The sequence below is a fragment of the Micromonospora arborensis genome (genome assembly GCF_003205615.1).
GTDB lineage: Bacteria > Actinomycetota > Actinomycetes > Mycobacteriales > Micromonosporaceae > Micromonospora > Micromonospora arborensis.
Genome location: NZ_PYBV01000038.1, coordinates 53,936 through 109,381 on the forward strand (window position 1 = coordinate 53,936; position 55,446 = coordinate 109,381).

The 55,446-nt window shown below is 72.3% G+C and carries 53 protein-coding genes and 1 riboswitch (1 of these 54 running past the window's edge); of the genes, 28 read left to right on the plus strand and 25 right to left on the minus strand.

The window, feature by feature from the left end:
* Positions 1-118: 118 nt before the first annotated feature.
* The 3 genes from C7C45_RS26680 to C7C45_RS26690 form a co-directional block, all read right to left on the minus strand.
* Positions 119-1,468 (minus strand): FAD-dependent oxidoreductase, encoded by a 1,350-nt coding sequence (locus C7C45_RS26680; RefSeq protein WP_110566527.1) that lies wholly within the window; start codon positions 1,466-1,468, stop codon positions 119-121.
* 1 nt (position 1,469) lies between these two features.
* A complete protein-coding gene (locus tag C7C45_RS26685) occupies positions 1,470-1,820 on the minus strand; it encodes a TcmI family type II polyketide cyclase (protein WP_110566529.1) in 351 nt (116 codons plus the stop codon).
* 90 nt (positions 1,821-1,910) lie between these two features.
* Positions 1,911-2,708, minus strand: coding sequence for an AfsR/SARP family transcriptional regulator (locus tag C7C45_RS26690; RefSeq protein ID WP_110566531.1), 798 nt, complete (start codon positions 2,706-2,708; stop codon positions 1,911-1,913).
* Between the two features lie 445 nt (positions 2,709-3,153).
* On the opposite strand from C7C45_RS26690, the gene C7C45_RS26695 reads away from it, so the two are divergent.
* The 9 genes from C7C45_RS26695 to C7C45_RS26735 all read left to right on the plus strand — a co-directional run bounded on the left by C7C45_RS26695 (position 3,154) and on the right by C7C45_RS26735 (position 11,300).
* Entirely contained in the window at positions 3,154-3,492 is a 339-nt protein-coding gene (locus C7C45_RS26695; protein WP_110566533.1) for a TcmI family type II polyketide cyclase, read from the plus strand.
* Positions 3,489-5,240, plus strand: a complete 1,752-nt coding sequence (locus C7C45_RS26700; RefSeq protein WP_110566535.1) for an acetyl-CoA carboxylase carboxyltransferase subunit alpha — start codon at positions 3,489-3,491, stop codon at positions 5,238-5,240. Before C7C45_RS26695 ends, C7C45_RS26700 begins: the two co-directional genes overlap by 4 nt.
* A gap of 65 nt (positions 5,241-5,305) precedes the next feature.
* A complete protein-coding gene (gene accB, locus C7C45_RS26705; RefSeq protein WP_425271176.1) occupies positions 5,306-5,845 on the plus strand; it encodes an acetyl-CoA carboxylase biotin carboxyl carrier protein in 540 nt (179 codons plus the stop codon).
* Between the two features lie 19 nt (positions 5,846-5,864).
* Positions 5,865-7,295, plus strand: coding sequence for an acetyl-CoA carboxylase biotin carboxylase subunit (locus C7C45_RS26710; protein ID WP_110566537.1), 1,431 nt, complete (start codon positions 5,865-5,867; stop codon positions 7,293-7,295).
* The gene (locus C7C45_RS26715) at positions 7,292-8,047 is read left to right on the plus strand and encodes an SRPBCC family protein (protein WP_110566539.1); all 756 of its coding nucleotides are present in this window, start codon (positions 7,292-7,294) and stop codon (positions 8,045-8,047) included. The genes C7C45_RS26710 and C7C45_RS26715 overlap by 4 nt, the downstream gene beginning before the upstream one ends.
* Positions 8,040-8,444, plus strand: coding sequence for a cupin domain-containing protein (locus C7C45_RS26720; RefSeq protein WP_110566541.1), 405 nt, complete (start codon positions 8,040-8,042; stop codon positions 8,442-8,444). Before C7C45_RS26715 ends, C7C45_RS26720 begins: the two co-directional genes overlap by 8 nt.
* Positions 8,441-9,715 (plus strand): beta-ketoacyl-[acyl-carrier-protein] synthase family protein, encoded by a 1,275-nt coding sequence (locus tag C7C45_RS26725; protein WP_110566543.1) that lies wholly within the window; start codon positions 8,441-8,443, stop codon positions 9,713-9,715. The genes C7C45_RS26720 and C7C45_RS26725 overlap by 4 nt, the downstream gene beginning before the upstream one ends.
* On the plus strand, positions 9,712-10,980 hold the full coding sequence (locus tag C7C45_RS26730; protein WP_110566545.1) for a beta-ketoacyl synthase N-terminal-like domain-containing protein: 1,269 nt from the start codon (positions 9,712-9,714) through the stop codon (positions 10,978-10,980). Before C7C45_RS26725 ends, C7C45_RS26730 begins: the two co-directional genes overlap by 4 nt.
* Positions 10,977-11,300: an antibiotic biosynthesis monooxygenase family protein gene (locus C7C45_RS26735; protein WP_110566547.1), complete on the plus strand. Its 324-nt coding sequence runs from the start codon at positions 10,977-10,979 to the stop codon at positions 11,298-11,300. The genes C7C45_RS26730 and C7C45_RS26735 overlap by 4 nt, the downstream gene beginning before the upstream one ends.
* Before the next feature lie 86 nt (positions 11,301-11,386).
* Here the strand turns inward: C7C45_RS26735 and C7C45_RS26740 are convergent, their stop codons facing one another.
* From C7C45_RS26740 to C7C45_RS26750, 3 genes are all read right to left on the minus strand, one after another.
* Positions 11,387-13,321, minus strand: coding sequence for a S1 family peptidase (locus tag C7C45_RS26740; protein ID WP_167454839.1), 1,935 nt, complete (start codon positions 13,319-13,321; stop codon positions 11,387-11,389).
* A gap of 242 nt (positions 13,322-13,563) precedes the next feature.
* Positions 13,564-14,391, minus strand: coding sequence for an exo-alpha-sialidase (locus tag C7C45_RS26745; protein WP_244200589.1), 828 nt, complete (start codon positions 14,389-14,391; stop codon positions 13,564-13,566).
* A 76-nt stretch (positions 14,392-14,467) separates the two neighbouring features.
* The gene (locus C7C45_RS26750; RefSeq protein WP_110566551.1) at positions 14,468-15,388 is read right to left on the minus strand and encodes an aminoglycoside phosphotransferase family protein; all 921 of its coding nucleotides are present in this window, start codon (positions 15,386-15,388) and stop codon (positions 14,468-14,470) included.
* A gap of 152 nt (positions 15,389-15,540) precedes the next feature.
* Here C7C45_RS26750 and C7C45_RS26755 point away from each other — a divergent pair, with 152 nt between their 5' ends.
* Positions 15,541-16,620 (plus strand): alpha-hydroxy acid oxidase, encoded by a 1,080-nt coding sequence (locus C7C45_RS26755; protein ID WP_110566553.1) that lies wholly within the window; start codon positions 15,541-15,543, stop codon positions 16,618-16,620.
* 104 nt (positions 16,621-16,724) lie between these two features.
* Complete coding sequence (locus tag C7C45_RS26760; protein ID WP_110566555.1) at positions 16,725-16,985, plus strand: hypothetical protein; 261 nt, start codon at positions 16,725-16,727, stop codon at positions 16,983-16,985.
* A 124-nt stretch (positions 16,986-17,109) separates the two neighbouring features.
* Here C7C45_RS26760 and C7C45_RS26765 read toward each other — a convergent pair whose 3' ends face one another.
* From C7C45_RS26765 to C7C45_RS26785, 5 genes are all read right to left on the minus strand, one after another.
* A complete protein-coding gene (locus C7C45_RS26765; RefSeq protein ID WP_110566557.1) occupies positions 17,110-18,546 on the minus strand; it encodes a glycine hydroxymethyltransferase in 1,437 nt (478 codons plus the stop codon).
* Positions 18,547-18,565: 19 nt separating this feature from the next.
* Positions 18,566-18,656, minus strand: a riboswitch (ZMP/ZTP riboswitch).
* Positions 18,657-18,726: 70 nt separating this feature from the next.
* Positions 18,727-19,227 (minus strand): hemerythrin domain-containing protein, encoded by a 501-nt coding sequence (locus C7C45_RS26770; protein WP_110566559.1) that lies wholly within the window; start codon positions 19,225-19,227, stop codon positions 18,727-18,729.
* An 80-nt stretch (positions 19,228-19,307) separates the two neighbouring features.
* Complete coding sequence (locus tag C7C45_RS26775; protein WP_110566561.1) at positions 19,308-20,177, minus strand: NAD(P)H-hydrate dehydratase; 870 nt, start codon at positions 20,175-20,177, stop codon at positions 19,308-19,310.
* Entirely contained in the window at positions 20,161-20,892 is a 732-nt protein-coding gene (locus C7C45_RS26780; RefSeq protein ID WP_110566563.1) for a histidine phosphatase family protein, read from the minus strand. Before C7C45_RS26780 ends, C7C45_RS26775 begins: the two co-directional genes overlap by 17 nt.
* A gap of 43 nt (positions 20,893-20,935) precedes the next feature.
* Positions 20,936-22,498, minus strand: a complete 1,563-nt coding sequence (locus C7C45_RS26785) for a glycosyltransferase family 39 protein (protein WP_110566565.1) — start codon at positions 22,496-22,498, stop codon at positions 20,936-20,938.
* A 195-nt stretch (positions 22,499-22,693) separates the two neighbouring features.
* Here C7C45_RS26785 and C7C45_RS26790 point away from each other — a divergent pair, with 195 nt between their 5' ends.
* The 4 genes from C7C45_RS26790 (at position 22,694) to C7C45_RS26805 (ending at position 27,115) form a co-directional block, all read left to right on the plus strand.
* Positions 22,694-23,584: a glycosyltransferase family 2 protein gene (locus tag C7C45_RS26790; RefSeq protein ID WP_110566567.1), complete on the plus strand. Its 891-nt coding sequence runs from the start codon at positions 22,694-22,696 to the stop codon at positions 23,582-23,584.
* Positions 23,585-23,607: 23 nt separating this feature from the next.
* Positions 23,608-24,582: an NAD-dependent epimerase/dehydratase family protein gene (locus tag C7C45_RS26795; protein ID WP_167454840.1), complete on the plus strand. Its 975-nt coding sequence runs from the start codon at positions 23,608-23,610 to the stop codon at positions 24,580-24,582.
* Positions 24,583-24,604: 22 nt separating this feature from the next.
* Positions 24,605-25,909, plus strand: coding sequence for an acyltransferase family protein (locus C7C45_RS26800; RefSeq protein WP_110566571.1), 1,305 nt, complete (start codon positions 24,605-24,607; stop codon positions 25,907-25,909).
* 234 nt (positions 25,910-26,143) lie between these two features.
* Entirely contained in the window at positions 26,144-27,115 is a 972-nt protein-coding gene (locus C7C45_RS26805) for a DNA polymerase domain-containing protein (protein WP_110566574.1), read from the plus strand.
* Positions 27,116-27,125: 10 nt separating this feature from the next.
* On the opposite strand, the gene C7C45_RS26810 is transcribed toward C7C45_RS26805, so the two are convergent.
* Positions 27,126-27,632 (minus strand): Lrp/AsnC family transcriptional regulator, encoded by a 507-nt coding sequence (locus C7C45_RS26810; RefSeq protein WP_110566576.1) that lies wholly within the window; start codon positions 27,630-27,632, stop codon positions 27,126-27,128.
* Between the two features lie 106 nt (positions 27,633-27,738).
* Here C7C45_RS26810 and pdhA point away from each other — a divergent pair, with 106 nt between their 5' ends.
* The 4 genes from pdhA to C7C45_RS26830 all read left to right on the plus strand — a co-directional run bounded on the left by pdhA (position 27,739) and on the right by C7C45_RS26830 (position 33,134).
* Positions 27,739-28,905: a pyruvate dehydrogenase (acetyl-transferring) E1 component subunit alpha gene (pdhA, locus tag C7C45_RS26815; RefSeq protein WP_110566578.1), complete on the plus strand. Its 1,167-nt coding sequence runs from the start codon at positions 27,739-27,741 to the stop codon at positions 28,903-28,905.
* Positions 28,902-29,918: an alpha-ketoacid dehydrogenase subunit beta gene (locus C7C45_RS26820; RefSeq protein WP_208641368.1), complete on the plus strand. Its 1,017-nt coding sequence runs from the start codon at positions 28,902-28,904 to the stop codon at positions 29,916-29,918. Before pdhA ends, C7C45_RS26820 begins: the two co-directional genes overlap by 4 nt.
* Positions 29,915-31,336 carry a dihydrolipoamide acetyltransferase family protein gene (locus tag C7C45_RS26825; RefSeq protein ID WP_110566637.1) on the plus strand — a complete coding sequence of 474 codons (1,422 nt, stop codon included), beginning with the start codon at positions 29,915-29,917 and terminating at the stop codon, positions 31,334-31,336. Before C7C45_RS26820 ends, C7C45_RS26825 begins: the two co-directional genes overlap by 4 nt.
* Positions 31,337-31,466: 130 nt before the next feature.
* On the plus strand, positions 31,467-33,134 hold the full coding sequence (locus tag C7C45_RS26830) for a right-handed parallel beta-helix repeat-containing protein (protein WP_110566639.1): 1,668 nt from the start codon (positions 31,467-31,469) through the stop codon (positions 33,132-33,134).
* A 90-nt stretch (positions 33,135-33,224) separates the two neighbouring features.
* On the opposite strand, the gene C7C45_RS26835 is transcribed toward C7C45_RS26830, so the two are convergent.
* Both C7C45_RS26835 and C7C45_RS26840 read right to left on the minus strand, forming a co-directional pair.
* A complete protein-coding gene (locus C7C45_RS26835; RefSeq protein WP_110566582.1) occupies positions 33,225-35,312 on the minus strand; it encodes a PQQ-dependent sugar dehydrogenase in 2,088 nt (695 codons plus the stop codon).
* A gap of 22 nt (positions 35,313-35,334) precedes the next feature.
* Positions 35,335-36,291, minus strand: coding sequence for a sugar phosphate isomerase/epimerase family protein (locus C7C45_RS26840; protein WP_110566584.1), 957 nt, complete (start codon positions 36,289-36,291; stop codon positions 35,335-35,337).
* A gap of 577 nt (positions 36,292-36,868) precedes the next feature.
* Between C7C45_RS26840 and C7C45_RS26845 the strand changes: the two genes are divergently transcribed.
* On the plus strand, positions 36,869-38,137 hold the full coding sequence (locus C7C45_RS26845; RefSeq protein ID WP_110566586.1) for a L,D-transpeptidase: 1,269 nt from the start codon (positions 36,869-36,871) through the stop codon (positions 38,135-38,137).
* Between the two features lie 73 nt (positions 38,138-38,210).
* Here the strand turns inward: C7C45_RS26845 and C7C45_RS26850 are convergent, their stop codons facing one another.
* Positions 38,211-39,227 carry an SMP-30/gluconolactonase/LRE family protein gene (locus tag C7C45_RS26850; RefSeq protein ID WP_110566588.1) on the minus strand — a complete coding sequence of 339 codons (1,017 nt, stop codon included), beginning with the start codon at positions 39,225-39,227 and terminating at the stop codon, positions 38,211-38,213.
* A 287-nt stretch (positions 39,228-39,514) separates the two neighbouring features.
* On the opposite strand from C7C45_RS26850, the gene C7C45_RS26855 reads away from it, so the two are divergent.
* Positions 39,515-39,901: an STAS domain-containing protein gene (locus C7C45_RS26855; RefSeq protein ID WP_110566590.1), complete on the plus strand. Its 387-nt coding sequence runs from the start codon at positions 39,515-39,517 to the stop codon at positions 39,899-39,901.
* 270 nt (positions 39,902-40,171) lie between these two features.
* Here C7C45_RS26855 and C7C45_RS26860 read toward each other — a convergent pair whose 3' ends face one another.
* Positions 40,172-40,564 (minus strand): FKBP-type peptidyl-prolyl cis-trans isomerase, encoded by a 393-nt coding sequence (locus C7C45_RS26860; RefSeq protein ID WP_110566592.1) that lies wholly within the window; start codon positions 40,562-40,564, stop codon positions 40,172-40,174.
* A gap of 535 nt (positions 40,565-41,099) precedes the next feature.
* On the opposite strand from C7C45_RS26860, the gene C7C45_RS26870 reads away from it, so the two are divergent.
* Positions 41,100-42,059 (plus strand): TerC family protein, encoded by a 960-nt coding sequence (locus tag C7C45_RS26870; RefSeq protein WP_110566594.1) that lies wholly within the window; start codon positions 41,100-41,102, stop codon positions 42,057-42,059.
* Between the two features lie 30 nt (positions 42,060-42,089).
* Here the strand turns inward: C7C45_RS26870 and C7C45_RS26875 are convergent, their stop codons facing one another.
* The 5 genes from C7C45_RS26875 to C7C45_RS26895 all read right to left on the minus strand — a co-directional run bounded on the left by C7C45_RS26875 (position 42,090) and on the right by C7C45_RS26895 (position 44,643).
* Positions 42,090-42,815 (minus strand): helical backbone metal receptor, encoded by a 726-nt coding sequence (locus C7C45_RS26875; protein WP_110566641.1) that lies wholly within the window; start codon positions 42,813-42,815, stop codon positions 42,090-42,092.
* A gap of 65 nt (positions 42,816-42,880) precedes the next feature.
* The gene (locus tag C7C45_RS26880; RefSeq protein ID WP_110566596.1) at positions 42,881-43,441 is read right to left on the minus strand and encodes a hypothetical protein; all 561 of its coding nucleotides are present in this window, start codon (positions 43,439-43,441) and stop codon (positions 42,881-42,883) included.
* On the minus strand, positions 43,438-43,959 hold the full coding sequence (locus tag C7C45_RS26885; RefSeq protein WP_110566598.1) for a DUF6286 domain-containing protein: 522 nt from the start codon (positions 43,957-43,959) through the stop codon (positions 43,438-43,440). The genes C7C45_RS26880 and C7C45_RS26885 overlap by 4 nt, the downstream gene beginning before the upstream one ends.
* Position 43,960: 1 nt before the next feature.
* A complete protein-coding gene (locus C7C45_RS26890) occupies positions 43,961-44,455 on the minus strand; it encodes an Asp23/Gls24 family envelope stress response protein (protein ID WP_110566600.1) in 495 nt (164 codons plus the stop codon).
* Positions 44,452-44,643: a hypothetical protein gene (locus C7C45_RS26895; RefSeq protein WP_110566601.1), complete on the minus strand. Its 192-nt coding sequence runs from the start codon at positions 44,641-44,643 to the stop codon at positions 44,452-44,454. The genes C7C45_RS26890 and C7C45_RS26895 overlap by 4 nt, the downstream gene beginning before the upstream one ends.
* A gap of 162 nt (positions 44,644-44,805) precedes the next feature.
* On the opposite strand from C7C45_RS26895, the gene C7C45_RS26900 reads away from it, so the two are divergent.
* The gene (locus C7C45_RS26900; protein WP_110566603.1) at positions 44,806-45,687 is read left to right on the plus strand and encodes a DUF2726 domain-containing protein; all 882 of its coding nucleotides are present in this window, start codon (positions 44,806-44,808) and stop codon (positions 45,685-45,687) included.
* Between the two features lie 294 nt (positions 45,688-45,981).
* The gene (locus C7C45_RS26905) at positions 45,982-47,238 is read left to right on the plus strand and encodes a hypothetical protein (RefSeq protein WP_110566643.1); all 1,257 of its coding nucleotides are present in this window, start codon (positions 45,982-45,984) and stop codon (positions 47,236-47,238) included.
* A 304-nt stretch (positions 47,239-47,542) separates the two neighbouring features.
* Here C7C45_RS26905 and C7C45_RS26910 read toward each other — a convergent pair whose 3' ends face one another.
* Together C7C45_RS26910 and C7C45_RS26915 are read right to left on the minus strand one after the other, a co-directional pair.
* Positions 47,543-47,890 carry a histone-like nucleoid-structuring protein Lsr2 gene (locus C7C45_RS26910; RefSeq protein ID WP_110566604.1) on the minus strand — a complete coding sequence of 116 codons (348 nt, stop codon included), beginning with the start codon at positions 47,888-47,890 and terminating at the stop codon, positions 47,543-47,545.
* Positions 47,891-48,035: 145 nt separating this feature from the next.
* Entirely contained in the window at positions 48,036-48,260 is a 225-nt protein-coding gene (locus C7C45_RS26915) for a LuxR C-terminal-related transcriptional regulator (protein ID WP_244200590.1), read from the minus strand.
* Positions 48,261-48,360: 100 nt separating this feature from the next.
* Between C7C45_RS26915 and lon the strand changes: the two genes are divergently transcribed.
* Positions 48,361-50,691 (plus strand): endopeptidase La, encoded by a 2,331-nt coding sequence (gene lon, locus C7C45_RS26920; protein WP_110566608.1) that lies wholly within the window; start codon positions 48,361-48,363, stop codon positions 50,689-50,691.
* A 131-nt stretch (positions 50,692-50,822) separates the two neighbouring features.
* Positions 50,823-51,227 carry a DoxX family protein gene (locus C7C45_RS26925; RefSeq protein WP_110566610.1) on the plus strand — a complete coding sequence of 135 codons (405 nt, stop codon included), beginning with the start codon at positions 50,823-50,825 and terminating at the stop codon, positions 51,225-51,227.
* Positions 51,228-51,275: 48 nt separating this feature from the next.
* Here C7C45_RS26925 and C7C45_RS26930 read toward each other — a convergent pair whose 3' ends face one another.
* Positions 51,276-53,021 carry a DEAD/DEAH box helicase gene (locus tag C7C45_RS26930; protein WP_110566612.1) on the minus strand — a complete coding sequence of 582 codons (1,746 nt, stop codon included), beginning with the start codon at positions 53,019-53,021 and terminating at the stop codon, positions 51,276-51,278.
* 146 nt (positions 53,022-53,167) lie between these two features.
* Complete coding sequence (locus C7C45_RS26935; protein ID WP_208641366.1) at positions 53,168-54,097, minus strand: hypothetical protein; 930 nt, start codon at positions 54,095-54,097, stop codon at positions 53,168-53,170.
* A gap of 131 nt (positions 54,098-54,228) precedes the next feature.
* Between C7C45_RS26935 and C7C45_RS26940 the strand changes: the two genes are divergently transcribed.
* Together C7C45_RS26940 and C7C45_RS26945 are read left to right on the plus strand one after the other, a co-directional pair.
* Positions 54,229-55,383 carry a sensor histidine kinase gene (locus tag C7C45_RS26940; RefSeq protein WP_110566614.1) on the plus strand — a complete coding sequence of 385 codons (1,155 nt, stop codon included), beginning with the start codon at positions 54,229-54,231 and terminating at the stop codon, positions 55,381-55,383.
* Positions 55,380-55,446: the 5' portion of a response regulator transcription factor gene (locus C7C45_RS26945; protein WP_110566616.1), read on the plus strand. 539 nt of this gene lie beyond the right edge of the window; the window shows 67 of its 606 coding nt (coding positions 1-67); it begins with the start codon at positions 55,380-55,382; its stop codon lies beyond the right edge, outside the window. Before C7C45_RS26940 ends, C7C45_RS26945 begins: the two co-directional genes overlap by 4 nt.

A 55,446-nucleotide genomic window follows, 5' to 3' on the forward strand; every position in this document is an offset into this window, starting at 1 on the left:
GACCGACGGTCACCGCCGGCCGCCGGCTGCGCCCACGCTACCTCGCCGCCCGGCGGTGCGACCGGCTACTTGCTCACTCGAAGTGATCCGCCCAGCTCAGTGGAGGAGGAAGCCGCCCTCAGTCCTGGTCGCCCTCGTAGGTGTGGAAGTCGTCGACGAACCGACGGCGCAGTCGTGGCACCCGGCTGGTCACTCCGAAGTACCCACGGGCGCCGGCCAGCGCGAGGCGACCCACCACCGGCCGGTACATCCGGTCGTCGCCGCTGGTACCGCTGCGGTTGAGCGATTCGGCGACCCGCGCGAAGCCGTACGGCACCATCGCGGCCTCGTAGTCCGCCACCGCCTGCAGCAGCGTCTTGTCGCCGGCGACGGCGCGGCTGAGTTGCGCACAGAGCAGACGAGCGTCCCGCAGCGCCGTGTTCGCGCCCACCCCGCGACCAGGGGTCATGGTGTGGATGGCGTCGCCGAGCATGGTGACGGTGCTGCTCTTCCAGGGCGGCACCGGCTCGGACGTGGACACCTTGATCGGTAGGGCGCTGCCGGGATCCGCGCGGGTCAGCAGCTCCCGCAGGTTCGAGTGCCAGTTCGAGGTGAGGTCCCGGGCGACACGCAGCACGTCCTCGCCGCGGCGCTCCATGACGTCGGGTGGGAACCGGCGGGCCGTACTCCAGATGATCAGGTTGATGTTGTCGGTGGTGGTGTCGTGGGACAGGCCGGGCCATTCCCGCAGCAGTGCGGCGTCGGCGTCGGCGACGCCGTGCTTGATCGCCCGTTGGGCGTCCCACTTGAACTCCATGACGTGCAGCACGCCCATCATTCCGCCGACGCCGAAGATCAGCGAGATGCCCTGACGGACCCGCTCCGGTACGAGACTACGGGTGTGCGCGGTCAGCGGGATCCGGGTGGCGATGTTGATGGTGCCGGCGTCGCGGGTGACGGCGTGCGGCAGGTACTGGCGGCGTACCGCCGAGTGGGTGCCGTCCGCCGCCACCAGCAGGTCGCCGGAGGCGCTGGTGCCGTCGGCGAAGTACGCGGTGACCGTGCCGTCGTCGCGCTGCTCGTAGCGGGTGCAGGTCTTGTCGAAGTGCACCACGTCGTCCAGGCCGGTCAGCAGCACCTGGCGCAGCACCATTCGGGCCACCGAATGTTCGGTGTGCACCGGGTCGGCGCTCGGCCGCAGGGCGAACGAGGCGGTCTGGCGTAGCCCCTGGGTCACCACGTTGAAGTAGTGCGGCGGCCGGGCGCAGGTGGCCAGGAAGGTGGCGAACAGCTCCGGGGGCAGACACTCCCGTAGTGCCCGGCTGCCGGTCGGGCCGATGCCCACCCGGTAGCCGAGCAGCCCCTCGGTGCGGTCGCGGTGCCGTTCGTAGACGGCGACGCTGATCCCGGCGCGGCGCAGGCCGTGCGCCAGGCACAGCCCGCCCGTGCCGGCGCCGATGATGAGGACGTGCGGTGGCGCGACGGACATGTCAGCCGGCCGGGCGCGCTGCGGCCGCGGGTGCGGCGTCCCACCGGTAGAAACAGCCGGCGATCGCGTCGCGGGGGGAGCGCCAGGTCGGCAGGTACGGCGACGTGTGCGCGGAGAGCCGCTCGTTGACCTGCTGGAAGAGCGGGTGGTTGCGGGCGGCCGCGAGCGCGTCCGGGTCGACGTCGTCCGAGGTCTCCAGCACGTGGACGTACAGGTCGTGCAGGCAGTACAGGGACCGGTGCGTGACGCCGGTCAGACCGGGGAGGTCGGTGGCGTCGGATTCGGCGAAGATCTGCGCGACCCGCCCCTCCGCGCCTGGGATGATCCGGCTGACGATCAGTAGACGACTCATGGGATTCCTTCCGCCGGTGGCGTCGCGACCCGAAAATCAGCGCCGCGTGCTCTGTGCGCCCACCGTGCCGCAGCGCCTGTCACATCACCGTCACGTACGCCGGACGGCTGGTGACGGGCGATCGGTGACCGCGCCCCGGGTGGCCTGGCGGATCGGGGCGAGCGTGTCGTCGAGCAGGGCGCTCATCGCGGGGCTCGGCTCCAGGCGTAACTCCCTGCGCAGCAGGTCCCGGTAGACGTAGAAGGCGTGCACGGCTTCGAAGGCGTTGCCCTCGGCCAGGTGGATGCGGACCACCAGCCGGTGGGGCGTCTCCCGTAACGGCTCGGCGGCCATCGCCTCCAGCGCGGCGTCGAGGGCCTCGCCGTGCCGCCCCGCGGTCAGGTGTTGCCCGGCCACCTGTTCCAGCATGTGCAGGCGGAGTTGGCGCAGTCGCTCCCGGTCCAGCAACACCCAGTCGTCGTACCAGCCGGGCAGGAGATCGTGCCGGCCGGCGGCGAGCGCTCCGGCCGCGATGCGGGGGTCGTCGCCGTCGCGGACCCGGGCCGCGGTGCCGACCAGGTCGTCCACGTCGAGCCGGACCGCCGGGCCGAGCCGTACGGTGTCGCTGGCGATGGTCATCGGGCAGCACGGGTCCTGCCGAAGTCGCCACAGCGCGGTGCGCAGGGAGGACAGCGCCCGTTCCTCGGACGCCTCGGGCCAGAGCAGCCCCGCGAGTTGGCTGCGGGTGGCGCCGGGACGCAGCCCGATCAGCGCGATCACCCGTTGCAGGCCGCGCGGCACCACGACCGGCACCGCCTCGCGTAGGAGTCGGAAGCCGCCGAGCAGGTGCAGCGAGACGCCCTTTTCGGGCGGGTCGCCGGCGGTCGGCACGGACGGGTCAGCGGTCACGGCGGCACCCCCTACGGAACGCTCGTCCCGACTGTCTGCTGTGTCCCGGATAGGTCGCCCGTGACGCCACTGTCGGCCCCACCGGTGGGGGCACCACCCACGGCTGCCGGGCGCGGCCCACCCCGTCGAGGCGGCCGGGCTGACCACGGTGAAGATTATCAATAGCGATCACGCTGAGTCAACGCCGTCGTGAATGTTCTATTGGCGACAGTCAACCTGAGATCCGTTCTGAACTGCCCAAACGTCCATCTGGCCCGCCGTGCCCCGGTGCGGGGACGCATAGCTGATACACAGGTTGCGTCAACGCAGCGTCACCATCGAGCATCGCTGGTCGGGCCTGACCGGTGACGCCGCCGTGACGAGGGCTGCCGCATCGTGTCGGCAGTCGTCCAGCGCGCCCGGGGGTCACCCGTTGCCGGCCGGACGCCGTGGGGGGAGGCCCAGTATGGACCGATCGCTGATCGTCGCGAAGGTGGATCCGAACGCCGAGGAGCGGGTCGCCGAGATCTTCGCCGAGTCGGACGCGACGGAGCTGCCGCGTCTGGTCGGTGTCCGGCACCGCTCGCTGTACCGGCTGCACGACCTGTACGTGCACCTGCTCGAGACCGAGCAGCCGGCGCAGAGCGCCGTGGAGAACGCGCGCGGCCATCCCGAGTTCATCCGGGTCAGTGACCGTCTGCGCCCGTACGTGTCGCCGTACCTGTCGACCTGGCGCTCACCGCGCGACGCGATGGCGCAGTGCTTCTACCGGTTCGACGCCCCGGACGCCCGGCGGCGGTCGTGACGGCCACCGCGCCACGCGAGGAGCAGCTCTGGTCCCGCTGCGCCGGCTGCGCGAGCCTGCTCTACCGCAAACGGTTACGCCGCAACCTGGACGTCTGCCCGGAGTGTGGGGAGCACGCCCGCCTCGCCGCCCCGGAACGCCTGCGCCAGCTCGTCGACCCGGGATCGCTGCGCCCACTGCCCGACGAGCTGCCCGAGGCGGATCCGATCGACTTCGTCGACGTCCTGCCGTACTCGCACCGGCTCAGCGCCGCACGGGCCAGCACCGGCCTGGCCGAGGCGGTCGTCTGCGCCACGGCCACCATCGGTGGGCACCCGGCCGTGTTGGCGGTGATGGACTTCCGCTTCCTCGGCGGCAGCCTCGGCTGCGCGGTGGGTGAGCTGATCACCCGCGCCGCCGAACGAGCGCTGGACGACCGCACCCCGCTCATCCTGGTCACCGCCTCCGGCGGGGCGCGTATGCAGGAGGGCGCGCTGTCGTTGATGCAGATGGCCACCGTCAGCCAGGCCATCGCCGCGCTGCGTGAGGCGGGTCTGCTCACCGTGAGCGTCCTCACCGACCCGACCTACGGCGGGGTGGCCGCGTCGTTCGCCACCAACACCGATCTGGTGCTCGCCGAGAGCGGCGCGCGAATGGGCTTCGCCGGTCCCCGGGTGATCCGCCAGGTCACCGGCCGCGCACTGCCGGAGGGCTTCCAGACTGCCGACGTGCTGCTCCGCCACGGGCAGGTCGACATGGTGGTGCAGCGCCGGTCGCTGCGTGGACGGCTGGGAGCGTTGCTCGCCGCCACCAGCCCGACCCGCGCCAGCCGTCCGACCCGTCCGCCCGTACCCCGGCAGGAGCCGGCACCGCTTCGCGAACATCTCGCCGACGCCGCCCCGGCGCTCCCGGCCGACCCGACGCCACCGACCACCCCAGGAGCCCCGGCGGTACGCGACGCGTGGGACACCGTCCGGATGGCTCGACACCCCGGGCGACCCACCACACTGGACTACCTCGACTCGGTCTTCGACGGGTTCGTGGAGCTGCACGGCGATCGGCTCGGCGGGGACTGCCCGGCCATCGTGGGCGGTGTGGCGCGGCTGGCGGACCGGCACGTCATGGTCATCGGCCATCAGAAGGGGCACAACACCGCCGAACTGGTGGCCCGCAACTTCGGTATGGCCAGCCCGGCCGGGCATCGCAAGGCGCTGCGGCTGATGCGCCTCGCCGCCCGGCTCGGCCTGCCCGTCGTCACTCTCGTGGACACCCCCGGCGCCGACCCCGGGGTGAGCGCCGAGGAGCAGGGCCAGGCGGCGGCCATCGCGGAGAACATCCTCACCCTCACCGTGTTGCCCACCCCCGTGCTCGCGGTGATCACCGGAGAGGGCGGCAGCGGCGGCGCACTCGCCCTCGCCGTCGCCGACCGGGTGCTGATGCTGGAGAACGCCGTCTACTCGGTGATCAGCCCCGAGGGCTGCGCGGCCATCCTCTGGCCGGACCGGTCCGCGGCCCCGCAGGCGGCCCGGGCGCTGCGACTGACCGCACCCGACCTGTGCCGGCTCGGCGTGGTCGACGAGGTCGTGCCGGAGCCGTCGACCGCCGCGCACGACAACCCGGCGGAGACCGCCCACCGGTTGCGCGCCGCCCTGCTGACGAATCTGCTGCCGCTGCTGGACGTGCCGCCCGCGATGCTGGTCCGCCTGCGCCGGCAGCGCTTCCGGCGCTTCGGCTCGACCCGCGCCGGTGTCCGGGCAGGTGCCCGGTGACCAGCGGCGACGGGACGACGACCGTCGAGGCGACCCACGACGCCGGGGTGCACGGCGAGGAGGCGCTGGCCGGGGTGCACGGCGAGGAGGCGCTGGCCGGGGTGCACGGCGAGGAGGCGCTGGCCGGGGTGCACGGCGAGGAGGCGCTGGCCGTGTTGCGCCGGCAGGCACAGCACCTGATCGCCGAACTGGCCGGGCCGGTGCGCCGGATCCGGCTGCGCAGCGGGCCCGCGGTGCTGGAAGTCGAGTGGCACCCCGAAGACCTGGCCCGCGCGGACGTACCTCTGCAGCGTGCCGAGGCGGCGCCGCCGGGCGCGGCGCCAGCCGGCGCACCAGCGGCGCTGAACTGGCCGCCGGTGCCGGGCCGTGCCGCGGTGCGGGCACCCATCGTCGGCACCTTCTACCGGGCGGCGGAGCCCGGCGCGAAGCCCTTCGTCGCGGTGGGCGACCTCGTCCGCCCCGGCCAGCCGGTCGCCATCGTCGAGGCGATGAAGCTGATGAACGAAGTGACCGCCGACCGCGCCGGCCGGGTGGTCGCGATCCTCGTCGAGGACGGCCACCCGGTCGAGTACGACCAGCCGCTGGTCGAGCTGGACCCGGCATGACCGCACAGGGTGGTTGACCATGTTCGAGACTGTGCTGATCGCCAATCGGGGCGAGATCGCGCTGCGGGTGCTGCGCGCCTGCAAGGAGCTGGGCGTGCGAACGGCGGTGGTCTACTCCGCCGCGGACGCCGACTCGGCGGTGGTCCGCCTCGCCGACCAGGCCGTCCGGATCGGACCCGCGTCGAGCCGGCGCAGCTACCTCAACGCCGCGGCGATCGTCGAGGCGGCCCGACAGGTGGGCGCGCAGGCCGTGCACCCCGGCTACGGCTTCCTCTCCGAGGACGCCGACTTCGCCGAGATCTGCGCGGACAACGGGCTGACCTTCATCGGCCCGCCGCCGGCGGTGATGGCCGCGCTGGCCGACAAGTCCTCGGCACGCGCGCTGATGAGCCGTGCCGGCCTACCACTGTCGCCGGGCAGCGTCGCGCCCGTGCCGAACGCCGCCGCGGCGGCAGAGGTGGCCGAGGCCGTCGGCTACCCGGTGATCGTGAAGGCCACCGCCGGCGGTGGCGGCCGGGGGATGACGGTCGTGCACGCCCCGGGCGAGCTGCGCCGGGCGTACGCCCGCACCCGGGCCGCCGCCCAGGCTGCCTTCGGCGACGACCGGGTGTACGTCGAGCGTTACCTGAGCGAGGCGCGGCACGTCGAGGTGCAGGTGCTCTGCGACTCCCACGGAAACGGGGTGCACCTGGGCACCCGGGACTGCTCGGTGCAACGCCGGCACCAGAAGCTGGTCGAGGAGGCGCCCGCCCCGGCGCTGCCCGCCGCCGTCCTCGACACCATCGCGGAGACCGCGCTGCGGGGTGCGCTCAAGGTCGGCTTCGTCGGTGCCGGCACGCTGGAGTTCCTGGTCGACGCCGAGGAACAGTTCCACTTCCTGGAGATCAACTGCCGGATCCAGGTGGAGCACCCGGTCACCGAGATGGTCACCGGGATCGACCTGGTGCACGAGCAACTGCACATCGCCGCCGGGGTGCCGCTGCGCTGGCGGCAGGAGGAGATCCACCTGCACGGCGTCGCGGTGGAGTGCCGGGTCAACACCGAGGACCCCGAGCGCGACTTCGCCCCGACACCGGGCCGGCTGGAGCGTTTCACCCCACCCGGCGGCCCGTTCACCAGGGTGGACACCCACGCCAGCGCCGGCTACCTGATCGGCCCCTGGTACGACTCCCTACTGGCCAAGGTGATCGTCTGGGCGCCGGACCGGGAGCTGGCCCTCAACCGCCTCGAACGCGCCCTGGAGGAGTTCGACATCGCCGGGCCGGGCGTGCACACCACCATCCCGTTCGTCCGGCGGGTGCTCGACGACGCCGCATTCCGCAAGGGCCGCTACACCACCGGCCTGGTCGACCGTCTGCTCGCCGCGCCCGCGCAGCGGCCGACGGCCACCCCCGCACCGCGCCCCGCGCCCGCCGCGGAGCCCGACGTAACCCACAGGAGGACCCGATGACCGTCACCCATGGTCGCCCGATGACCGCCGAGATCACCGACATCCTGGTGGCGCACTGCGGGCTGGACGCCGACGCGGCGGCCCAGGCGCCCGCCGCGTCGCTGGAAGAGTTGGGCATGGACTCACTCGCCCTGCTGGAGCTCTCCGCGGTCGTCGCCGACCGGTGGCAGGTGAGCATCCCCGAGCAGGCCGGGCAGCTCAGCATCTCGGCGGTGGCCGACCTGGTCACCCGCCGCGTCGACCCGCCCGGGCACACCGAGAACGGCGTGGTCATCGACGCGCCGCTGGCCCTGGTCTGGGAGGTGACGAACGACGTGGCGAACTGGACCGAGCTGTTCACCGAGTACGCCGTGGTGGACATCCTGCACCGCGACGGGCAGACCGTGCGGTTCCGCCTCACCATGTACCCCGACGAGAACGGAGTGTCCTGGAGTTGGGTCAGCGAACGCACCGCCGACCCGGTGAGCAGGCAGGTCCGGGCGTACCGGGTGGAGACCGGGCCGTTCGAGTACATGCGGATCCACTGGCGTTACGCCGAGGAGGCCGGCGGCACCCGGATGACCTGGACGCAGGACTTCGCGATGAAACCGACCGCGCCGGTCGACAACGCCGCGATGACCGAGCGGATCAACACCAACAGCGCCATCCAACTCGCGGTGATCAAGGACCGGGTGGAGCGGATCGCCCGGCAGCGCGCCGACGAGGACGTTCCGGCGGGCAGCGACGAGTCGACGGAGGCCGGCGATGAGTGACCTGGGCACGCGGCCGATCGCCGCCGGGGACGTACCCGCCGACCGGCGACGCGGCGGTGAACTGCGGGTGCTGCTCGGCCCCCGCACCGTCGGCAGCACCTCGGGCTTCCTCGGGGTGGCCGCCCTCGCACCGGGGGAGCGGATCGCTGAGCACTACCACCCCTACAGCGAGGAGTTCCTGTACGTGGTGCGCGGGGCGATCACCGTCGACCTGGACGACCAGCCGACGCTCCTGGCCGCCGGTGAGGCGCTGTTCGTGCCGGTGAACGTGCGGCACCGCCTGCGCAACACCGGCGTCGAACCGGCCGAGGTGGTCTTCCACCTCGGTCCGCTCGCCCCCCGCCCTGAGTTGGGGCACGTCGACACGGAACTCGTCGAGCAGCGGGGCGGGTCATGACTGGGCGCCGCACGGTGGTGACCGGGGTCGGGGTGGTCGCCCCCGGCGGCGCCAGCCGGGACCGGTTCTGGAAGACCATCACCGAGGGGCGGACCGCCACCCGGCGGATCAGCTTCTTCGACCCGTCGGCGTTCCGTTCGCAGATCGCCGCCGAGTGCGACTTCGACCCGATCGCCGCGGGGCTCACCGAGGCCGAACGACGCCGGGCCGACCGGTACGTGCAGTTCGCGCTGGCCTGTTCCGCCGAGGCCGTCGCCGACGCCGGGTTGGTGCTCACCGACGCCGAGCGGGACCGGGCCGGGGTGGTGCTCGGCACCGCCGTGGGCGGCACGATGGCGCTGGAGCAGGAGTACGTCACCGTCAGCGAGCACGGCCGGCGTTGGCTGGTCGACGGTGCGCGCGGTGGCCCGTACCTCTATCAGGCGCTGGTGCCCAGCAGCCTCGCCGCCGACGTGGCCTGCCGACATGGGCTGCACGGCCCGGCGCAGGTGGTGTCCACCGGCTGCACCTCCGGCATCGACGCCATCGGCTACGCCCATCAGATGATCGTGGACGGTGAGGCGGACGTGATGCTGGCCGGCGCGGCCGACTCGCCGATCTCGCCGGTCACCGTCGCCTCGTTCGACGCGATCAAGGCGACCAGCCCGGACAACGACGACCCGGCGCACGCCTCCCGCCCGTTCGACGCCGACCGGCACGGGTTCGTGCTGGCCGAGGGCGGGGCGGTGCTGGTGTTGGAGGAGGCCGGGCACGCCCGCCGGCGGGGCGCGCACATCTACTGCGAGGTGGCCGGCTACGCCAGCCGCAGCAACGGTTACCACATGACCGGGCTGCGCCCGGACGGCCTGGAGATGAGCCTTGCCGTCACGGACGCGCTCAAGCAGGGGCGGATCCTTCCCGAGCAGGTCTCCTACATCAGCGCGCACGGCTCGGGCACCCGGCAGAACGACCGGCACGAGACGGCCGCGTTCAAACGGGCGCTGGGCCAGGCCGCCTACCGGGTACCGATCAGCTCGATCAAATCGATGGTCGGGCATTCGCTCGGCGCGATCGGGTCGATCGAGATGGCCGCCTGCGCGCTGGCCATCGAGTTCGGTGTGGTGCCGCCGACGGCGAACTGGAGCACCCGGGACCCCGAGTGCGACCTGGACTACGTTCCGAACGAGGCACGGGAGGTCCCCGTGGACGTCGCGCTGTCGGTGGGCAGCGGGTTCGGTGGCTTCCAGTCGGCGATGGTGTTCCGCCGGCTGGCCGGGACGGTGGCGGCGTGAGCGCCAGTGCCGACGGCACCACCGCCCGGGCGGTGGTGACCGGCATCGGGGTGGTCGCGCCGAGCGGCATCGGCGCGGACGCGCACTGGCGTACGGTGCTGGCCGGCACCCGCCGGACCGGGCCGATCACGCTGTTCGACCCGTCCGGCTACCCGACCCGGCACGGCGGGGAGGTGCCCGGCTTCACCGCCGACTCCTACGCCGACAGTCGACAGTTGGTGCAGACCGACCGGTGGACACACCTCGGGTTCGCCGCCACCCGGCTGGCGTTGGCCGACGCGGGCCTGCCCGACCGGGCCCCCGACCCGTACGGCTACGCGGTGACCCTGGCCAGCTCGTCCGGGGGAAACCTGTTCGGCCAGCGGGAGCTGCAACGGCTCTGGGGTGGGTCGTCGCGGACGGTCGGGGCGTACCAGTCGATCGCCTGGTTCTACGCGGCCAGCGTCGGTCAGCTCTCCATCCACCACCAGTTCAAGGGGCCGAGCGGGGTGCTGGTCGCGGAGGCGGCCGGCGGGCTGGACAGCCTCGCCCACGCCGCCCGCGCGATCCGTCGGGGCACGCCGGTGGTGATCGCCGGGGCCACCGAGTGCCCGCTCAGCCCGTACGCGCTGGCCTGCCAGTTGCGCTCCGGGCTGCTCAGCGACGTCTCCGATCCGGAGCGGGCGTACCGGCCGTTCGACGCCACGGCCAGCGGCTACCTGCCGGCCGAGGGGGGAGCGGTGTTCGTGGTGGAGGAGCTGGGGCACGCGTTGGCCCGGGGCGCCCGCGTCTACGGTGAGGTGAGCGGTTGGGGCTCCACCCACGACGCCGCGCACACCACGGCGGACAGTGCCGGCGACCCGGCCCAGTACGCGCGGGCGATGCGGCTGGCCCTGGACCGGGCCGGCGTCGCGGCGGCCGGGATCGACGTGGTGCTGCCCGACGCCCTCGGCGTGCGCCGCTACGACCGCAGCGAGGCCGAGGCGCTGCGGGCCGTCTTCGCCGACCGGCCGCCTCCGGTGACCACGCAGAAGCCGCTGACCGGGCGGGCGTACCAGGGCGGGTCGGCGTTGGACGTGGCCACCGCGCTGCTCGCCTTCGCGCACGACACGCTGCCCGCGTCCGCCGGACCGGACGAGGTTGCCGAGGGGTGTGAGCTGGACTTCCTGCGCGAGCACCGGCAGCCGCGGAGCAGGCTAGCGCTGGTCTGCGCGCGGGGCTTCGACGGGTTCAACAGTGCGCTGGTCCTGCGCGGGTCGGTGCCGATGAGGGGAGAGACGCCATGAGCGATCAGCGGGCCCGGGTGGTGTTCCTGGTACGGGTGCCGGTGCCGCGCACCGAACAGTTCCTCGCCGCGTACGAGGAGGTGCGGCACCTGGTCGCCGACGGGGTGCCGGGACACGTGGTCGACCAGGTGTGCCGCTCGTCGACCGACCCCGAGCAGTGGTTGATCACCAGCGAGTGGGCGAGCCTGGCCGACTTCGAGGCCTGGGAACGCACCCCGGAGCACCGGGACCTGGTGCGCCCGATGCGGGAGTGCTTCACCGACGCCCGCTCGCTGCGTTTCCACATCCACGCCCAGACGCCGGCCTTCGCGGCGGGCTGATCACGCTCACCAGCGGCGGATCCGGTCCGAACGCCAGCGCCGCGGCCGCTCCTGACCGTGGTGGCCAGGAGCGACCGCTGTGCTGCTCAGCTGTCGGTGACCGTCGGCTGGCTGAACCAGCCGTGCAGGGTCACCACCAGGTGTACGGTGCCGCTGCTGACGTTCAGGATCCTGATCTGACCCGGCGTTGGATGGAAGCCGATGCGGCCCTCGGCCCGACTGACCTTGGTCACCAACATCGTTGTCCGGGCGTGGTGACCCGCGGTGAAGTTCGACACCGACGGGTTCGTCACGATCGGTCCGTCCGGGGTGGAGGCGTAGACCCCCCTGTCGGGCTCGACAGTGAGGAAGCCGCTGGTGGTCGGGCTTATCGTCGTGATCGAGATCAGAGCGCCGTCCATCGCGTTCGGTGGAAGGCCGAGGACGTTGCCGAGGTTGAGGAACAGATCATCCTTCGCCTTGATAGGCGCCCCGCCGTTGGCCCGCGTGTCCACGACCTGGGTGGCCTGCGCGAGACGTAGATCCGCACCCAGGGTCGGGGACGCCGCGACGTAACCCTGCAGGGTGATGACCAGGTGCACGGCCGGGCCACGATTCACGAAGGTGACCTGGCCGGTCGAGGAGACCTTGACGGCGACACCCTGTGAGGTGATTCCGCTGGCGTAGTCCAGCACGCTGCTCGGGTCGGCAGTGCCGCCCGTCGGGGACGCGGTGAGGTAGCCGCCACCTGTCGCACCGACGACGGTCACCTCGAGCAGCGCGTTGCTGGCGCCGGCCGGGATGCCGTATTCCCCGGTCAGCGTGAACGTGCGGCTGCCGCCGCTGGGGATCGTGCCGGTGGTGGTGCCGGTGCCGTTGCGGGTGTCGACCACGCGGGTGTGTGGCAGCGCGACGAGGCCGCCGCCACCGCTGTTCGTGAAGTAGCCGTGCACGTCGATCCGGACGTGCGTACTGTCGCCCTGGGAGTACACGGAGAGCTTGCCGTCAGGCCCCACCTTGACCACCTGCGTGGTGGAGATCGTCTCACCGGCGGAGGCGTTGATCGAGGACGTGGTCGGCCGGGTCGAGCCGCTCGGGTAGACGATCAGGTAGGCGTTGGTGGTGGGGTTGATCGCCGTCACGTCCACCAGGACGGCGGTGACCGCGGTGGCCGGGACACCCGCGACCCCGAGCGCCTGGACGTCGGTCGTGCTGCCACCGGTGCGTGGGCCCGCGGGGGCGCCGACGCCGCTGCGAGTGTCCAGCAGGGCGCCGCCGGTGGGCAGCGCGACGTAGCTGTTGCGCGTGCTCTGGGCGATCCAGTCGCCGAGGTCGTCGACCCGGACCTCGGTGGCGGTGCGGCGGGTATCGGACTCGGCGAGACAGCCGCCCTGCCAGGAGCGGTCGTGCAGGGCGACCAGTTGCGGCGCGCCCGAGCCGGCCCGCACCAGCGGACCGCCGGCGTCACCCTTGCAGAGGCTGGTGGCGTTGTCGGTGCCGTCGATGGTCAGGGTCTGGCCGGTGACGGCGGAGACCGCGAACGCGCCCGCGTGCAGCTTGTCGGGAACCCATTCGGTGGCGGTACGGCCGAAGCCGGCGGCCATGAGCTGCTCGCCTACTGTCGCGGCGGCGCCGAGAGCGATCGGCGTGACACCCTTCGCCGGCCGATCGAGTTGCGCGAGCACCACGTTGCGGGAGGGGTGCGGCACCAGCGAGGTGACGCTCACAACGTGGCCGTCCGTGGAGGTCAGATCCGTGCGACCGACCGTGACGGTCGTCGGGCGGGTCGGCGGGCCAGCCACGACGGGTTGGCCCTCGTTGGTAAGGCAGCTGGTGGTCGTGATCACCCAGGTGGGGTCGACCAGGGCCGCGGAACAGGCCCCGAGGTCGTTCTGGATTTTGGCGGTGAACAGATAGGTGCCCGCGGGCACCGGGCTGACACCGCTCACCGCCTGTGCGGTGGCGCTGATGATCGTGCTCGCGGCGACGACGACGGCCACAAACGCCGAGCCCTTCGCCAGGCGACTGTGGGTTGTACGCATGCTCCTCTTTCCGGTCAGCCTTGTGCTGGCAGACCCCCCGTCAGGTCGTGGAGACCGCCCCGTCGGGACGACGATAGCGGCTGGCGTCGCCGCCCGTGGTCCCATCGACGGTCCGTTGTGGACGGTGCGATCAGGCGGTCAGGCGTACCTCGGCGAGATAGACGCACGTCCGCTCCTCGTGAGAGGAGTAGTAGCTGACCCAGAGCAGATCGTCGTGCCAGACCAGTCCCGGATAGCTGGTGTCACCGCCGGAGGGCAGCGTGACCAGTTCGGTCAGCTCGCCCCGCTCCGGGTCGACGGCGCAGATCGCGGTGGCGTACCTCGCCGTCGAGCAGCCGCACCCCGGCCAGCAGGCGCCCGTCCGGCAGCCGGAGCAGCGCCGGGCCGCCCACCTGGACGCCCAGGTCGGTCCACCGCCATTCCCGGTACGGCGGTCGGGCCCGGCCGAGCTGCGCGCTGGCGTCGTCACCGTCGCGGCGCAGCAGGCAGTACGCGGTGCCGTCCGGGTCGAAGACCAACCCGGACTCGTTGGGGTAGCCGCCCTCGAAGAGCGTCGGCACCCACGGCTCAAGGTCGACACCGTCGCCACTGCGGTAGAGCCGGGCGAACCGTGGCTCGCGGGTGGCGTAGCCGACGCCGTACATCGTGTCGTTGTGCCAGGCCGCACGCCACACCCAGACGCCCGGCTCGCCGACCGGGATCGGATCGCCCCAGTCGTACCCGTCCGCGGAAATCCAGGTCACCGTCTGGAACGTCTTGCTGGTCTCCCCGGTGGCCGCCGCCGCCAGGAGTTGCAGCCGTCCGTCGGGCCGCGGAACGAAGCGCGGGTCGCGCAGGTCGGCCCCGGCCCACCGCACCTCGGCAGCCGACCGCCAGGACCGGCCGTCGCCCGAGGTCAGCACCCGGATCACACCGTCCTCGGAGAGGTGGGTCCGCGCCGCACGGAAGGCACAGAACCAGCTCCCGGCGTACCGAACGAGGTCGGTGAAGGCGCTGTGCGGCGCGCTGTCGCCGATCCGTCGCACGGCGGTGACCTCGGCGGCGAGGCGACGGGTGGGTGACGACGTCATGCGCGGCGGCCTCCTGGGCACGAAGGAGCAGGACGACGGCCGAGGCTAGCCGGCCCGGCCGATGCCCACCCGACTGTCAGGCGAACGGGCGGCGAACGAGCAGTTCGCCGAGCACGTGCCGGGCCTCGGCGGCCTTGGCCGGCTCCGGATTGTCCAGGGTGATCAGCGCCTTCCACAGTGCCCAGCCGCGCCCCCGGGCCCAGGTGATGTCGTCGAGGCCGAGCGCGTCGTGGAATGCCGCCCGGCTGGGTCCGTGCAGCAGGGTCCAGGCGAGGACGGTGTCGCAGGCGGGATCGCCGACGCCGCAGCAACCGAAGTCGATGACCGCGGCGAGCCGGCCGTCGCGGACCAACAGATTGCCGTACGCGACGTCGCCGTGGAACCAGACCGGCGGCCCGGAGAAGGTGGCGTCGAGGGCGGCCTGCCAGATGCTCGTCACCGCGTCGACGGGTAGCCGGTCCCGGTGCGTCTCGATCGCCGCCCGGGTTTCCGCATCGTAGGTGGACAGTGGGCCGCCCCGCCAGGCGCTGTGCGCGCCAGCCGCCGGGGCGTCACTGGTGTCGACCGCCCGCAGGGCGCGCAGGAAGGCGGCGAGATCGGTGGCGAACCTGGTCAGATCGTCGATCCGCTCGGCGCGGGCGGTCCGCCCGTCGATCCACCGGTAGACCGACCACGGGTACGGGTAGCCGCCGTCGGCCCGTCCGTACGCCAGCGGGGTCGGCACCTCCAGGGGCAGTCGCGGGCCGAGCACCGGCAGCCAACGCTGCTCCTTGTCGACCTGAAGGGCATACCCCGCGCCGCTGGGCAGCCGCACGCTCATCGTGTCGCCCAGGTGGAAGGTGCGGTTGTCCCAGCCGCCCACCTCGACGGGGCGGATCGGCAGGTGTGCCCACCGGGGGAACTGCTCGGCCACCAGGCGCCGCACCAGGGCCACATCGATCCGATCGGCACCGAAGTCGTTGCTGCCGGTCACGTCGGAAAGAGGCTGCGCACTCATCCGTCCGAGCCTGCGGGGGCCGCCCGGCGTCCCGCAACCGAATTCGCGCTTGATCACCTCGATTGACGCTCATCGTCGGCGGAGCTAGGTTTCTGAACCGTCGTCGGCGTGTAGACGGCCAGCAGACACGGGGGTGCGAGGTGGTTGAGCCGATGCTGACCGACCGACCGGCGGTGTCGCTCGACGACTACACCGAGCGGGCCCGGGCGGTGCTGCCGCCGGACGTGTGGGACTACGTCGCGGGCGGCAGCGCGGCCGAGGTGACCCTGGCCGCCAACCGTCGCGGGCTGGACCGGGTCGCCGTGCTGCCCCGGGTGCTGCGCGGGGTGGGCGCCGTCGACCTCCGCACCCGGCTGCTCGGCCGCCCGTACGCCATGCCGGTCGGGGTGGCGCCGATGGCGTACCAGCGGCTGTTGCACCCGGACGGGGAGTTGGCGCTGGCGGCGGCGGCCGGCGCGGCCGGGGTGCCGTACGTGGCCAGCACACTGGCCAGCACACCGATCGAACAGATCACCGGCGCGGGCGCGGAGGTCTGGTTCCAGCTCTACTGGCTGCGTGAACGCGCCATGGTCCGCGACCTGCTGGACCGGGCCGTCGCGGCGGGTTGCCGGGCACTGATGCTCACCGTGGACGTCCCGGTGCTCGGCCGCCACCCCCGGGACCTTCGCAACGCGTTCCGGCTGCCGGCCGACGTGGTCGCCGCGAATCTGCCGGACGGCCGCGACGCCCTGGCGCACGCCGGCGCACCGGGAGTGGCCGCGGTCGCCACGTCGTTCGCGCCGGCGCTGCGCTGGGCGGACCTTGCCTGGCTACGGGAGCAGGTCGACCTGCCGCTGGTGGTCAAGGGCGTGCTGGACCCCCGCGACGCGGTCGAGGCGGTGCGGGTCGGCGCGGACGCGGTGGTCGTCTCCAATCACGGCGGCCGGCAGCTCGACGGGGCGCCGGCCAGCATCACCATGCTGCCGGAGGTGCTCGACGCCGTCGGCGACCGGTGCCAGGTGCTGCTGGACAGCGGCGTCCGGGGCGGCACCGACGTGCTGCGGGCGCTCGCGCTGGGAGCAGCCGGGGTCCTGGTCGGCAGGCCGCTGCTCTGGGCGCTGGCCGTCGGCGGTCAACCCGCCGCGCGGGACGCGCTCGCCCTGCTCGCCGCGGAGCTGACCGACGCGTTGACCCTGGCCGGTTGTCCCGACCCGGCTGCGGCGGGGGACCTGCGTACGGTCGAGGTGCGTTGAACGGTGACCGTCCACGCTCGGCACCCCTTGTGGTTGACACACCGCGTTCACCGGATGGCAAAGGGCGACGGCCCGCGTACCGCCGTCCTGGGTGGACGGTCATAATGGGCCGCATGGTTGCCTGGGAGTACGCCCTGCTCGTCCGCCGCTATCAGGGACAGGGCCGCAATTTCCATGTCTCGTTCGTCTGGTACGCCCCGGACGGGTCGCGCAAGGACATCACCGCCTTCGGTGACACCGCCATCGCGCACCTCAACCGCGCCGGCCGGGAGGGGTGGGAGCTGGTCTCCGCCGCCGAAGACGTGAACAACGTCCAGGGCAGCACCGAAGTCCACCGCTACCACCTCAAGCGTCCCCTGGCCTGAGGTTCGGGCGTGGCCAGGCAGTTACTCCGGTGAGCGATATACCGCTGAGTCATGAATATGACCCAGCGGTATATCGCTCATTCCAGCGACCGCCACCGACGGCGTTACGCCGGACGAGGAGCTGTCAGGCCAGATCGATGGCCGGGTAGAGCGGGTGGGGGGCCAACAGATCGGTGGCCTGGCGGGCGACCTTGTCGGCCAGGTCGGGGTCGAGGTTGTACTTGGCCTTCGAGGCGGTGCCGTCGGCGTTCGCGCCAGCGGTGGTCTGGGTCAGCACGGTGTGGATCAGCTCCGCGGTCTGGTCCATCTCGGCGGTGCCCAGGCCGCGGGTGGTCAGTGCCGGGGTGCCGATCCGGATCCCGGACGTGTACCAGGCCCCGTTCGGGTCCTGCGGGACCGAGTTGCGGTTGGTGACGATGCCCGAGTCGAGCAGGGCCTGCTCGGCCTGCCGGCCGGTGAGCCCGTAACCGGACACGTCGATCAGCACCAGGTGGTTGTCGGTGCCGCCGGTGACCAGCTTCGCGCCCCGGCGCAGCAGCCCCTCGGCGAGGGCCTGCGCGTTGTCCACGATCCGCTGGGCGTAGTCGGCGAAGTCGGGGCGGCGGGCCTCCGCGAGGGCGACCGCCTTCGCGGCCATCACGTGCGGCAGCGGACCACCGAGCACCATCGGGCAGCCCCGGTCCACCTGGTCGGCCAGCTCCGGCTGGCAGAGCACCATGCCGCCGCGCGGGCCACGCAACGACTTGTGCGTGGTCGTGGTGACGATGTGCGCGTGCGGCACCGGATCGAAGTCGCCGGTGAACACCTTGCCCGCCACCAGGCCGGCGAAGTGCGCCATGTCGACCATGAAGGTGGCGCCGACCGAGTCGGCGATCTCCCGCAGGATCCGGAAGTTCACCTTCCGCGGGTACGCCGAGTAGCCGCCGACCAGGATCAGCGGCTTGAACTCGCGGGCCGCCTCGGCCACCCGGTCGTAGTCGATCAGACCGGTCGCCGGGTCGGTGCCGTAACTGCGCTGGTCGAACATCTTGCCGGAGATGTTCGGCCGGAAACCGTGGGTGAGGTGGCCGCCGGCGTCCAGGGACATGCCGAGCATCCGCTGGTTGCCCAGCTCCCGACGCAGGGCGAACCAGTCGGCCTCGGTGAGATCGTTGACCTGGCGGACCTGCGCCTTCTTCAACGCGGGGGACTCCACCCGGTCCGCCAACACCGCCCAGAACGCGACCAGGTTGGCGTCGATGCCCGAGTGCGGCTGCACGTACGCGTGCGCGGCGCCGAACAGCTCCCGGGCGTGCTCGGCGGCGAGCGCCTCGACGGTGTCGACGTTCTGGCAGCCGGCGTAGAAGCGGCGCCCGACGGTGCCCTCGGCGTACTTGTCACTGAACCAGTTGCCCATCGCCAGGAGCGTCGCCGGCGAGGCGTAGTTCTCGCTGGCGATGAGCTTGAGCGACTCCCGTTGGTCGGTCAGCTCGGCGCCGATGGCGTCGGCCACCCGCGGCTCGACAGCGCGGATCACCTCAAGGGCGCTCCGGAATGCGGTGGACTCGGCGTTGCGCGACATGCGACCTCCAACAGACGTGCGGGAAGGCCCAGGCGCTCGGCAAACGTCCTCGTGACGGGGCCGCTCCCCGATGGTTGTCCATCCCAAACGCGCCAGTAACGGCCCGGTCCGATCCTACCGGGCCGGCCGGGGTCGTCCCGGGCGACCTCCGTACGCCGCGCGCCCGAGGGGTTGGGCGGCTCAGGCGGTCACCGCGTCCATCGCCTTCTTGATCGCCTTCGGGGCGGTGGGGGTGCGCGGGGCGTCCGCCCGCAGCGCGATCATCCTCTCGCCGATCTCCTGCAACTGCTTGCGACCCAGGGCGTCGCGGACCTTGGGGAACCACTCCTCCTCTTCCTCCTCGACGTGGTGGGTCACGTTCTCGATCAGCACCGTCGTCTTGGCGTTGAAGCGTTCGTCGGTGGCATCCATGCCGGCCAACTCGGCGCAGAGGACGTCGGCGACGTGGTGCTCCTCGTACGACTCGAGGATGTCGTCCTCCAGGTCGGGCAGCAGGCGGCGGACCTCCGGGTACATCACCTCGTTCTCGAGGTAGGTGTGCACCGTCAGGGCCTCGAGGATCTGGTCCACCAGCTTCTGCCGCTGGCTCGCCGGCCCCTCCTCGGCATCCTGGAAGGCCTTCAACAGGCGGCGCATCTCCTTGTGGTCCTCTTTGAGCAGGACGATGGCATCGGTTGACACGGGTATGACCTCCCTGGGTCTCGGCTGGTGCGAATCCGGTACCCAGCAGGTCAAATGCGGAAACAGCGGATATCAGCCGATCAGACCATCGACAGTGTTCCGGGGATCTCGTCGAGCAACTCCCGGGCGAGGAAGCCGATCCGCCCGTACCGGGGGATCAGCCGCTGGCCGCTCACCGCGTGCGCGAAGGAGCCCCAGCAGGCGGCCTGCGCCGGGTCCGCGCCCCGCGACAGCAGCCCCGCCAGCAACCCGGCGAGCACGTCCCCGCTACCGGAGGTGCCCAGCCCGGCGTCGCCGCTCTCCTCGCGCCAACCACGCCCGTCCGGAGCGGCCACGTGCCCGTAGAGCGACACGACCGCCTCGTACCGGGTGGCCAGCTCGGCCGCCTCGGCGTCCAGGTCGTCGCCCGGGTCCCGCCCGAGCAGGTGCCCGGCCTCGGTGACGTTCGGGGTGAGCACCACGGGCCGGCCCGAGCCGACCAGCAGGTCCGGTGCGTGGCTGAGCGCACCCAGGGCGTACGCGTCGAGGACCAGCGACGTCTGCGGCCGGGCGGCGTCCAGGACCAGACTCAGCAGCCGGTTGGTTTCGTCGATCGCCTTCAGCCCCGGCCCGACAACCACCACGTCGGCCTGAGCGACCAGCTCGCCGAGCTGGCCCTCCCGATCGGCGGCGACCGCGCCGTCGGGGGTCTCCGGCAACCCGACCACCAGCGCCTCGGGCACCTGGATGCTCAGCGTGGCGGCGGTGGACTCGGCGGCGGCGAGCTGGAGCACCCCGGCGCCGGCGCGCAGCGCGGCCACCCCGGCGAGCAGCACCGCACCGGGGGTGAAGCGGGACCCGCCGACCACCAGCACGGTGCCCCGGCTCTGCTTGCCACCGACCGGCACCGGTAGCGCCCAGTCCCGCAGCAGTCCCGGCGTGATCACCTTCACCTCAGACCGGCTCGGCATGGATCTCGTCCTCCCTGGTCGGTTGGGCGCCCTGCCGGTGCAGGTGGCCGACCTCGTTGAATCCGCCCAGGCGCAAGCGATCCTGGTCGTCGGCGGACCAGTCGGTGATCGAGCAGTTGGCGATCACGTGCTCGCGGGTCAGCGCCATCAGGTCCGACTCGGTCAACCCCTCCACCAGGTACCGCAGCAGAAAGACCAGCGCGTCGTGGCCGAAGAGCAGAACACGTCGGCCCTCGTGGTCCCGGCGCAGGTCGCCGAGGAGCGTGCGCAGCCGCAGCGCCACGTCGGTCCAGGACTCCCCACCCGGCGGCCGGTAGTAGAACTTGCCGAGCCGGGCTCGGCGCTCCGCCTCGTCGGGATACCGGCGGCGCACCCCGTGCCCGGTCAAGCCGTCGAGGATGCCCAGCTCCCGGTCGCGTAGCCGCTCGTCCCGGCTCACCGGCACCCCGGTGTCGTGCAGCGCCAACTCGGCGGTGGACACCGCCCGCAGGTACGGCGACACCACCGCCACGTCCGGCCGGCGGTCCGGGGGCAGCCCGGTCAACCAGCGGCCGGTGGCCCGGGCCTGCTCCTCGCCGGTGGGGGAGAGCGGCACGTCGGCGTCGCGGTGACTGAGCCCGATCAGCTCTTCGCCGGACGCCTCGGCGTGCGTCGCCGCCACGTTCGCGGTGCTCTCACCGTGCCGAATGATCCAGAGCGTCGCCAGTTCCGCCATGCCGATCCCCTACCCGGGCACCGGCGGCGGTAACCGCACCCGCTCAGCCGCGCCGTCGCAGCAGGGCGACGGTGATGCCGGTCGCGTGGTTCACCCGAACCACCTCGTAACGCTCGGTGAGCACGGCGGCCTGCTTCTTCGGCAGCCCGGCCAGCGGCGCGTCGGTGATCGTCGGCAGCAGCACCCAGATCCGCGGCTCGTTCCGCAGACAGCTCGCCGGGTTGGCACACGCCGCCCCGAACAACTCGTGGCGCTGTGCCGCGGACCGCTGCTCGAAGACGTTGCGCGGCGCGACGTCCGCCGGGAGGTAGTAGCGCACCCCGGGCTCGTGCATCCACCACCAGGGGCCGCCCGCGACGAGGCCGTCACCGGGCTGGTAGTCGGCCTCGATGAGCCGTGCCGCCTGGGAGTAGGACAGTGGCTTGAACGCCCGCGCCTGCGGATAGGTGTACCAGCCGTGCGAGTACTCGCCCCGCAGCGCGAGCTGACCCGGCACGGACAGGGCGGCGACGATCACGAGTGCCACCGCCACCAGCGGGGCGCGGCGCAGCACGGCGATCCCCGCGCCGGCGAGCACGGCCCAGGCCGGCAGCACGAACAGCAGGTACTTGGAGAAGAAGTAGTTGATGTCGCCGGTCGAGGCCACCAGGATCACCGGCAGCGGCAGCACGGCGACCAGCGCCGCGCTCACCGACCGGGCGGCGACGTCGCGGCGCAGGCGGGTCAGCACACCCACCGCGGCCAGCGCGGTCACCGCCACGGCGAGCAGCGTCGAGCCGTACGCCTGCTCCCAGACCGTCCAGGGCGAGCTGTCCGGGATCCAGCTGACCTGCCGCCCGGCCTGCTTCATGCCCCGCAGGATCACCGGCGCGGCGATCGCCGCCCCGCCGGCGGCGGCGAGCGCGAACCAGGCCAGCGACCACCAGCGGCGCTCCCGCCAGCAGTGCAGCAGAACGGCTGCCCCGTGCCCGAGCAGCAGGGTCAGCGCCACCACGTTCACCAGGCCGATGCCGGCCACCGCGAGCGCGTACGCCGCCCAGCGCCACCACGCCGGCCGCTCCAGCGCGCGGAGCAGGAACAGGGTGGCCGCCGCAGCGGCGAGGACGACGAAGGCGTACGAACGGGTCTCCTGCCCGAAGCGGGTGACCGTGGGCACCAGCGCGAAGACGAACCCGGCGGCGACACCCGTCCGGTGGTCGAAGAGCCGCCGTGCCGCCAGCGCCACGCAGGCGGTGGCCAGGGTCATGGCCAGCGCCGACGGCAGTCGCACCGCGGCGGGACCGGTGCCGAACAGCGTCGTCCAGCCGTGCATGAACAGGTAGTAGGCCCCGTGCACGGCGTCGACATTCGCCAGCATGCCCCGGATCTGCCCGGTGGAGCGGGTCGCCACGTCGACGGTGACCAACTCGTCGTGCCACATCTCCGGGCTGCCGAGGCGCCACCCGACGACGAGCGCGGCGAACGCCGTCGGCCAGAACCAGACGCTGAGCGCCAGCCGGCGGGCGAGGGGGACCAGTTGACGTCTCGGCCCGGTGACGGGCCGGGGCGAACTCCCCCCGTCGATCTGCGCGGGATGCGCGTCTGTGGCGACGGCGCGGTCTGACATCGGCGTCCGATCCGGGGGCGGGGGGTACGGGCGCGACGATGATAGCGCCCGCCGAGAGCGGTGTCAGACAGTCATCGGCGCGATGGAGTGAACAGCCGGCCGGTTCGGCGATGGTCGATCGCCGCGGCGAGCCTGATAATGTGGCCCGCGCCCGTCGAGCTTCTCCACCACGCACAGTTAGGGCCTGCCGACCTCATGATCGTCGACATAATGCTGCCGTACTACGGAAGTGTGCCCCTCATGCAGGCGGCAGTACGCAGCGTGATGGCGCAGAGTGACCCTGGCTGGCGCCTCACGGTGGTCGACGACGGCACCGAGCCCGGAGTGCCCGAGTGGTTCGCCGGCATCGACGACGAGCGGGTCCGCTACCAGCGCAACGAGCGCAATCTGGGGATCACCGCCAACTACCGCAAGTGTGTCGGCCTCGCCGAGCACGAGTACCTGGTGATGATGGGCACGGACGACATCATGCACCCGAACTACGTCGCGACGGTGCGATCGGTGATCGAGCAGTACCCGGGCGTCGGCATGGTCCAGCCGGGGGTCGAGGTCATCGACGCCGACGGCACGGTGGTCAACACGATCGTCGACCTGGCCAAGCGGCGGCTCTACGCCCCCCGGATCGACTCCCGCGAGCTGATGGGAGGTGAGGACCTGGCGGCGAGCCTGCTGCGCGGCTGCTGGTTCTACTTCCCGTCGATCTGCTGGCGCACGGACGCGATCAAGGCTGTCGACTTCCGCGAAGAGTTCCAGGTCATCCAGGATCTGGCGCTGGTGATCGACCTGATCCAGCGCGGTGAGCAGATGGCGGTCGACGACACCCTCTGCTTCCAGTACCGGCGGCACGCGGTCAGCAAGTCCTCCGCCGACGCGGTCAACGGCTCCCGGTTCACCGAGGCCCGGGCGTTCTTCATCGATGTCGCCCGGCGGATGGACGAGCAGGGTTGGCCCCGGGCGGCGCGGGCGGCCCGTCGTTACACCTCGTCCCGCGTGCACGCCATCACCATGCTGCCGACGGCGGTCCTCTCGGGCAAGATGGCCGGCGTACGGAGCCTGTCCCGGCACGCGTTCGGGCCGGGCCGATGAACGACGACAGCCAGGGAGATGCCATGACCGTCACGCCACGACGCCCGACGGAGGACGCAGGACAGGCACTGCGGGTGGTGGTGCTCGGCGGCACAGGCTTCCTCGGCCGTCCCATCTGCCGCGCGCTGGCCGACCAGGGCCACGCCGTGGTCGCCGTGGCGCGTAACCCGAAGACCATCGGCCCGGGCGTCGTGGTCCGCGCGCTGGACCTGGCCGCCGCCGACGTCGACGAGATCACCGCGGTGCTGCGTGACCTCGACCCGGACGTGGTGATCAACACGGCGGGCGGGATGTGGGGGCTGAGCGAGGCGCAGATGCTCGCGGTCAACGTCACCCTGGTCGAGCGGCTCACGGAGGCCGCGGCCCGACTGCCCCGGCGGGCCCGGGTGGTCCAGATCGGCAGCGTGCACGAGTACGGGCTGGTCCCGGTCGACACCTCGATGTCCGAGCAGATGACCCCCGCGCCGGTGATGCCGTACGGCGAGTTCAAGTTGCGCTGCACGGCGGCGATCACCGAGGCGGACCGGCAGGGCCGGATCGAGGGCGTCACGCTGCGGGTCGGCAACGTCATCGGCGCCGGCCAGCCCGGGCACAGCCTGCTCGGTGTGGTCGCGAGCCGCCTGCACGACGCCCAGCGGTCCGGTGAGCGGGCACGACTGGAGTTGGCGCCGCTCGGTTCCCGACGCGATTTCATCGGCATCAGTGACGTGGTCGCCGCCGTTCTGCTGGCCGTGACCCGCCCGGACGCCGCCGGCCGCGTGATCAACATCGGTCGGGGGGTGGCGTCCAGTGCGCGTGATATGGTCCGGCTCCTCATCGACGTGAGTGGGGTGCCGACCGACCTCGTCGAGGCCGAGTCCACCGGCCCCGCCGAGACCAACTGGCAGCGGCTCGACGTCGGGCTGGCCGCCGAGGTGCTCGGCTGGTCGCCGAGCGATGATCTGCACACCGAGATGAAGCAGTTGTGGGAGCACGCCGGCGCCGAGGTGCCCGCCTGATGGTCGAGAGGTTCCTGGCCGCATGACTACCCCCGCCCTCGTCCGCTCCCGTGGCACGCTTGCCGACCTGCTCTCCGGCCGCAGCAACGGCATCGGTCTGATCCGGCTCCTCCTCGCCGTCGGCGTCGTGCTCTCGCACTCCAAGCCGCTCGGCTTCGGTGCTCACGACCTTGGCTACTTCCTGACCGGTCGGCAGACCAACGTCGGCACCATGGCCGTCTACGGCTTCTTCGTGCTCTCCGGCCTGCTGATCACCCGCAGCGCCCGGCGTACCGGTCTGATCCGCTACGCCTGGCACCGGGCCCTGCGCATCTTCCCCGGCCTCTGGGTCTGTCTGCTGATCAGCGCGCTGGTGATCGCCCCGCTTGTCACGCTGCGCGAACACGGCACCATCGCCGGCTTCTTCGACAACCCCTGGGACCGGGGCGGCCCGCTGGCCTACCTGCAGGCCAACTGGTGGACCGGCGTCCGTCAGTACGGCGTCGGGGACCTGTTCACGGAGACCACCCCGTGGGGTCAGAAGGTCCACTACAGCGTCTTCAACGGCGCCCTGTGGTCGCTCAAGTACGAGATGTTCTGCTACGTCGTGGTGGGCGTGCTGGCGGTGACCGCGGTGCTGCGCAACGCTCGCCGGTTCGTGCTGTTCCTGACCGTCGCGCTCTACCTGAGCATCCTGCACGACTGGGTGACCTCCGGGCACTTCAGCGGCCCGGCGTCGACGGCGAGTTGGAGCTTCACCCCGCCCCTGGTCGGCGGGATGACCTTCTACTACATCGTCTACCTGGGCTTCCTCTTCGCCGCCGGGGCGACCATGGACCTCTACCGGGAGCGGGTGCCGATCAACGACGCGCTGGGCATCGGCTCGGCGGTGGCGCTCGGGTTGTCGCTGCTCTTCGGTGGCTTCTTCGCCATCGGGCTGCCCGCGTTCGCGTACCTGCTGGTCTGGCTGTCGGTGCGGATGCCGCGTCAGCTGCACTGGGTGGGTCGCAAGAACGACTACTCGTACGGCATCTACATCTACGGCTTCGTCTTCCAGCAGGTGATGACCAGCCTGGGCTGGAGTCGCTGGGGGTACGTGCCGTTCGCGGCGATGTCGGTCGCGGTCGCCTTCGCCGCCGCGTTCCTCTCCTGGAAGCTGGTCGAGCGGCCGGCGCTGCGGTTGAAGGACTGGACGCCGGGCTTCGTGGCACGCCGGTCGTCGCAGCGGGTGCCGGTCGAGCAGCAGACCGCGGTGGCCGAGGAGCCACCCGGGACACCGCCGGCGCAGCTCGGTGGCCCGACGCAGGAGTTGCCGCAGCAGCCCGCCACGCTGGTCACCGGCCGGTAGCGGTCAACCACATAGGTCGCCCTCCGTCACTCCTGGCGGAGGGCGACTGCGTGGACGTGGCCCGGTTTCGGGACAGCGACGCGACACCTCGATGGGCAACAATGTCCGTCAAGGGCGGCCCGGGGGCCTGGACAAGGGGTGAAGCCGACGATGGCATCTTTCTCTTCGTCGGGCTGCCGCTGATTCTGCTCGGCGTCCTGCTGATCAGCTGACCGGCGTCGTACCCTCAGCGTCATGGCGACGGCGGCGGAGGAGATCCAGGTGGGGGAGCGGCTGGTCCGCGTCTCCAGCCCCGACAAGCCGTACTTCCCGGAGCGTGGGCTGACCAAGCTGGACGTGGTCCGCTACTTCCTGGCGGTGGGTGACGGCATCCTGCGCGCGCTGCGGGACCGGCCGACGATGCTGGAACGCTGGCCGCGTGGCGTCTTCGAGGGCGCGACGATCGCCACCCGGCAGACCAACCGGGGCGACGCGTTCTATCAGAAGCGGCTGCCGGCGGGCGCGCCCGAGTGGGTGCGCACCGCGCACATCACCTTCCCCAGCGGTCGCACCGCCGACGAGGTCGCACCGAGCGAGTTGGCCGTGGTGATCTGGGCGGCCAACCTGGGCACCCTGCGTTTCCACCCGTGGCCGGTCACCGCCGCCGACGTGGAACGCCCCGACCAGTTGCGCATCGACCTCGACCCGATGCCCGGCGTCGGGTTCGAGCAGGTGGTGCCGGTCGCCCGGGAGGTGCGGGCGTTCCTCGCCGAGCTGGGTCTGACCGGCTACCCGAAGACCACCGGCGGGCGGGGCCTGCACGTCTACCTGTCGATCGAGCCGCGGTGGAGCTTCGGCGAGTGCCGTCGGGCGGTGCTCGCCCTGGGCCGCGAGATGCAGCGCCGGCTGCCGGAGCTGGTCACCACCACCTGGTGGCGCGACCAGCGGGACCGGCCGGTCTTCGTCGACTACAACCAGATGTCCCGCGACCACACGATGGCCTCGGCGTACTCGATCCGCCCCACGCCCCGAGCCCTGGTGTCGGCGCCGCTGGAGTGGGCGGAGTTGGACGATGCCCGACCGGAGGACTTCGACGTGCTGTCCGTGCCGGCCCGCTTCGCCGAGCGCGGCGACCCGCACGCCGGCCTGGACGGTGACCGGCACTCGCTGGAGCCGCTGCTGGAGTTGGCCGACCGGGAAGGGCTGGAAGCCCCGCCCGAACGGTGACCGGCCAGGCCTACTGCCAGGGGCTCTGCGTCCCGCCGAACTCCTCGAAGACCAGCCACGAACGCGTCGACAGCACCCCGGCGATGCGCTGCACCCGGTCCAGCACCACGTCCCGCAGCGCGGCGTTGTCCGGGGCCCGGACCAGGGCCAGCACGTCGTGTTCGCCGCTGAGCAACGCGACGTGCTCGACGTAGCGGACCCGGGCCAGCTCGGCCGACACCTCGCGCCAGGTGTTCTGTTCGATCGTCAACGCCATGTACGCCGAGGTGCCCAACCCGGCCGCCTCGGGTGCCACCTGGGCCCGGAAGCCGGTGATCACCCCGTCGCGTACCAGCCGCTCCACCCGCGCGTACGCGTTGGTGCGGGAGATGTGGATCCGCTCGGCGAGGGTGCGTACCGACGTTCGGCCGTCCCGGACCAGCTCGTCGAGGATCCGCCGGTCCACCTCGTCGAGGGCTCGGGCCGATCGTCCCGATCCCGCTGCCCGGCCCGCTTCGTCGGCGGTCTCCTGGCTCACAGGTGAATACTCCGCATACCAATCGTCCCGCCTTCTGCGTGGATCTTGAGTCAATCATCCGTCAAGCGGAAGCATAGGCTCACCACACGTCCCAGGAGGTTCCGCCGTGACGACCACTCCCCAGGCGGTCCGCAGGGCATCCCCGCGTACCCGTCGGGCGGCCACCCCGCCCGACCCGGCGCGCCCGCTGCTGCCGGACGCCGAGCCGGTCCGCCTGCTCGACAAGAGCGGCACCCCGCTGCCCGCCCGTACCGACTACCCGGAGCCACCCGTCGAGGTACTACGCGAGCTGTACCGCCGGATGGTGCTCGGCCGCCGTTTCGACACCCAGGCGACCGCCCTGACCAAGCAGGGCCGCCTGGCCGTCTACCCGTCCTCGCGGGGCCAGGAGGCGTGCCAGGTCGGCGCGGTCCTCGCGGTCCGCGACAGCGACTGGGTCTTCCCCACCTACCGTGAATCGATGGCTTTGGTTGCCCGCGGCATCGATCCGGTCGAGGTGCTCACCCTGCTGCGCGGCGACTGGCACTGCGGCTACGACCCGACCGAGGTGCGGACCGCGCCGCAGTGCACCCCGCTCGCCACCCAGTGCGTGCACGCCGCCGGGCTGGCGCACGGCGAGGCGTACCAGGGTCGCGACACCGTGGCCCTGGCCTTCATCGGCGACGGCGCGACGAGCGAGGGCGACTTCCACGAGGGCATCAACTTCGCCGCCGTGTTCAAGGCGCCGGTGGTCTACTTCGTGCAGAACAACCGGTACGCCATCAGCGTCCCGCTGTCGCGGCAGACCGCCGCGCCGTCGCTGGCCTACAAGGGCGTCGGCTACGGCGTGCCCAGCGAGCAGGTCGACGGCAACGACCCGGTCGCGGTGCTCGCCGTGCTCACCCGCGCGGTCGCCCACGCCCGGGCCGGCAACGGACCGTTCCTGGTCGAGGCGCACACCTACCGGATGGAGCCGCACACCAACGCCGACGACGCCACTCGCTACCGCGACGGGGCCGAGGTCGACGCCTGGCGCGACCGGGACCCGATCGCCCGGCTGGAGACCTACCTGCGGGCCCGCGGAGTGCTCGACGACGCGGCCGTCGCCGAGGTCGCCGAGCAGGCCGAGGCGTACGCGGCGGACCTGCGGACCCGGATGAACGACCAGCCCAGCGTCGACCCGCTGAGCCTCTTCGACCACGTCTACGCCCAGCCCACCCCGCAGCTGATCGAACAACGTGAGCAGGTCCGCGCCGAGCTGGCCGCCGCTCGCGACGAGGAGGGTGACGCCTGATGGCCACCACCATGGCCAAGGCGCTCAACACCGCGCTGGCCGACGCTCTCGCCGCCGACGACCGGGTCGTCGTCTTCGGAGAGGACGTCGGCCAACTCGGCGGCGTCTTCCGGATCACCGACGGCCTGCAGGCCCGGTTCGGCGAAGACCGCTGCTTCGACACCCCCCTCGCCGAGGCCGGCATCGTCGGCTTCGCCGTCGGGCTGGCCATGTCCGGCCTGCGACCGGTGGTCGAGATGCAGTTCGACGCGTTCGCGTACCCGGCGTTCGAGCAGATCGCCTCGCACGTGGCGAAGCTGCGCAACCGGACCCGCGGCGCGCTGAGCGTGCCGATCGTCATCCGCGTGCCGTACGCCGGCGGCATCGGCGGGGTCGAGCACCACTGCGACTCGTCCGAGGCGTACTACGCGCACACCCCCGGCTTGAAGGTGGTGACCCCGGCGACCGTCGAGGACGCGTACTCGCTGCTGCGCGAGGCGATCGACGACCCCGACCCGGTGGTCTTCATGGAGCCGAAGAAGCTCTACTTCGCCAGCGCCGACGCGTCTCTGCCGGCCCGGACCGAGCCGTTCGGCCGGGCCGTGGTGCGCCGTCCGGGACGCGACGCCACCCTGGTGGCGTACGGGCCGGCGGTGCCGGTCGCGCTGGAGGCCGCCGAGGCCGCCCGCGAGGAGGGCTGGGACCTGGAGGTGGTGGACGTGCGCACCATCGTGCCGTTCGACGACGCCACCATCACCGCCTCGGTCCGGCGTACCGGTCGCTGCGTGGTGATCCAGGAGGCGCCCGGCTTCGCCGGGGTCGGCGCGGAGATCGCCGCCCGGGTGCAGGAACGTTGCTTCCACGCCCTGCACGCCCCGGTGCTGCGGGTCGCCGGACTGGACATCCCGTACCCGGCGCCGATGCTGGAGCACACCCACCTGCCCGGGGTGGACCGGGTGCTCGACGCGGTGGCCCGGTTGCAGTGGGACGACCAGCCGGACCCGCGCTGGGCGGCGCAGGGCAGCGCGGCATGACCACCGTCGAACGGACGCAGGTCTTCCTCCTGCCCGACCTGGGCGAGGGGCTGAGCGAGGCCGAGATCGTCGAGTGGCGGGTCGCGGTCGGTGACGTGGTCACGGTCGACCAGAGCGTGGTCGAGGTGGAGACCGCCAAGGCGGTCGTCGACGTGCCCTGTCCGTACGCCGGCCGGGTCGTGACCCTGCACGGCGCGGCCGGTGAGGTACGCCCGGTCGGCCAGCCGTTGATCACCATCGCGCCACTGGACGGTGGTGACGAGCCCGCGGGGCATGCCACCTACCGCGAGGAGGAGCGGGCCGGCTCCGGCAACGTGCTGATCGGGTACGGCACCGGACACGGCAACACCACCCGGCGTCGGCGCCGCCCTCGGCTGACACTCGCCCCCGATCCGGCCGACACCGCCCCGACCGGCGGCGCTGCCCCGACCGGCGGCGCTGCCCCGACCGGCGGGATCAGCGCGGCTACCGGCGGTGCCCCGGGTACGGGCGACGTGCCCGGCCAGCCGGCGAGGCCGACCGCCCTGGTCATCTCGCCGATCGTGCGGCGGCTGGCCCGGGAGCGCGGCATCGATCTGGGCACGGTACGCGGCACCGGGCCGGGCGGGGTGATCCGCCGCGCCGACGTGGAGGCGGTGCCGACGGTGCCCGCCGCCCGGCTCGCCGCCGTGCCGGACCCGCACGTCGCCCCGACCCCGCAGGCCGGATCGGCCCCGTCCACGGACGGGGACGTGATCATCCCGCTCACCGGTGTCCGCAAGGCGATCGCCGACAAGCTCTCCCGCAGCCGGCGAGAGATCCCGGAGGTGACCATCTGGGTCGACGTGGACGCCACCGGTCTGTTGGAGACCCGGGCCGCGATCAACGCGGCGACGCCCGACGCGCCGGTGAGCATCCTGGCCCTGCTGGCCCGGATCTGCCTCAGCGGGCTGCGCCGGTTCCCGCAGCTCAACGCCCGGGTCGACACCGAGGCGCAGCGGATCGTCCAGTCCGCCGGGGTGCACCTCGGCATCGCCGCGCAGACCGACCGGGGTCTGCTGGTGCCGGTGCTGCGCGACGCCCAACGACTCACCACCGCCGAGTTGGCCGCCGAACTGGCGGCCACCACCACCGCCGCGCGGGCGGGCAGCCTGCCGCCGGCCCGGCTGACCGGCGGCACGTTCACGCTCAACAACTACGGGGTGTTCGGCGTGGACGGCTCCACGCCGATCATCAACCACCCCGAGGCGGCTCTGCTCGGGGTCGGGCGGATCGTGGACAAGCCGTGGGTGGTCGACGGGCAGCTCGCCGTTCGCAAGGTGACCCAGCTCAGCCTCACCTTCGACCATCGGGTCTGCGACGGTGGGGTGGCCGGCGGTTTCCTACGGCACGTCGCCGACTGCGTGGAGCGCCCGGCGCTGCTGATCGCCGCCGTCTGACGGCGTACCCCCGGTCCCGGCGTCGCCTGCGCGGCGCCGGGACCGGCGTACGTCCGGGGTTTCCCGGCGGCGTCATCGGGAAGTCGGCCCCGCCGAACGCGTCGAAGGGAGCCGGCCGGTGGCGTACGACATGCTGCTCAACTCGGTCCGGGTACGACGGCCCGCCTCGGCCGGCGCACCGCTGTACTGCGACGCCCTGGAGTACGGGCTGACCGGCGACGGCGCGACCAACGACCAGCCGGCGCTCGCCGCCCTCGTGGACCGGCTCGGCGGCGGCTACGCCGCAGACGGACGGGCCCGGGTCATCTACTGCCCACCGGGCATCTACTCGATCCGCGACGCCGGCACGGTCTGGCGCAGCGGCGTGTCACTGGTCGGGGCCGGGCCGGCGGCGACCCGGTTCATGCTCAGCAACGAGGGCAACCGGGCCGACCCGACCCCGTTGGCCTTCTGGACGACGGTGCAGCACGGTGCCGACCGGGACCGGCACATCGCCGACTGCACCTTCTCCGACTTCCAGATCGACGGCTCCGGTGTGGCGATGGCCGAGTACAACTACCTGGCCAAGGGGCTCGGCCTCCAATACGTGGTGCGGGGCGTGTTCCGCAACCTCTACATCCACCACACCGCGGCCACCGGGCTGGGCTGTGACTTCCTCCAGGACTCGCTCATCGACGGGGTGGTGGTGGTCGGCTGCGGCCGACTGGACAACGGCGAGCAACTGGGCGGAGCCGGCATCGGGGTCGGCATCGGCGGCTGGGGCTCCGAGGAGCGGCTGACCATCGCCAACTGCACCGCGTTGGCCAACGGCACCAACGGGATCTTCCTGGAGCTGCAGAAGGACTACTGGGAACAGCCGCGCGGCTACCGCATCGTCGGGTGCCACAGCCAGGGCAACCGGTTCGGCATCTCCGACTGGGGCGCCGACGGGCTGATCGTCTCCGCCTGCACGATGACAAGCAACCTGGAGACCGGCTTCGACGTGTCGGCGCAGGGCACCTCGTCCGTGGCCGGCCGGGGAGGGCTGCTCACCGACTGCGTCATCGACGGCAACATGCGCGACGGCGTCAGGATCGGCAACAGCCCCGGCCCGTACACCGTCCGGGGCAACCGGATCAGCGGCAACGGCCGGCACGGCTATCACGCGCTCGACCTGGGGCGCGGCTACCAGGGCTCGATCCGCGAGGTCGTGATCGAGAGCAACGAGTTCTGGGGCAACGGGCTCGACGCGGTCCGGATCGACCACCAGATGGCCGACGCGGTGCTGCTCAACAACCGGATCCGCAACAACGGGCGACAGTACGCCGAGGGCGCCGGCGGTGCCGGTGCTGCCGTCCACTACGGCGAGCGGTGCCTGGTGGACCGGTCGGCCAACTGGCCGCACGACGGGCACCGGGGCAAGGTTCTGCGGGTCGGACGAACCGTTGCCATGGTGGCCTCGAACACCGGCGACGAACTCACCCTCGCCCCGGTCCGCCCGGACGGGATCAGCGCCTGGAGCGGGGACGTGCCACCACCGGGTTGCGAATACGAACTGGCTGCCGCGCCGCAGCGGCGGGCCGGGATCACCATCGATGCGCCGTTCGACTCGGCCACCATCCGCGGCAACCGGATCTGGGACAGCAACGACGACCAGAGCCAGACGCACGGGCTGTGGATCACCGAGCGGGGCAGTTGCGTGGGCTGCCGGGTCGAGGACAACGACCTCGCCGGCAACGCCGACGACGGGATGCGGCTGGACACCCCGCCGGTGGGTGGACGCTGGCGGGACAACCACGTCGACAGCGACTGGAGCTGAGCGGCGGCCGGCACCCCGCGACGGGCGGGCGCGACGACGAGCGGCGACGACCGGAGTGATCCGGCCGCCGCCGCTGTCATCGTGCGGTGGTCAGCCGGCCAGGCCGGCCACCGGGGTCGGGTCCAGCACGACCTCGGCCGAGCCCGACTGCGCGGGTGTGCCCGCGTCGGTGTACTCCGCGACGAACACGGCGGTCAGGTTGTCCGCACCGCTGTGCCCACTGTCGAGGAAGGTGGGAATGGTCCCGGAGCAACCCGTCGAGGTGGAGAGCGGGTGCCCGTGCTCGTCGTGCCCGAGCACGTAGGTGACCTTCACCTTGGAGCAGTCCACCGGCAGGTCGTCGGTGACCTTCACCTCGTACGCGACGGTTTGCCCGAACTGGAAGGGCTGCCCGGCCTCCGGGGTGACGAACTCGACCACCGGCGCGGTCGGCCCGACCACCAGCGGCAGGGATGCCGAGGCGGACCGTCCGGTGCGGTCGGTCACCTTCAGCGTCGGCGTGTACGAGCCGTTCTCCGGGAACGTCCAGGTCGCGTTCGGATTGGTGCTGTCCACCGAACCGTCCGCGTTGAAGTCCCACGCGTAGCTGAGCTTGTCACCGTCCGGGTCGGTGGTGCCGGCGCTGGAGAACGCGACGGTCAGCGGGGCCGACCCGACGGTCGGCGTGCCGCTGATCTTCGGGATCGGCGTCCGGTTGCCCCGGACGAAGTCGATCCGGGACAGCTGGGCGTCCGGGTTCTCGGCGAAGTAGCCGTCACCGTACTCCAGTACGTAGAGCGCGCCGTCCGGGCCGAACTCCATGTCCATCGGGTTGTCCACCACCAGCGATGGCGCCACCGGACGGATGTCCGTCACGTCGCCGTCGGAGTCGAGGCGGAACTCCTTGATGTAGTCCCGGGTCCACTCGTAGAACAGCGGCACCCCGTCGTAGTACGCCGGCCAGCGGGTACGCGACGTGCTGGTCCCGTCGTAGTCGTACGCCGGGCCGCCCATCGGAGCGATGCCGCCGGTGCCCAGCTGCGGGAACTCGGCCGAAGGGGCGGCCGCGTACCAGACCTGCGGCTGCTCGACCGGTGGCAGCACGCGCTTGCCGGTGTTGTGCGGTGAGTCGTTGACCGGGCGCTTGCAGTTGAACTTCGGCCCCGACTCGCCGGTGGCGAAGTCGTAGTCGCGGTAGGCGATCGTCGGCGTCACGCAGTACGGCCAGCCGTAGTTCGCCGGCTTGTCGACGAGCATCCACCGGCCGTGCCCGGCCGGGCCGCGCTCCGGGTTCGGGTTGGAGGCGTCCGGGGAGTAGTCGCCCACGTACACGTTGTCGGTGCGCCGGTCGACGGAGAACCGGAACGCGTTGCGCAGCCCCATCGCGTAGATCTCCGGGCGGGTCTGCGCCGTGCCCGGCTTGAACAGGTTGCCGGCCGGCACCGTGTAACCGCCGCCGGCCTTCACCTTGATGCGCAGCAGCTTGCCGCGCAGGTCGTTGGTGTTGGCCGCCGAGCGCTGGGCGTCGAACGCCGGGTGGCGGTCGGCCCGCTCGTCGATCGGGATGTAGCCGTCGGAGGCGAACGGGTTGGTGTCGTCACCGGTCGACAGGTACAGGTTGCCCAAGCTGTCGAAGTCGATCTGGCCGCCGACGTGGCAGCAGATGCCCCGGTCGGTCGGCACGTCGATGATCTGCTGCTCGCTGGCGAGGTTGAGCTTCATCCCGTCCAGCTTGAACCGGGACAGCCGCAGCGCGCCCTTGAACGGCTGCCAGTCGGCCTCGGTGCCGGTCTCCGGCGCGTCCCCCTCGTTGACGCCGGGGGTCGCCGGGTCGTCCACCGGCGTGTCCATGGGCGGCGAGTAGTAGAGGTAGACCCACTTGTTCTGGGCGAAGTTCGGGTCGATGGCGACCCCCTGCAGCCCTTCCTCGTCGTGCTCGTACACCGGGATGTCGGCGGCGAGGGTGTTCAGCCCGGTGCGCGGGTCGTGGATACGGACCTCGCCGGTGCGGGAGGTGTGCAGCACCCGCAGGTCGGGCAGGACGGCGAGGCTCATCGGCTCGCCCGGGAAGTCGTTCAGTGTCACTTTCTGGAAGCTGCTGTCCGGCGGCGCGGCCGGAGCTGCGGCCGCTGCCGACGGTGGTACGGCCAGACCGGCCGTCACCAGCAGCAGGGCGGACACGAATGCGGTCCTGTTCATCAAAATTGTCCCCCGAGGTGTTTCAGTACCGGAGTGAAGCGAGAAAGTCGAAGCCGACCCGGGCGGTGTCCAGGGCGTCGGCGGGGGAGCGTGGCGAGGTGCCGGCGTCGTCGCGCTCCACGATGTACTCCTCGATGCCGGCCTCCCGCTCGTAGGCGAAGATCCGGCCGAAGTCGATGACGCCGTCCCCGAGATCGGCGAAACCACCCTCGACGTCGAGGTCCTTGACGTGCACCTGGCGGATCCGGCCGCGGTTGGCCCGGATCACGTCGATCGGGTCGTGCGCGCCGCGCCAGGTCCAGTAGAGGTCGAGCTCGAAGTGGACGAGCCGGGGGTCGGTCTGCGAGGTGAGGATGTCGAACCCGGTCGAGCCGCCGGTCAGCGGCACGAACTCGAGCTGGTGGTTGTGGTAACCGAAGTCGAGCCCCGCGCGTTCGGCGAGCCGACCGGCGCGGTTCAGGTCCCGGGCCAGGGCGCGGTAGACGGCGGGGTCCCGGATCGCCTGGCCGTTGGCGTCCCGGCCGAAGTACGGGTGGACGATCTTCTTGCTGCCCAGGATGTTCGCGTCGGCGAGGGCGCGCTCCCAGGTGGCGTCGTCGAAGGGTTGCGGAATGGCGGTGTGCCCGGAGGTGGAGCGCAGGCCGGCCTCGTCGAGCGCGGCCCGGAACTGTGCGGCGGTGCGTCCGACGAAACCGGCGTGCTCCACTCGCCGGTAGCCGATCCGGCGCAGCGCGTCCAGCGTGCCGGGCAGGTCGGCGGTGAGCTGGTCGCGCAGCGTGTAGAGCTGGATGCTGATCCGGTCGACCGGCACCCGGCGCCGACCCTGGGACTGCCCGACGGGCGCGGCGGTGGCCGGGCTGGCGAGCAGGCCGGCGGCGCCGACGGCGGCGGCGGAGACGGTCGCGGCGCGTAGCACTCCACGCCGGCTGACCGGCTCGGACGCCAGTGCCGGCTCCGGTCGGTTGATCTGTTGATCCATGGTGGTGGTCCCTTCCTGACGGCAGGTACGCCGTCGACGGCAGTCGACCTGGCGGCCGCCGCCCGGGCACGCCGAGCCAGCCGGAGACGGACGGGCTTCGGCTGGACGGTGAGGGACGGCGTGCGGGTGCGGCCCGGCCCCATCGGGAGCGGAACGCGGCGACCCGGCAGGGGCGGCGGCAGCTGATCGACGAATGGGCAACCCTCTATCTGGATCGTGACCTTACCCTTGCCCCCGGACGAAGGCAAAGCTTCCTCGCGTACGGCAGAAGTTTCGCTCCAGCCGACAAAAGTCCGCCCTCGGCGTGCGCCACCGCTGCGGTCTCCTACCCCTGCCTCCCGCTCGGCTTCGCGCCGCCGGCCTCCACGGGCACCGGATATCCGGACAGCCGGTGTCGTGCCCGCCGAAGTGGAGCAGAGGACGTGAGAGGGGCCAATTGAACCCCTGTTCCGCCAAGTGGAGCATTGCGGCAAATTGCGTCGGTAAATGCGCCGCCGATTATTTCCGAATGCCGTGGACGCCTCTGTCGAAGAGGCGAGGATGTGGCAGAGGGAAGTCGAAAACGGGGGGACTGAACATGACGTCTAGGCGGCGATTGACGCTGTTGGCGGTAACCATCGCAGCCGCACCACTCGCCCTGGGTGGGTGCACCGTCGACCGGGAACCGGCGACTGGTTCGGCCAAGAAACACGTCGCCGGCCCGGAGCTCGCCGTGACGCCGGGAGACAAGGCCCGGGACGTCCCGGTCAGCGCTGAGGTGGGCACCGTAGTCAAGGGTGGACGGGTTACCGGCGTACGCCTCACCGACGACAAGGGCAAGCAGGTCAACGCCGAGCCGCGCGAGGACGGCTCGGGTTGGGTGCCGAGCGCGCCGCTGCAACCGCGTCGGACGTACACCGCCGAGGTGACCGCGACCGGTGACTCGGGCGTCACCACCACTCGCACCACCACGTTCACCACGATGGCGAAATCCACCAAACCGCAGATCACCAGCACCCTGTATTTCGTCGGCAATCGGACGTACGGCACGGCAATGCCGGTAACCGTCGCGTTCGACCCGGCAATTCCGAAAGAGGCCAGAGCGGATGTGCAGCGGCGGTTGTTCGTGAAGACGAATCCTCCGCAGCCGGGCACCTGGTCGTGGCTTGCGGACGGAAGTCAGGTCTATTACCGGGCACCCGATTTCTGGAAGCCGGGGACCACGATCAGCGTCCGGGCCGGCCTGGAGGGTCTGCCGATCGGTAAGGATCGGATCGGTGACGCCGAGCGGACCGCGACCTCCAAGATCGGACGTCAGCTCTCGCTGGAGATCGACAACGCCACCAAGCAGATGACGGTGCTGCGCGACGGCAAGCAGATCCGCCGGATCCCGGTCAGCCTGGGCAAGCCGAGCACGCCGAGTTCCAGCGGCAAGATGGTGATCATGGAGAAGCACGAGCGGGTCACCTTCGACACCCGGGGCGAGCCGAACGGTGGCTACGTCGTCGACGTCGACGACGCCCAGCGCTACACCTGGGGCGGCGAGTTCATCCATTCCGCCCCCTGGTCGGAGGGAGACCAGGGCAGCACCAACGTCTCGCACGGCTGCGCGAACGTCTCCGCCGCCGCCGCCAACTGGTTGATGGGGGTGACGCAGGTCGGTGACCTGATCACCGTCAAGGGGACCGAGGTCGAGTTGCAGCCGGGCAACGGCTGGACCGCGTGGAACGTGAGCTGGGACGAGTTCGCCCGGGGCAGCGCCCTGCCGGTGCCGCCCGGGCTCAAACCCGCGCCGGTCGGCCCGGCGCACCCGGGCGCGGTGGCCGGCGGCTCACCCGCCCCGGCGCCCTCGGTCAGCGGCCGCTGAGTCTGTCCTTCGGAGCCGGCCCGCCACCGCGGCGGGCCGGCTCCCGGCTGCCACCGCCCGTGGCACCGGGCGTTCAGTTCAGGGGTACGCGGGCCACTCCGGGCCCGATCAGGCTGCCCAGCCAGAGGTGATCGCCGTGCTGGCGTACCCCGGTGATCATCCAGTAGTGCCCGGCCGGGCCGTGCAGCGTACGGCGGACCGCGCCCGTGCCGTCGACCAACGCGACCAGCCCGTACCGGCGTGGCTGCGGCTGCAACGCGTCCGGTAGCAACGCGGCGACCTGGCGCAGTCGCGGGTGTGGCAGCAGCCGCTCGGCGATCGGCACCCGTGGGCTGGGCAGCGCGATCCAGTACGTCCCGTCGCCCACCGCGGCGAGATTGTCCGGGTACGCGGGCAGGTCGGCGAGAACCCGGACACCTCCGCTCAGCTCGACGCGCAGCAGGCGGTGGGTGCTGGTCTCCACCAGCAGCAGCGCCGACTCGTCCGGGGTCAGCGCGATCCCGTTGGGGAAGTAGAGCCCGTCGGCCACCACCTCGGTGCGACCGCTGCCCGGATGGTGGGCCAGGACCCGACCGTTGGGCCGGTGCTCCAGCAGGTCCCGCTTCCAGTGCGAGACCGGAAACCGGTCGGAGCTGTCGGTGAAGTAGATGGTGCCGTCGCGGCCCACCGTCGCGTTGTTGGCCAGGTGCACCGGGGGCGCCGTCCCGGTCAGCTCGCGTACCGCCCCGTCGGGCGTGACCCGCAGCAACCCGCGGTACGCGTCGCACACGATGAGAGCCTCACCGGACGGATCCAACTCGATGCCGAGCGGCCGGCCCCCGGTCTCGCCCAGCAGCTGGGGTCGGGTGCCGGCCGGCGCGTCGACCGGCCACCACCAGAGCCGCCCGTCCTCGTCGCCGCTGATGACCCGGCCGGCGCCGTCGACCAGCACGTCCTCCGGCCCGACGGCGCCGTCGGGGAGGGGCAGCAACTCGGCGTGGTCGAGCCGGCAGTCGTCGGGAGCCCACGCCCCGGCCAGCGCGGGCGGAACTGTCGCCGCCTCGCGGACGGGGCGGATCAGCCGGGGCGGTCGCGGCCGAGGGATCAGCATCGGCCTATTCTCCACCGCCGGTGCCGGCCGTCGCCGAATCGTCGCTCCGGCGGCGCGCCGACGGCGTGCTCAACACCGCGTCGGTGAGGTGGGGGTGTCCCGCCGACCTGGCTGCCCCAATGTCGGCGACCTGGAGTGGATCACCCGCCTGGGCAAGCGTCCGGGGTCACCGCCGGAACCTCCACCCCGAGGGGGATGAGGGGCGCCTCGGGGTATGACCCTGGGCGTACCCGGAATCACTGGGCCGAGGGGCGAAACTGTCAGGGGTGGCGGCTAGATTTCTGGGCATGGGAGAGCACAGCGATCGGCTCGACGTGCAGGTCAGCGTGGGTGACCAGGTGGTCTGCATGCGGGTGGCCGGCGAGGTCGACATCGCCACCGTGGCCGCGTTCCGGTCCGCGTTGTGGTCCGCGCCGGCCCGCCCGGTGCTCCAGCTGGAGTTGTCCGAGCTGCGGCTGCTCTCCGCCGCCGGTGTCCGCGCTCTGCTCGCCGCGCATCTGCGCGTCCGGGCCCGCGGTGGCGAGCTCGTCCTGGTCGACCCGAGCCCGGTGGTCGCGCGGGTGCTGCGTGCCACCGGCCTGCACCGGGTGATGTCGATTCTGGAGCCGGCCCGGGTGGTCGAGGCCGCGCGTCGCCCGGTGGCCGCGACCGCACACCTGCAGTTGGCCGCCTGACCGGGCCCGAGCCCGCCCTGAGGTCGCCGGCGTGGGCCGAGCCCGCCCTGAGGTCGCCGGCGTGGGCCGAGCCCGCCCCGAGGTCGCCGGCGTGGGCCGAGCCCGCCCCGAGGTCGCCGGCGTGGGCCGAGCCCGCCCCGAGGTCGCCGGCGTGGGCCGAGCCCGCCCCTTGAGGTCGCCGGCCTGAGCCGAGCCCGCCCCGAGCTCGCCAGCCTGAGCCGAGCCCGCAGCGGGGTCGCCGGCGTGGGCCGACGACCCCCCGAGAATCGGTCAGCGCACGCCGAGCAGGTCGACGACGAAGACCAGCGTCTCGCCCGGCTTGATGACGCCGGCCGCGCCACGGTCGCCGTACCCCAGGTGCGGCGGGATGGTGAGGCGGCGCCGGCCGCCGACCCGCATGCCGACGACACCCTGGTCCCAACCGGCGATGACCTGGCCGCCGCCGAGTGGGAACTCGAACGCCTCGCCTCGGTTCCAGGACGAGTCGAACTCGGCGCCGGTGGAGTGCGACACGCCGACGTAGTGCACGCTGGCCAGTTGGCCCGGCTGCGCCTGCGGGCCCTCTCCCACGGTGATGTCCTCGACCACGAGGTCGGCCGGCGGTGCACCCTCGATCGGACCCACCTCGGGCTTGCCCGATCGGGCGCCTGCTGCCTGGTTCATGCGGGGTCTCCTGCCGTGTTGGGTGATGTGTCCGGTCACCGTCGATCCTGCCGGATCACCCCTCACCAATGTGCGGCAGACCCGCCCCCCACCCGCCCCCGCCCCGCCCTCCGCCCCGCCCCCACCCGCCCCCGCCCCGCCCCCACCCGCCCCGCCCCACCCGCCCCCCTTCCCCAGCCCTGTCGATCTTGCACTTTCTGTTGCTGATATGCGGCGGTTCGCACCTTTCGTCGCGGCAGCAAGTGCAAGATCGACGGGGCATGGCGGGGCACGGCGGGGCACGGCACGGCGGGGCACGGCACGGCGGGGCACGGCATGGCGGGGCACGGCACGGCGGGGCACGGCACGGCGGGGCACGGCGGGGCACGGCGGGGCACGGCGCGGGGCGGCGGGGCGGCGGGGCGGGGTGGGGTGGGGTGGGGGCTGCACGGGCGGGTGAGGTGCTCGTTGGGCGCGGGACGGCGGGTTGGCGTTCGCCTTAGGCTTGGGAAGGGCCGGCCGGCGGGGTAGCGGGCGGTGCGGTGCACCGTGGTCGATGCGGAGGGCGTCGGTGGCTGAGGCGACGGTCGCGGTCCCGCTGTGGGCCTGGGCGGCGGTCGGCGCGGTGATCGCGGTGATGCTCACCGTGGATGTGCTCCTGCACCGGGACAACCACGTCATCGAGCTACGTGAGGCGCTGCTGTGGAGCGCCGTCTGGATCGGCGCGGGCCTGCTGTTCGGGTTGGTCGTGTGGTGGGGCCTCGGCGGTGACCCGGCCATCGCGTACTTCTCCGGCTACCTGCTGGAGAAGGCGCTTTCGGTGGACAACGTGTTCGTCTTCGCCCTGCTCTTCGGCTACTTTCAGGTGCCGCCGGGCTATCAGCACAAGGTGCTGTTCTGGGGCGTCGTCGGGGCGCTCGTCTTCCGCCTGCTGTTCATCTTCGCCGGCGCCGAGCTGCTGGACCGGCTCGCCTGGGCCGGGTTCGTGCTGGGCGCCTTCCTGATCTGGACCGGTTGGCGGCTGGCCGTACGCGGGAAGCCGGACGTCGACCCCGAACGCAACGTCGTGGTCCGGCTGTTCCGCCGGCTGGTGCCCACCGACGCCCGGTACCACCGCGACCGGTTCACCGCCCGGGTGGCCGACCGGCGCGTGGCGACGCTGCTGCTGGTGGCGCTCGTCGCCATCGAGGCCACCGACGTGGTCTTCGCCATCGACTCGGTGGCGGCGATCCTCGCCATCACCACCAACACCTTCCTGGTCTGGTCGGCCACCGCGTTCGCCGTCCTGGGGTTGCGCAGCCTCTACTTCTGCCTCGCCGGCCTGCTGCGACACTTCGGCTACCTGCGTTACGGGCTGGCGTTCCTGCTGGCCTTCGCGGGGCTGAAGCTGATCCTCGCCGAGACGCCGGTGGGCAAGCTGCCGGTCTGGTTGACCCTCGCGGTGGTGGTGCTGACCCTGGCCGTCTCCATTGGGGCGAGCGTCGTGCGCGCGCGTCGCCCCGGGGCCCACGGCTGAGCCGCCGGGCGGTCCGCCGACACTCCGTGGTCAGCTGACCAGGACCGGCCGGGACAGTTGGTCGGCCAGCACCGCGGGCGCCTCGGCCAGCGAGGGGCCGTACCAGGTGAGGTGCCGACCGGAGAGCAGAGCGCACGGTACGCCGGGGAAGGCCTCCGGCCCGTCGTCGGCGGTGAATTTGTACGGCTCGTCGGGCAGCACCACCAGCTCCGGCTCCCGCTCGCGCAGCTCGGCGATGCTCGGGCGGGGATAGCGGTCGGAGTCCTCGTCGTAGGCGTTGACCACGCCGAGCCGGCGCAGCACGTCACCGGCGAACGTGTCACCGCCGAGCACCACCCAGGGCCGCCGCCAGACCGGCACGACCGCCCGGCGGGGCGGCGTCAGGCGGGGCGGCTCGGCCCACGCCAGTCGGGCGGCCCGCAACCAATCCGGCTCCGCAGACGCGCCCAGCTCGGCCAGCAGCTCGCCCAACTCGGTCAACGCGCCTGGGACGGTACGTGGATAGGTGACCCGAACCGGCACGCCGGCCGCCCGCAGCGCATCCGCGTCGGCCCGACGGTTCTCCTCCACGTTCAGCAGCACCAGGTCCGGCCGCAGCGCGCGGACCCGGTCCAGGTCGGGGTACTTGCTGCCGCCGACCCGCGCGACGTCCAGCCCGACCGGGTGGCTGCACCAGTCCGTGGCACCGACCAGCACCTGCGGCAGGGTCATCGCCACCGCCTCGGTCAGCGACGGCACCAGCGACACCACCCGCACCCGCGTACCTCCGTCCGCCACCCGTCCCGGCACCGATCATGCCGGTCGGGTCGGCGCGGCCCGGCTCAGGGTTGGCCGGGCTCGATGCGGGCGGTCACGTCGAGGTGTGCCGGCTGGCAGTCGGTCGTCGCCGCGAATCGGCGGACCGCCGCGCGGACATGCTCGCGTACGCCCGCGGCCGGCGCATCGGCCGTCAGGTCCACCCGGATCCACACGTCGGGGCGCGGCGGATCGCCGGTGAGCACCACGCGGGCCCGTCGTACACCGGGGTTGCCGGTCAGGTCCCGCACCAGCGCGTCGGCGAGGACGTCGGCGGCCAGCCGGGTCCGGCCCGGTCGGCGCCCAGGGTGGCTCAGGGTTCCGCGCAGGCTGCCGGCGGGTCGCTGCAGCTCCCGGGCCAGCAGGCGCTGCCCGACCAGGGCGATGAGCACCCCGGCGACCGCCGCGGCCAGGGTGCTCCACGGCGCGGCCGTCCGCCACCGGTCCAGCAGGCCGGGGCTGAGCAGCATCGCCTGAGGATCGGCGCCGCGCAGAGTGCCGAAGCCGGCCGCCAGCGCCGCCGCGCCGCCCGCCACCAGCAGCAGCGCGATGATGGTCCACAGCAGGCGGTGCCCGGCGTTGGTCATGCCGGCCGCCGCCGAGGCTGCAACCGGACGTCGATCCGGCCGGGGCGTGGCGCGGTGAGCCGGTGCAACTCCTGGTGCACCGCGTACTCGATCTCCGCCCGGGCCGCCGGGTCGCCGGTGGCGCGCACCCGGGGCCGCCACTGGCCGCCGCGTCGTCGGACCCGGACCCGGGCGCGGCGTACGCCCGGAACGGCGCTAACGGCGTCGGCCAGCCGCCGTTCCACACAGCGCCGGTGCAGGTACCAGCCGTCGCGTTCGTCGGTGCGCAACCGCACCGGCGTCCACGGGCGCAGTTGGGCGATCAGGATGGCCAGGCCCAGCAGTACGGCCGCGCCGGCTGCGGCCCGGACCGTCGGTTCACGCCACCGGGTGCTGCTCAGCGCGGCGAACCACCCGGTGGTGTCGAGCGGCGTCGGTTGGTCCAGGGCGAGCAGCAGTGCCTGGACGGCCGACAACGACCCGCCGACGAGCAGTGCGGCGGCCAGCAGCAGCGAGGCGACCCGGTTGACGCTGCGCATCTCAGCCGTCCTCCGGCGGGACGGTCGCGGGGGCTGCGGAGACGTCGACGCCGGGGACGAGCAGGTCGTCCACGGTGACCGTCACCACCGCCACGCGGAGCCCGGTGGTCGCGGCCACCCGGTCGGCGACCACCGCCCGGACCGTCTCGGCGATGGTGGGCACGCTGTGCCCGTACCAGGTGATCAGGTGCAGGTCGAGTCCGACGGACCGGTCGTCCAGGCGGACCGCCGCCGGACGGACGACGGACACGCCCGGCACCAGGCCGGCCGCCTGGACCGCGATCCGCGCAATGTCCGCCGCGTCGGTCGGCTCCCGTGCCGGCCCGGTGGCGTTGTCCGGGCGGCGGCCCGGCCCGGTGGCGTCGGTCGGCTCCCGTGCCGGTCCGGTGGCGTCGTCCGAGTGGCGTGCCGGCCCGGTGGCGTCGGTCGGGCTTCGTTCCGGTCCGGTGGCCAGGTTGGTGCTGGGGCTCGTCCCCGTGGACGGGCGGGTGGTCATCGGCGCCGCCGCGGGTCGGCGTGGCGGTCGCCGAGTCCGGTCACCGCGAGGTCGCCGTCGAGAACCCGGACCACCAGCCAGCCGAGCAGGCCGGCGAGCACGGCGAGGGCGGCCACGCCGGCGCCGGCGAGCGCCCAGACCGCCACGGCGAGAAACCCGGCGAGGAAGCCGAACTGCGGTCGCGACATGGTCACCTCCGGCCGGCCCGTTACCGGCGGTCGCTGGATACACCCGGGGGCCGGCCCTGGAACGTCGGGGGACTGTGATCCCAGTCACACCCGAACTCGATGGACCATGATCGACCACCTAGACTCGGCGCGGCTCGACCGACCGGCGGATGGATCAGGCAGATGACGAGCATCGGCAGCGACGAGCGTGGCTACCTGCGGGCGGTGCCCGCCGACGGTGGACGCGACACGATGCTCAGCCGCGCCGGCCACCGGATCTATCCGGCCCGCCGGCTCAGTGACCTGGTGCAGGGTCGCCCGCCCGGCGTCACCGGCAGCCAGTGGAGTTCCGCCAGCCGCGCCAGCTTCGACTTCGTGGTCTGCGCCGCCGACACCGGCCGGCCGATCGTCGCCGTGGAGATCGGCCCGGTCGCGGCCGCCGGCTCGGCGGAACAGCGCGTCGAGCGCCTCAAGGACGCGGTGAGCGCGGCCGTCGGGCTGCCGGTGCTGCGGATCGGATCGTCGACGTTGCGGGCGGCCGAGCACGGCCGACGCCTCGTGGAGTACGTGCTCGACGCTCGCGCCTACGCGGCGGGCGGTACCGGGGTGGCCGCCGCTGGGGACGACCCGGCACCGGTGGGCTTCCGGGACATCCTCGGTCGGCTGCCGGACGGCCGCACCGGGGCGGTCAACGACCTCGGCGCGCTGACCCGCGCGGCGGCGGTCGAGGCGTACGTGGCCGGGCGGGTGGCCGACCCGATCGTGCGAGGCCTGCACGTGCGCTGGGCGGACGGGCCGGCGCAGGGGTGGAGTTGGGTGCAGGTCCGCCCCGACGCGTGCCTCGTCGAGCGGGTCTCGGTGACCGAGCACCGCTTTTCCTGCGGTATCGACCCGGCCCGACTGGCCGAGGATCTCGCCACGGTCGCCGCGGGCGAGCGGCTGCGTGCGGACGCGCTCACCGATCTGCTGCCGCGCACCGAGTTGACCGCGCAGATCGTCGCGTTGAGTCGGCGGCGCGACGAACTGGTCGGCGGGTTCGCCTTCGACCACCTCTGCGCCGACTGACGGTCGCACGTTTTACCTGCTGAATCCTGCTCCGCCCCGGTGCCGTGTCGGGTCGCGGCAATTTCCTGTGCGCCGGTTGAACCTTCCCGGTCGCCGTCCCGTACTCCTGCGCGAATGAAGAGGATCTCCCCATCCGCGTCGACCTGACGCGGGAGACGGTGCGGAAAGGGCATCGTCGGCCATCGACGCATTACCGGGTAGGTCACGGTGGTCGCCGCCGTGGCGTGCCATCTCACATCCGTCGGTCCGCCGAGGGCAGGAATCCACTACCGGATCGAGAAGGAGAGCAATTCGATGCGCAGGTCCACACGGGCGCGCCGGTCATCCGGCAACGCGCGGAGCAAGCGTCTGCTGGCCGTTGTCGGCACGCTCGTGGTCTTCGGCGGAGTCGTCGCCGTGACCCAGATTTCGTCGGCCCAGGACCGGCGGACAAATAAGCCCCGTCCGGCTGCTGGGCAATGCGTGGAGCCGAGCCCGGGCTCGACCGCGCCGACTGGCGCTTCGACCAGCCGAACCTGGCAGAACGGTCGGTGGGTGCGTAATCACTGGGGTGACGGACAGCAGTCGGTCCCCGAGTGCGAGGACGGCAAGGACGGCACGGTGGGCACCGGCACGGCCATTGCCTGCCCCGATGTGACGGCCAAGCTGCCGCAGGTGCCGGCCCGGGCGCGGGCCGAGGTGGACCGGGGTCTCGCCCAGTTGCAGTCCCAGATCGCCGAGGCGGACCGCCGGCTGGCGGCCGAGGGCAACAAGGGGGAGGCGTTCATCCGTAGCGCGATCCTCCAGCCGCTGGCCGGCAAGCGGCGCGCGGTGCTGGACCGGATCACGACCGCGATCGACCGGGTCGGACCTCGGCCGCAGGGTCTCGCGCAGCTCGCCGACTGTCAGGTGCAGCCCACCGGCAACACGGGCGGCAACAACGGTGGCGGCAGCACGCCCACCACCACCCCCGGTGGTGGCAACAACGGCGGCGGCAACAACGGTGGTGGCAACGCTCCCGGCGCCGGGCTCGGCGTGCTGGCCAACGACTGCGACGAGAGCCGGCTCCAGCCGCACGACGGTTTCCAGATCGGCAACCGCTGTGTGAGCACCGAGTTCGGTGAGGTCGGCGCCGCCGCCAACAACCCGTCTCTGCTGATCACCCAGTTCCCCGACCAGGTCGGGCGCAACCAGGCGTTCACACTGCGGGTCAGCACCCGCAACCTGGTCCGGGACCGCTTCCTGGCCGCCGGTCAGGGTGGCTACTACGTGGAGAGTTCGCTGCTCAACGCCCAGGGCCTGGTCCGGGGTCACTTCCACACCGCTTGCCGGATGTTGGACAGCCTGACCACCCCGCCGGAGCCGCAGGAGGTGCCCGCGTTCTTCGTCGCGACCGAGGACGGTCGTGGTGGCGCCCAGCCCGACGAGGTGACGATTCAGATTCCGGGCCTGCCGGAGTCGGGTACCGCGCAGTGCTCGGTCTGGGCCGGTGACGGCTCGCACCGCCTGCCGATGATGGAGCGGGCCAACCAGACCCCCGCCTTCGACTCGGTGCGTATCGACGTCAACTGATCCAGCCGCACGAACGGCGGCCGGTCACCCGGGGTGCGAACCCTGGGGGACCGGCNNTTTTTTTTTTTTCAAGAAAGAAGCGGCCATCCGAGATTTGGGCGTGACTGGTGTCAAGCCGTTTGCTCTCCCGACCCCCCCCCCCTCCGACCCGGGGCGTATCGCCGTCACCGACCCCCCCCCCCCAACGGGCGCCCGGCCCCCGGGGGGGCAACCCCGGGGTGCCCGGCCGCCGCGTCGTTTCGGTGCCGGGACGATCCGACGGGGTCCCGCCGTTTCCGGCGAGACCCCGTCGTCAACTCCTGTGTCAGCGTGCCTTGTACGCCTCGACGACCTCAACCGGGATCCGGCCCCGTTCGGAAATCTTGTAGCCGTTCTTGACGGCCCATTCCCGGATGGCCCGGTTCTGCTCCCGATCCATTCCCGCGCCGGTGGGTCGCCCCGGCCGCCGGACTGAACGGACGCTGTCCACCGGGCCGCGCCCGATCCGCCGGCCCGCATTGATGTACGGGTCCAGCGTCTTGCGCAGGACGCCGGCATTTTCATCCGAGACGTCGATCGTGTAGGCCACGCCATCGAGACTGAACTCGACCGTCCGGTCGGCCTTGCCGCCGTCGAGGTCGTCGGTCAGGACCGTGATTACTTTTCTCACCATTGCCGATTACTCCCTGTGTGCGGCGGGATGTGACCAAAGTCTGACCTATCACCCCGGTAATCCGCAACAATATGCCTCCCATTCATTCGGCGCGTCGCGATTCCGTTACCGAGCAAAACCGCGAATCGGTGCGATGAAGAGGGCTTCAATCGCCGAGGAGGCCGGTGTGACCGGCGACGGCGGCCGCCTCCGCCCGGTTGGACACCCGCAGTCGGCGCAGCAACGCGGCGGTCATCCGTTTCACCGTCCGTTCCGAGACGTGCCGTTCTTCGGCGATGTCGACGGTTGTGCGGCCGGTGGTGATCGCCCACAGCGACCGAGGTTCCGCGCCGTCCAGGTCGGGGGAGTGGCTTCTCCGGTTCGCGCGCACGCGCCGGCCGGTTGAGTGTCCTGGGTCACAGATCGGAACAAGGGGAACGCTTTGTTACTTGAGTCAGACACGCTCAACTCAACGCGATAGCAGGTGTTCGATGGCAACTCTTCCGGTACTTCCCCTGACCGACGCCGTGCTGCTGCCCGGCATGGTCATCCCGGTGACCCTCGACCCGACCACCCAGGCCGCGATCGACGCGGCGCGGGCGACCGGCGACCGCAAGCTGCTGGCCGTGCCGCGTATCGACGGCGAGTACGGCCCGGTCGGCGTCGTCGCCACCATCGAGAAGGTCGGCCGGCTGCCCGAGGGTGAGCCCGCCGCCGTCATCCGTGGCCTGTCCCGGGCCCGGATCGGCTCCGGCGTGCCCGGCCCCGGTGCCGCACTCTGGGTCGAGGCGACCGAACTCGACGAACCCGCACCCGCCGGCCGTGCGCGCGAACTCGCCCGCGAGTACCGCGCCCTGGTGACCTCCGTGCTCCAGCAGCGGGGCGCCTGGCAGGTCATCGACGCGGTCGAGCGGATGACCGACCTGTCCGAGCTGGCCGACTCGGCCGGCTACGCGCCCTGGCTGACCCTGGACCAGAAGACCGAACTGCTCGCCGCGCCGGACGTCACCGCCCGGTTGGAGCTGCTGGTCGGCTGGGTGAAGGACTACCTGGCCGAGCAGGAGGTCACCGAGCAGATCAACAGTGACGTCCGCGAGGGGCTGGAGAAGTCGCAGCGGGAGTTCCTGCTGCGCCAGCAGCTCGCCGCGATCCGCAAGGAACTGGGCGAGGACGAGCCGGACGGCTCGGCCGACTACCGGTCCCGCGTCGAGGCGGCCGAGCTGCCGGAGAAGGTCCGCGAGGCGGCCATGCGCGAGGTCGGCAAGCTGGAGCGGGCCAGTGACGCCTCCCCGGAGGCGGGCTGGATCCGCACCTGGCTGGACACCGTGCTGGAAATGCCGTGGGGCACGCGTACCCAGGACAACACCGACCTGGCCGAGGCCCGGGCGGTGCTCGACGCCGACCACGCCGGTCTGGCCGACGTGAAGGACCGCATCCTGGAGTACCTGGCCGTGCGCAACCGGCGGGCCGAGCGCAACCTCGGCGTGGTCGGCGGTCGCGGCTCCGGCGCGGTCCTCGCCCTCGCCGGTCCTCCCGGAGTGGGTAAGACCAGCCTCGGCGAGTCCGTGGCACGGGCGCTCGGGCGCAACTTCGTCCGGGTCTCGCTCGGCGGTGTCCGCGACGAGGCGGAGATCCGCGGTCACCGGCGCACCTACGTGGGCGCGCTGCCCGGCCGGATCGTCCGCGCGCTGCGCGAGGCCGGCTCGATGAACCCGGTCGTGCTCCTCGACGAGGTGGACAAGGTCTCCGCCGGTTACGCCGGCGACCCGGCCGCCGCCCTGCTGGAGGTGCTCGACCCGGCCCAGAACCACACCTTCCGGGATCACTACCTGGAGGTCGACCTCGACCTGTCCGACGTGCTGTTCCTGGCCACCGCCAACGTGGTGGAGTCCATCCCCGGCCCGCTGCTGGACCGGATGGAGCTGGTCACCCTGGACGGCTACACCGAGGACGAGAAGGTCGCCATCGCCCGCGACCACCTGCTGCCCCGGCAGCGGGACCGGGCCGGGCTGACCGCCGACGAGGTCGGCGTCGCCGACGAGGCTCTCGCGCTGATCGCGGGGGAGTACACCCGGGAGGCCGGTGTCCGGCAGCTCGAGCGCGCCCTGGCCAAGATCCTGCGCAAGGTGGCGGTGACGCTGGCGACCGACCCGACCCCGGTACGCGTCGACACCGACAACCTCACCGGTTACCTGGGGCGGCCGAAGTTCACACCGGAATCGGCCGAGCGCACCGCCGTTCCCGGCGTGGCCACCGGCCTGGCCGTCACCGGCGCCGGCGGGGACGTGCTCTTCATCGAGGCGACGAGCATGGAGGGCGAGCCGGGGCTGACCCTGACCGGCCAGCTCGGCGACGTGATGAAGGAGTCGGCGCAGATCGCGCTCTCCTACCTGCGCTCCAACGGGCGGCGGTTCGGCATCGACCCGAACGCCCTGGCGGGACGCCGGATCCACGTCCACTTCCCGGCGGGCGCGGTGCCCAAGGACGGCCCGAGCGCCGGCATCACCATGGTGACGGCCCTGGCGTCGCTGGTCACCGGCCGACCGGTCCGCCCCGAGTTCGGGATGACCGGCGAGGTGACCCTCTCCGGTCGGGTGCTACCGATCGGGGGAGTGAAGCAGAAGCTGCTCGCCGCGCACCGGGCCGGCCTCACCGAGGTCATCATCCCGGCGCGTAACGAGCCCGACCTGGACGACCTGCCGACCGAGGTGCGCGAGGCGCTGACCGTGCACACCCTGGCCGACGTGGCCGACGTGCTCGCCCTGGCGCTGCGCCCGGCCGATGTCCAGGCGCTGGACGGTCCGGCGCTCTTCACGGTCTGACGCTCCCACCACCAGGACCCCCGTCGTCTTCGGACGGCGGGGGTCCTTCGGGTACGCGGACAGAGGTCTACTGTCTCGCTTGAACTCTCAACTACCTCTCCGCCGCGAGGCGGCCCCCTGGAGGAATCCCCGTGAACCTGGTGCTCTGGATCATCCAGATCCTGCTCGCTGCCGCCTTCGCCGGCGCAGGACTGGCCAAGCTGACCCAGCCCAAGGACAAGCTGCGCGACAAGATGCGATGGGTGGATCCGGTCCCGCCGTCGCAGGTGAAGGCGCTCGGTCTCGTCGAGGTGCTGGCCGCCATCGGGCTGGTACTGCCCCCGCTCACCGGCATCGCCACCGTGCTCACCCCCCTCGCCGCGGTCGGGCTGGTCATCGTCATGATCGGTGCCATCCTGGTGCACCTGCGCGACCTGAAGAAGCGGGACACCGAGAGCGAGCGTCGGTCGGAGATCCAGGGCGCGATCTTCTGCACGGTGCTGCTCGTCCTCGCCGCCGTGGTGGCGTGGGGCCGCTTCGGCCCGTACTCCTTCTGAGCTGACCTGCCGGCGACCGTCGTACCCCGACGGTCGCCGGCGGCGTGCTCAGCGCTCGTCGCCCCCGCGGTCGCGGCGCACGGTGGCCTTGCGGCCCTTGATCGTGCTCTGGCGCAACCCGGAGATCACCTCGTCGGCCACCCCCTGCGGCACCTCGACCAGCGAGAACCGGTCGGCGATCTCGATCGAGCCGATGTCCCGGCCGCGAATGCCGGTCTCCCCGGTGATCGCGCCGACCAGGTCCTGCGGGCGCACCCCCGCGCGCCGGCCCAGGCCGACGAAGACCTGGACGGTGTTGCCGCCGCCCGAGCGCGGTCGGCCCCCGCCCCGCCGATCGCCACCCCGGCCGCCGGTCTCCGGTCGACCCTCGCGGGGCCCGCGCACCGGCACCTGCGGGATCTCCTCCTCGTCGTCGGAGCCCGGCGACGTCACCTCGTGGGCCAGCTTCACGGCGGCGAGGGCGACCTCCATCAGGTCGAACTCGTCGGTCAGCGTCTCCACGATCACCCGGTACGGGTCGAGGTCGTCCTCCAGCAGGCTCTCCCGCAGCGCCGCCTGGGTCAGCTCCAGCCGGCGGGTCCGCATGTCGGCCACGGTGGGGATCTTGTCGATGGTGATCCGTTGGCCGGTCACCCGTTCGATGGTCTTGAGCATCCGGTGCTCGCGCGGCTCGGCGAGGGTGATCGCCACGCCCTCACGCCCGGCCCGACCCACCCGGCCGATCCGGTGCACGTACGACTCGGGAGCGGACGGCACGTCGTAGTTGACGACGTGGGTGAGCTGCTCCACGTCCAGCCCACGCGCCGCCACGTCGGTGGCGACCAGCAGGTCGGCGGTGCCCGCCCGCAGTCGGCCCATGACCCGGTCCCGCTGCTCCTGGCTCATGCCGCCGTGCAGCGCCTCGGAGCGGTAGCCCCGCCCGTTCATCGTCTCGGTCAGCCGGTCGACCTCTTCCCGGCTGCGGCAGAACACGATCGCCGCGGTGGGCGACTCCACGTCCAGCACCCGACCCAGCGCGGCCGGCTTGTGCGCCCGGGTCACGATGTACGCGCTCTGCCGCACCCGGGGCGCCTCACCGGCGACCGGCTGCTCCCGGCCGATCTCGATGCGGACCGGCTCCCGCAGGTGCTGGCGGGCCATCCCGTCGATCCGGGACGGCATGGTGGCCGAGAAGAGCACCGTCTGCCGCTGCGCGGGGGCGTGCTCCAGGATCGCCTCGATGTCCTCGGCGAAGCCCATGTCGAGCATCTCGTCGGCCTCGTCGAGCACCACCGTGGCCAGCCCACCGAGGCGCAACGTGCCCCGGGCGATGTGGTCCAGCGCCCGACCCGGGGTGGCCACCACCACGTCCACGCCGCTGTCGAGTGCCCGCAGCTGCCGCCCGATCGGCTGCCCACCGTAGATCGGCAGCACCCGCGCGCCCAGGTCCTTGCCGTAGCGGTGGAACGCCTCGGAGACCTGCACCGCCAGCTCCCGCGTCGGCACCAGCACCAGCGCCACCGGGTCGCCGCCCCGGCGGTGCGCCGTCATGAGGTTCAGCAGCGGCAGCGCGAACGCCGCCGTCTTGCCGGTGCCGGTGGCCGCCTGGCCCAGCAGGTCCCGACCCTCCAGGAGCGGCGGAATCGCCTCCCGCTGGATGGGGGTCGGCTCCTCGTAACCGAGGGCGGACAGGGCGCCGAGCAACTCGGCGCGGAGCCCGAGCTCGGTGAAGGCGCTCACCTCGTCGGTGCCGGCGGGGGTGGCGTCGATCGGTGCGTCGATCGGTGCGTCGTGCTGTGCAGGTGCGGAACTCATGTGCCAAGCCTTTCATTACGCCGTCCGGGCCGTTGCGCCGACTGGCACAAGAACCGTCACGCGCCCCCGCGCACACGGGTGCAGGCGCCTCTGCGTGCCGGCCGCCACGCCGGCTCATGTCGACGTGGGGCCGACGGGTGGTTCGGTCAGGTGTTGGTGGTGAGGATGGCCAGGATCATCGTGCCGGCCAGCGCCGCGTCGAACACTCCGCACCACTCGGCGTAGCCGCGCGGCACCACCTTGGCGGTGCGGTGGTCCACCAGGTCCCATCCGGCATGCGCCAGCCAACCGAGCGCCACCAACCAGGCGGCGGCCCGTCCGCCGACCGTGACCGCGACCAACGTCAGGGCGACCCAGACGGCGAGCCCGCCGAGCTGGGTGGCGAGCACCCTTCGCCGACGCAGCGTACGGCGGGCCACGCCGATCACCAGATAGCCGCCGGGCAGCACCAGCATCGTCCACGGGCTGAACACTCTCGGATCTACCCACAGCTCCACGGTCATCAGCACCGCCAGCCCGGTCGGCCAGCGGTGGGCGAGCGCCACCACGACCCGGTGTCGGCGTACCGGCGCCGGCGCCTCGCGTCGGTGTCGGACCGCCACCAGCACCATCGCGGGGATCATCAGCAGGTGACCGCCCAGCAGCAGCGCGTCGGCGTCGATCAGGCCGGCCCGAAACGGCACGAGCAGCAGCAGGAACGGGACGTACATCGCGGCGGCCATTTCGCCGACCGCGCGCCAGCGGTGCGCCCGGTAGCGCATCACCACCGCCATCCCGACGGTCATGTTCGTGGCCATCACCAGTGCGGCGACCTCCGGCCGGCGCAGCGGCCCAGCGAGTCCCAGCGCGGTACCTGCCGCGTCCCACAGCCCTCCGAGCAACAGCATCCCGGCGACCATCGCCAGCGCCATCTCGCCGAGGTGCCGCAGCAGCCGCCGCCTGCTGCTGGTCGGTGCCGCGGTGGTCGGGGCCGCGCTGGTCGGTGTCGGCGTCGAGGGGTTCGGCTCGTCGGTGGGCAGGGGCGCGGGCGACGGTACGGCGGTCAGGCTGTCCGCGTATATCCGTGTCTTCTCCATGCCTCGACCCTGCCGGTGCCCACGGTGTGGCCGGCAGACCCGTTCGTCACGGGAAAACCCCGCGGACCGCACGGCCCGACCGTGGCAGTCGCACGGGTGGACCGTGCGCCGGGTGGTCCTAGGATCGGTGCGTGGCGAGCGAGGCGGTGACTCCCCAAACGGACCGCCGGCTGCGTCGCGCCCGGCAGGCGACGCTGGTGTCGCTGGCCACCGGCGTCTGGGCGAGCGTCCTGCTACCGGCGGTCGGCCTGACCCGTGAGCCCGACCCGGGCCGGGTGACGCTCGGCGTGGTCGGCATCCTCGCCTTCGTGATCGCCCAGACCGTCGTGTTGTACGCGGCGGTGACGCCGTGGCTCGACCCGCGCTGGCGGCGTCGGGCCGAGCTGAGCCTGGTCGGGGTGGCGGTGCTGACCGTTCCGCTGGTGGGTCCGGTGGCGGCCGGCAGGTGGCCGACCTGGGCGTGGCTCGGCGCGGCGCTGATCGGCATGACGCCGCTGCTGGTGCGGTGGCGGGCCGCGCTGGCGGTCGCGGTCGGCGTCCTGGTGGTGTCGGTGGCGGTGGCCTGGTGGACGGGCGGTTCCGTGCCGCGTCACCTCGCCGTGACCGGTGGGATCGGCGCGGCAGTGGCCGCCGTCAACGGGTTCCAGGTCTGGTTCTGGGACCTGCTCGTGGAGGCCCGGCAGGGCCAGGCCGCCCAGGCCCGGCTGGCGGCCGCCGAGGAGCGGCTGCGCTTCGCCCGCGACGTGCACGACGTGCTGGGGCACCGCCTCACGGTGATCGCGTTGAAGGCCGAACTCGCCGCCCGGCTCGCCCCGGTCGACCCGGAACGGGCCGGGCGGGAAGCCGCCGAGGCGCAACGGTTGGCGGCCTCCGCGCTGAGCGAGGTACGCGAGACCGTGCACGGCTATCGGGCCGTCGACCTCGACGAGCAGCTCACGGCGGTGGTGGGGGTGCTGCGCTCCTGCGGGGTGCGGTGCACGGTTCTGCCGCTGCCGGTGGACCTGCCGCAGTCCGCCGCCATCGAGCTGGCGGCGGTGCTGCGCGAGGCGAGCACCAACGTGTTGCGGCACAGCCGGGCCGACTGGTGTCGGATCCGTATCGATCGGGAGGATGACGTGGCCAGGATGACGGTGGCCAACGATGGCGCCGACGACCGTGGCCCGGACGCGCACAGCCACGGCCTGCGCGGACTGGCCGACCGGCTCGCCGCTGCCGGGGGCGAGTTGCGGGTGCACCGGGAGGACGCGATCTTCACCCTCGAAGCCACCGTGCCGGCGCCGTCGTGATCCGCGTCCTGCTCGCCGACGACGAGGACCTGATCCGGGTCGCCGTCGCCGCGCTGCTCGGCC

What these genes read in the sequence shown, in the direction of transcription:
- C7C45_RS26680 (WP_110566527.1), bottom strand. Translation starts at nt 1,468, where the DNA reads ATGTCCGTCGCGCCACCGCACGTCCTCATCATCGGCGCCGGCACGGGC.
- C7C45_RS26685 (WP_110566529.1), bottom strand. Translation starts at nt 1,820, where the DNA reads ATGAGTCGTCTACTGATCGTCAGCCGGATCATCCCAGGCGCGGAGGGG.
- C7C45_RS26695 (WP_110566533.1), top strand. Translation starts at nt 3,154, where the DNA reads ATGGACCGATCGCTGATCGTCGCGAAGGTGGATCCGAACGCCGAGGAG.
- C7C45_RS26710 (WP_110566537.1), top strand. Translation starts at nt 5,865, where the DNA reads ATGTTCGAGACTGTGCTGATCGCCAATCGGGGCGAGATCGCGCTGCGG.
- C7C45_RS26715 (WP_110566539.1), top strand. Translation starts at nt 7,292, where the DNA reads ATGACCGTCACCCATGGTCGCCCGATGACCGCCGAGATCACCGACATC.
- C7C45_RS26720 (WP_110566541.1), top strand. Translation starts at nt 8,040, where the DNA reads ATGAGTGACCTGGGCACGCGGCCGATCGCCGCCGGGGACGTACCCGCC.
- C7C45_RS26725 (WP_110566543.1), top strand. Translation starts at nt 8,441, where the DNA reads ATGACTGGGCGCCGCACGGTGGTGACCGGGGTCGGGGTGGTCGCCCCC.
- C7C45_RS26735 (WP_110566547.1), top strand. Translation starts at nt 10,977, where the DNA reads ATGAGCGATCAGCGGGCCCGGGTGGTGTTCCTGGTACGGGTGCCGGTG.
- C7C45_RS26740 (WP_167454839.1), bottom strand. Translation starts at nt 13,321, where the DNA reads ATGCGTACAACCCACAGTCGCCTGGCGAAGGGCTCGGCGTTTGTGGCC.
- C7C45_RS26745 (WP_244200589.1), bottom strand. Translation starts at nt 14,391, where the DNA reads ATGACGTCGTCACCCACCCGTCGCCTCGCCGCCGAGGTCACCGCCGTG.
- C7C45_RS26750 (WP_110566551.1), bottom strand. Translation starts at nt 15,388, where the DNA reads ATGAGTGCGCAGCCTCTTTCCGACGTGACCGGCAGCAACGACTTCGGT.
- C7C45_RS26755 (WP_110566553.1), top strand. Translation starts at nt 15,541, where the DNA reads ATGCTGACCGACCGACCGGCGGTGTCGCTCGACGACTACACCGAGCGG.
- C7C45_RS26760 (WP_110566555.1), top strand. Translation starts at nt 16,725, where the DNA reads ATGGGCCGCATGGTTGCCTGGGAGTACGCCCTGCTCGTCCGCCGCTAT.
- C7C45_RS26765 (WP_110566557.1), bottom strand. Translation starts at nt 18,546, where the DNA reads ATGTCGCGCAACGCCGAGTCCACCGCATTCCGGAGCGCCCTTGAGGTG.
- C7C45_RS26775 (WP_110566561.1), bottom strand. Translation starts at nt 20,177, where the DNA reads ATGCCGAGCCGGTCTGAGGTGAAGGTGATCACGCCGGGACTGCTGCGG.
- C7C45_RS26780 (WP_110566563.1), bottom strand. Translation starts at nt 20,892, where the DNA reads ATGGCGGAACTGGCGACGCTCTGGATCATTCGGCACGGTGAGAGCACC.
- C7C45_RS26785 (WP_110566565.1), bottom strand. Translation starts at nt 22,498, where the DNA reads ATGTCAGACCGCGCCGTCGCCACAGACGCGCATCCCGCGCAGATCGAC.
- C7C45_RS26790 (WP_110566567.1), top strand. Translation starts at nt 22,694, where the DNA reads ATGATCGTCGACATAATGCTGCCGTACTACGGAAGTGTGCCCCTCATG.
- C7C45_RS26795 (WP_167454840.1), top strand. Translation starts at nt 23,608, where the DNA reads ATGACCGTCACGCCACGACGCCCGACGGAGGACGCAGGACAGGCACTG.
- C7C45_RS26800 (WP_110566571.1), top strand. Translation starts at nt 24,605, where the DNA reads ATGACTACCCCCGCCCTCGTCCGCTCCCGTGGCACGCTTGCCGACCTG.
- C7C45_RS26805 (WP_110566574.1), top strand. Translation starts at nt 26,144, where the DNA reads ATGGCGACGGCGGCGGAGGAGATCCAGGTGGGGGAGCGGCTGGTCCGC.
- C7C45_RS26825 (WP_110566637.1), top strand. Translation starts at nt 29,915, where the DNA reads ATGACCACCGTCGAACGGACGCAGGTCTTCCTCCTGCCCGACCTGGGC.
- C7C45_RS26830 (WP_110566639.1), top strand. Translation starts at nt 31,467, where the DNA reads ATGCTGCTCAACTCGGTCCGGGTACGACGGCCCGCCTCGGCCGGCGCA.
- C7C45_RS26835 (WP_110566582.1), bottom strand. Translation starts at nt 35,312, where the DNA reads ATGAACAGGACCGCATTCGTGTCCGCCCTGCTGCTGGTGACGGCCGGT.
- C7C45_RS26840 (WP_110566584.1), bottom strand. Translation starts at nt 36,291, where the DNA reads ATGGATCAACAGATCAACCGACCGGAGCCGGCACTGGCGTCCGAGCCG.
- C7C45_RS26845 (WP_110566586.1), top strand. Translation starts at nt 36,869, where the DNA reads ATGACGTCTAGGCGGCGATTGACGCTGTTGGCGGTAACCATCGCAGCC.
- C7C45_RS26850 (WP_110566588.1), bottom strand. Translation starts at nt 39,227, where the DNA reads ATGCTGATCCCTCGGCCGCGACCGCCCCGGCTGATCCGCCCCGTCCGC.
- C7C45_RS26855 (WP_110566590.1), top strand. Translation starts at nt 39,515, where the DNA reads ATGGGAGAGCACAGCGATCGGCTCGACGTGCAGGTCAGCGTGGGTGAC.
- C7C45_RS26860 (WP_110566592.1), bottom strand. Translation starts at nt 40,564, where the DNA reads ATGAACCAGGCAGCAGGCGCCCGATCGGGCAAGCCCGAGGTGGGTCCG.
- C7C45_RS26870 (WP_110566594.1), top strand. Translation starts at nt 41,100, where the DNA reads ATGCGGAGGGCGTCGGTGGCTGAGGCGACGGTCGCGGTCCCGCTGTGG.
- C7C45_RS26880 (WP_110566596.1), bottom strand. Translation starts at nt 43,441, where the DNA reads ATGACCAACGCCGGGCACCGCCTGCTGTGGACCATCATCGCGCTGCTG.
- C7C45_RS26885 (WP_110566598.1), bottom strand. Translation starts at nt 43,959, where the DNA reads ATGCGCAGCGTCAACCGGGTCGCCTCGCTGCTGCTGGCCGCCGCACTG.
- C7C45_RS26890 (WP_110566600.1), bottom strand. Translation starts at nt 44,455, where the DNA reads ATGACCACCCGCCCGTCCACGGGGACGAGCCCCAGCACCAACCTGGCC.
- C7C45_RS26895 (WP_110566601.1), bottom strand. Translation starts at nt 44,643, where the DNA reads ATGTCGCGACCGCAGTTCGGCTTCCTCGCCGGGTTTCTCGCCGTGGCG.
- C7C45_RS26900 (WP_110566603.1), top strand. Translation starts at nt 44,806, where the DNA reads ATGACGAGCATCGGCAGCGACGAGCGTGGCTACCTGCGGGCGGTGCCC.
- C7C45_RS26905 (WP_110566643.1), top strand. Translation starts at nt 45,982, where the DNA reads ATGCGCAGGTCCACACGGGCGCGCCGGTCATCCGGCAACGCGCGGAGC.
- C7C45_RS26910 (WP_110566604.1), bottom strand. Translation starts at nt 47,890, where the DNA reads ATGGTGAGAAAAGTAATCACGGTCCTGACCGACGACCTCGACGGCGGC.
- lon (WP_110566608.1), top strand. Translation starts at nt 48,361, where the DNA reads ATGGCAACTCTTCCGGTACTTCCCCTGACCGACGCCGTGCTGCTGCCC.
- C7C45_RS26930 (WP_110566612.1), bottom strand. Translation starts at nt 53,021, where the DNA reads ATGAGTTCCGCACCTGCACAGCACGACGCACCGATCGACGCACCGATC.
- C7C45_RS26935 (WP_208641366.1), bottom strand. Translation starts at nt 54,097, where the DNA reads ATGGAGAAGACACGGATATACGCGGACAGCCTGACCGCCGTACCGTCG.